The 57671-nt window shown below is 55.6% G+C and carries 53 protein-coding genes and 2 pseudogenes (2 of these 55 cut by a window edge); 19 read left to right on the top strand and 36 right to left on the bottom strand.

Annotation, left to right across the window (positions count from 1 at the left end):
- The 3 genes from ACZ1HF_RS17810 to ACZ1HF_RS17800 form a co-directional block, all read left to right on the top strand.
- Positions 1-1158 carry the 3' portion of an OmpA family protein gene (locus tag ACZ1HF_RS17810; RefSeq protein ID WP_472658771.1) on the top strand. 822 nt of this gene lie to the left of the window's left edge, so only the last 1158 of its 1980 coding nucleotides appear in the window; the start codon falls outside the window, past its left edge; the stop codon is at positions 1156-1158.
- Positions 1145-1474, top strand: coding sequence for a hypothetical protein (locus tag ACZ1HF_RS17805; RefSeq protein WP_472658770.1), 330 nt, complete (start codon positions 1145-1147; stop codon positions 1472-1474). Before ACZ1HF_RS17810 ends, ACZ1HF_RS17805 begins: the two co-directional genes overlap by 14 nt.
- Before the next feature lie 109 nt (positions 1475-1583).
- On the top strand, positions 1584-3083 hold the full coding sequence (locus ACZ1HF_RS17800) for a DUF2125 domain-containing protein (protein WP_472658769.1): 1500 nt from the start codon (positions 1584-1586) through the stop codon (positions 3081-3083).
- Positions 3084-3180: 97 nt separating this feature from the next.
- Here ACZ1HF_RS17800 and ACZ1HF_RS17795 read toward each other — a convergent pair whose 3' ends face one another.
- The 7 genes and pseudogenes from ACZ1HF_RS17795 to ACZ1HF_RS17765 form a co-directional block, all read right to left on the bottom strand.
- The gene (locus tag ACZ1HF_RS17795) at positions 3181-3624 is read right to left on the bottom strand and encodes a molybdenum cofactor biosynthesis protein MoaE (protein WP_472658768.1); all 444 of its coding nucleotides are present in this window, start codon (positions 3622-3624) and stop codon (positions 3181-3183) included.
- 3 nt (positions 3625-3627) lie between these two features.
- Complete coding sequence (moaD, locus tag ACZ1HF_RS17790) at positions 3628-3876, bottom strand: molybdopterin converting factor subunit 1 (RefSeq protein WP_472658767.1); 249 nt, start codon at positions 3874-3876, stop codon at positions 3628-3630.
- Complete coding sequence (gene pgsA / locus ACZ1HF_RS17785) at positions 3873-4544, bottom strand: CDP-diacylglycerol--glycerol-3-phosphate 3-phosphatidyltransferase (protein WP_472658766.1); 672 nt, start codon at positions 4542-4544, stop codon at positions 3873-3875. The genes moaD and pgsA overlap by 4 nt, the downstream gene beginning before the upstream one ends.
- Before the next feature lie 109 nt (positions 4545-4653).
- Positions 4654-6534, bottom strand: coding sequence for an excinuclease ABC subunit UvrC (uvrC, locus tag ACZ1HF_RS17780; protein ID WP_472658765.1), 1881 nt, complete (start codon positions 6532-6534; stop codon positions 4654-4656).
- A gap of 299 nt (positions 6535-6833) precedes the next feature.
- Complete coding sequence (locus ACZ1HF_RS17775; RefSeq protein WP_472658764.1) at positions 6834-7619, bottom strand: SDR family oxidoreductase; 786 nt, start codon at positions 7617-7619, stop codon at positions 6834-6836.
- A gap of 2 nt (positions 7620-7621) precedes the next feature.
- On the bottom strand, positions 7622-8566 hold the full coding sequence (locus ACZ1HF_RS17770) for a calcium/sodium antiporter (protein ID WP_472658763.1): 945 nt from the start codon (positions 8564-8566) through the stop codon (positions 7622-7624).
- Between the two features lie 168 nt (positions 8567-8734).
- Positions 8735-9534 (bottom strand): annotated as a pseudogene (locus tag ACZ1HF_RS17765) (S49 family peptidase).
- 155 nt (positions 9535-9689) lie between these two features.
- Here ACZ1HF_RS17765 and ACZ1HF_RS17760 point away from each other — a divergent pair.
- Positions 9690-11041 (top strand): annotated as a pseudogene (locus tag ACZ1HF_RS17760) (aminotransferase class III-fold pyridoxal phosphate-dependent enzyme).
- A gap of 3 nt (positions 11042-11044) precedes the next feature.
- Here ACZ1HF_RS17760 and phaR read toward each other — a convergent pair.
- The 3 genes from phaR to ACZ1HF_RS17745 all read right to left on the bottom strand — a co-directional run bounded on the left by phaR (position 11045) and on the right by ACZ1HF_RS17745 (position 14892).
- On the bottom strand, positions 11045-11599 hold the full coding sequence (phaR, locus tag ACZ1HF_RS17755; protein ID WP_472658762.1) for a polyhydroxyalkanoate synthesis repressor PhaR: 555 nt from the start codon (positions 11597-11599) through the stop codon (positions 11045-11047).
- Between the two features lie 78 nt (positions 11600-11677).
- Positions 11678-14212 (bottom strand): ABC transporter permease, encoded by a 2535-nt coding sequence (locus ACZ1HF_RS17750; RefSeq protein WP_472658761.1) that lies wholly within the window; start codon positions 14210-14212, stop codon positions 11678-11680.
- Entirely contained in the window at positions 14209-14892 is a 684-nt protein-coding gene (locus ACZ1HF_RS17745) for an ABC transporter ATP-binding protein (protein WP_472658760.1), read from the bottom strand. Before ACZ1HF_RS17745 ends, ACZ1HF_RS17750 begins: the two co-directional genes overlap by 4 nt.
- A 34-nt stretch (positions 14893-14926) precedes the next feature.
- Here ACZ1HF_RS17745 and ACZ1HF_RS17740 point away from each other — a divergent pair, with 34 nt between their 5' ends.
- From ACZ1HF_RS17740 to ACZ1HF_RS17725, 4 genes are all read left to right on the top strand, one after another.
- The gene (locus ACZ1HF_RS17740; protein ID WP_472659080.1) at positions 14927-15586 is read left to right on the top strand and encodes an arylesterase; all 660 of its coding nucleotides are present in this window, start codon (positions 14927-14929) and stop codon (positions 15584-15586) included.
- 62 nt (positions 15587-15648) lie between these two features.
- On the top strand, positions 15649-16308 hold the full coding sequence (locus ACZ1HF_RS17735) for an ABC transporter ATP-binding protein (protein ID WP_472658759.1): 660 nt from the start codon (positions 15649-15651) through the stop codon (positions 16306-16308).
- Positions 16305-18695 (top strand): ABC transporter permease, encoded by a 2391-nt coding sequence (locus ACZ1HF_RS17730; RefSeq protein WP_472658758.1) that lies wholly within the window; start codon positions 16305-16307, stop codon positions 18693-18695. The genes ACZ1HF_RS17735 and ACZ1HF_RS17730 overlap by 4 nt, the downstream gene beginning before the upstream one ends.
- The gene (locus ACZ1HF_RS17725) at positions 18685-19737 is read left to right on the top strand and encodes a lipocalin-like domain-containing protein (RefSeq protein WP_472658757.1); all 1053 of its coding nucleotides are present in this window, start codon (positions 18685-18687) and stop codon (positions 19735-19737) included. The genes ACZ1HF_RS17730 and ACZ1HF_RS17725 overlap by 11 nt, the downstream gene beginning before the upstream one ends.
- Positions 19738-19788: 51 nt before the next feature.
- Here ACZ1HF_RS17725 and ald read toward each other — a convergent pair whose 3' ends face one another.
- Positions 19789-20907, bottom strand: a complete 1119-nt coding sequence (ald, locus tag ACZ1HF_RS17720; RefSeq protein ID WP_472658756.1) for an alanine dehydrogenase — start codon at positions 20905-20907, stop codon at positions 19789-19791.
- Positions 20908-21046: 139 nt separating this feature from the next.
- Between ald and ACZ1HF_RS17715 the strand changes: the two genes are divergently transcribed.
- On the top strand, positions 21047-21508 hold the full coding sequence (locus tag ACZ1HF_RS17715; protein ID WP_472658755.1) for an Lrp/AsnC family transcriptional regulator: 462 nt from the start codon (positions 21047-21049) through the stop codon (positions 21506-21508).
- 8 nt (positions 21509-21516) lie between these two features.
- Here ACZ1HF_RS17715 and aspS read toward each other — a convergent pair whose 3' ends face one another.
- A complete protein-coding gene (gene aspS, locus ACZ1HF_RS17710; RefSeq protein ID WP_472658754.1) occupies positions 21517-23295 on the bottom strand; it encodes an aspartate--tRNA ligase in 1779 nt (592 codons plus the stop codon).
- A gap of 213 nt (positions 23296-23508) precedes the next feature.
- Here aspS and ACZ1HF_RS17705 point away from each other — a divergent pair, with 213 nt between their 5' ends.
- Positions 23509-24774 (top strand): class I SAM-dependent methyltransferase, encoded by a 1266-nt coding sequence (locus ACZ1HF_RS17705; protein WP_472658753.1) that lies wholly within the window; start codon positions 23509-23511, stop codon positions 24772-24774.
- A 20-nt stretch (positions 24775-24794) separates the two neighbouring features.
- On the opposite strand, the gene ACZ1HF_RS17700 is transcribed toward ACZ1HF_RS17705, so the two are convergent.
- The 5 genes from ACZ1HF_RS17700 to ACZ1HF_RS17680 all read right to left on the bottom strand — a co-directional run bounded on the left by ACZ1HF_RS17700 (position 24795) and on the right by ACZ1HF_RS17680 (position 29644).
- Positions 24795-25481 (bottom strand): lysostaphin resistance A-like protein, encoded by a 687-nt coding sequence (locus ACZ1HF_RS17700; protein WP_472658752.1) that lies wholly within the window; start codon positions 25479-25481, stop codon positions 24795-24797.
- Between the two features lie 80 nt (positions 25482-25561).
- Complete coding sequence (locus tag ACZ1HF_RS17695; RefSeq protein WP_472658751.1) at positions 25562-27670, bottom strand: molybdopterin-binding protein; 2109 nt, start codon at positions 27668-27670, stop codon at positions 25562-25564.
- Positions 27667-28161: a molybdopterin-guanine dinucleotide biosynthesis protein B gene (gene mobB, locus ACZ1HF_RS17690; RefSeq protein WP_472658750.1), complete on the bottom strand. Its 495-nt coding sequence runs from the start codon at positions 28159-28161 to the stop codon at positions 27667-27669. The genes ACZ1HF_RS17695 and mobB overlap by 4 nt, the downstream gene beginning before the upstream one ends.
- Complete coding sequence (gene mobA / locus ACZ1HF_RS17685; protein ID WP_472658749.1) at positions 28158-28763, bottom strand: molybdenum cofactor guanylyltransferase MobA; 606 nt, start codon at positions 28761-28763, stop codon at positions 28158-28160. Before mobA ends, mobB begins: the two co-directional genes overlap by 4 nt.
- The gene (locus tag ACZ1HF_RS17680) at positions 28760-29644 is read right to left on the bottom strand and encodes a formate dehydrogenase accessory sulfurtransferase FdhD (RefSeq protein WP_472658748.1); all 885 of its coding nucleotides are present in this window, start codon (positions 29642-29644) and stop codon (positions 28760-28762) included. Before ACZ1HF_RS17680 ends, mobA begins: the two co-directional genes overlap by 4 nt.
- A gap of 59 nt (positions 29645-29703) precedes the next feature.
- Here ACZ1HF_RS17680 and ACZ1HF_RS17675 point away from each other — a divergent pair, with 59 nt between their 5' ends.
- A complete protein-coding gene (locus tag ACZ1HF_RS17675; RefSeq protein WP_472658747.1) occupies positions 29704-30402 on the top strand; it encodes an AzlC family ABC transporter permease in 699 nt (232 codons plus the stop codon).
- Entirely contained in the window at positions 30399-30722 is a 324-nt protein-coding gene (locus ACZ1HF_RS17670; protein ID WP_472658746.1) for an AzlD domain-containing protein, read from the top strand. The genes ACZ1HF_RS17675 and ACZ1HF_RS17670 overlap by 4 nt, the downstream gene beginning before the upstream one ends.
- A 115-nt stretch (positions 30723-30837) precedes the next feature.
- Here the strand turns inward: ACZ1HF_RS17670 and mscL are convergent, their stop codons facing one another.
- Complete coding sequence (mscL, locus tag ACZ1HF_RS17665; protein WP_472658745.1) at positions 30838-31221, bottom strand: large-conductance mechanosensitive channel protein MscL; 384 nt, start codon at positions 31219-31221, stop codon at positions 30838-30840.
- Between the two features lie 178 nt (positions 31222-31399).
- On the opposite strand from mscL, the gene ACZ1HF_RS17660 reads away from it, so the two are divergent.
- Positions 31400-32098, top strand: a complete 699-nt coding sequence (locus ACZ1HF_RS17660; protein WP_472658744.1) for a glutathione S-transferase family protein — start codon at positions 31400-31402, stop codon at positions 32096-32098.
- Here the strand turns inward: ACZ1HF_RS17660 and ACZ1HF_RS17655 are convergent.
- The 13 genes from ACZ1HF_RS17655 to lepA form a co-directional block, all read right to left on the bottom strand.
- Positions 32079-33683, bottom strand: coding sequence for a GMC family oxidoreductase (locus ACZ1HF_RS17655; protein ID WP_472658743.1), 1605 nt, complete (start codon positions 33681-33683; stop codon positions 32079-32081). The two genes, ACZ1HF_RS17660 and ACZ1HF_RS17655, sit on opposite strands and share 20 nt — an antisense overlap.
- 47 nt (positions 33684-33730) lie before the next feature.
- Positions 33731-34180 (bottom strand): YtoQ family protein, encoded by a 450-nt coding sequence (locus tag ACZ1HF_RS17650; protein ID WP_472658742.1) that lies wholly within the window; start codon positions 34178-34180, stop codon positions 33731-33733.
- Positions 34181-34201: 21 nt separating this feature from the next.
- Positions 34202-36610, bottom strand: a complete 2409-nt coding sequence (gene pheT, locus ACZ1HF_RS17645; protein WP_472658741.1) for a phenylalanine--tRNA ligase subunit beta — start codon at positions 36608-36610, stop codon at positions 34202-34204.
- A gap of 573 nt (positions 36611-37183) precedes the next feature.
- Positions 37184-38350, bottom strand: coding sequence for a glycoside hydrolase family 6 protein (locus ACZ1HF_RS17640; RefSeq protein WP_472658740.1), 1167 nt, complete (start codon positions 38348-38350; stop codon positions 37184-37186).
- Between the two features lie 186 nt (positions 38351-38536).
- On the bottom strand, positions 38537-38971 hold the full coding sequence (locus ACZ1HF_RS17635) for a universal stress protein (protein WP_472658739.1): 435 nt from the start codon (positions 38969-38971) through the stop codon (positions 38537-38539).
- Positions 38972-38991: 20 nt separating this feature from the next.
- Positions 38992-41430 (bottom strand): phosphoenolpyruvate--protein phosphotransferase, encoded by a 2439-nt coding sequence (ptsP, locus tag ACZ1HF_RS17630; RefSeq protein ID WP_472658738.1) that lies wholly within the window; start codon positions 41428-41430, stop codon positions 38992-38994.
- Positions 41427-42065 carry a dihydroxyacetone kinase subunit DhaL gene (gene dhaL / locus ACZ1HF_RS17625; RefSeq protein WP_472658737.1) on the bottom strand — a complete coding sequence of 213 codons (639 nt, stop codon included), beginning with the start codon at positions 42063-42065 and terminating at the stop codon, positions 41427-41429. Before dhaL ends, ptsP begins: the two co-directional genes overlap by 4 nt.
- Position 42066: 1 nt before the next feature.
- Positions 42067-43134 carry a dihydroxyacetone kinase subunit DhaK gene (gene dhaK, locus ACZ1HF_RS17620; RefSeq protein WP_472658736.1) on the bottom strand — a complete coding sequence of 356 codons (1068 nt, stop codon included), beginning with the start codon at positions 43132-43134 and terminating at the stop codon, positions 42067-42069.
- Complete coding sequence (locus ACZ1HF_RS17615) at positions 43131-43976, bottom strand: MIP/aquaporin family protein (protein ID WP_472658735.1); 846 nt, start codon at positions 43974-43976, stop codon at positions 43131-43133. Before ACZ1HF_RS17615 ends, dhaK begins: the two co-directional genes overlap by 4 nt.
- Positions 43977-44054: 78 nt before the next feature.
- On the bottom strand, positions 44055-44738 hold the full coding sequence (locus ACZ1HF_RS17610) for a cation:proton antiporter (protein WP_472658734.1): 684 nt from the start codon (positions 44736-44738) through the stop codon (positions 44055-44057).
- Between the two features lie 176 nt (positions 44739-44914).
- Positions 44915-45085 carry a hypothetical protein gene (locus tag ACZ1HF_RS17605; RefSeq protein ID WP_472658733.1) on the bottom strand — a complete coding sequence of 57 codons (171 nt, stop codon included), beginning with the start codon at positions 45083-45085 and terminating at the stop codon, positions 44915-44917.
- Positions 45086-45091: 6 nt separating this feature from the next.
- The gene (locus ACZ1HF_RS17600) at positions 45092-45244 is read right to left on the bottom strand and encodes a hypothetical protein (RefSeq protein WP_472658732.1); all 153 of its coding nucleotides are present in this window, start codon (positions 45242-45244) and stop codon (positions 45092-45094) included.
- Between the two features lie 266 nt (positions 45245-45510).
- Positions 45511-47310 carry a translation elongation factor 4 gene (gene lepA / locus ACZ1HF_RS17595; RefSeq protein WP_472658731.1) on the bottom strand — a complete coding sequence of 600 codons (1800 nt, stop codon included), beginning with the start codon at positions 47308-47310 and terminating at the stop codon, positions 45511-45513.
- Between the two features lie 199 nt (positions 47311-47509).
- Between lepA and ACZ1HF_RS17590 the strand changes: the two genes are divergently transcribed.
- Together ACZ1HF_RS17590 and ACZ1HF_RS17585 are read left to right on the top strand one after the other, a co-directional pair.
- Complete coding sequence (locus tag ACZ1HF_RS17590; protein ID WP_472658730.1) at positions 47510-48253, top strand: leishmanolysin-related zinc metalloendopeptidase; 744 nt, start codon at positions 47510-47512, stop codon at positions 48251-48253.
- An 80-nt stretch (positions 48254-48333) separates the two neighbouring features.
- A complete protein-coding gene (locus ACZ1HF_RS17585) occupies positions 48334-48648 on the top strand; it encodes a hypothetical protein (protein ID WP_472658729.1) in 315 nt (104 codons plus the stop codon).
- Here the strand turns inward: ACZ1HF_RS17585 and ACZ1HF_RS17580 are convergent.
- The 5 genes from ACZ1HF_RS17580 to meaB form a co-directional block, all read right to left on the bottom strand.
- Positions 48621-49058: an NUDIX hydrolase gene (locus tag ACZ1HF_RS17580; RefSeq protein ID WP_472658728.1), complete on the bottom strand. Its 438-nt coding sequence runs from the start codon at positions 49056-49058 to the stop codon at positions 48621-48623. The genes ACZ1HF_RS17585 and ACZ1HF_RS17580 overlap by 28 nt on opposite strands.
- A 103-nt stretch (positions 49059-49161) precedes the next feature.
- Positions 49162-49656: a copper chaperone PCu(A)C gene (locus ACZ1HF_RS17575; protein ID WP_472658727.1), complete on the bottom strand. Its 495-nt coding sequence runs from the start codon at positions 49654-49656 to the stop codon at positions 49162-49164.
- Between the two features lie 43 nt (positions 49657-49699).
- The gene (locus ACZ1HF_RS17570; protein WP_472658726.1) at positions 49700-50053 is read right to left on the bottom strand and encodes a hypothetical protein; all 354 of its coding nucleotides are present in this window, start codon (positions 50051-50053) and stop codon (positions 49700-49702) included.
- 128 nt (positions 50054-50181) lie between these two features.
- Complete coding sequence (rpmB, locus tag ACZ1HF_RS17565; protein ID WP_472658725.1) at positions 50182-50469, bottom strand: 50S ribosomal protein L28; 288 nt, start codon at positions 50467-50469, stop codon at positions 50182-50184.
- A gap of 190 nt (positions 50470-50659) precedes the next feature.
- Positions 50660-51682 (bottom strand): methylmalonyl Co-A mutase-associated GTPase MeaB, encoded by a 1023-nt coding sequence (gene meaB, locus ACZ1HF_RS17560; RefSeq protein WP_472658724.1) that lies wholly within the window; start codon positions 51680-51682, stop codon positions 50660-50662.
- 72 nt (positions 51683-51754) lie between these two features.
- Here meaB and ACZ1HF_RS17555 point away from each other — a divergent pair, with 72 nt between their 5' ends.
- From ACZ1HF_RS17555 to ACZ1HF_RS17540, 4 genes are all read left to right on the top strand, one after another.
- On the top strand, positions 51755-52486 hold the full coding sequence (locus ACZ1HF_RS17555) for a DUF3108 domain-containing protein (RefSeq protein WP_472658723.1): 732 nt from the start codon (positions 51755-51757) through the stop codon (positions 52484-52486).
- Between the two features lie 40 nt (positions 52487-52526).
- Positions 52527-54941: an ATP-dependent helicase HrpB gene (hrpB, locus tag ACZ1HF_RS17550; RefSeq protein ID WP_472658722.1), complete on the top strand. Its 2415-nt coding sequence runs from the start codon at positions 52527-52529 to the stop codon at positions 54939-54941.
- A 119-nt stretch (positions 54942-55060) separates the two neighbouring features.
- Positions 55061-57349 (top strand): xanthine dehydrogenase family protein molybdopterin-binding subunit, encoded by a 2289-nt coding sequence (locus tag ACZ1HF_RS17545; protein WP_472658721.1) that lies wholly within the window; start codon positions 55061-55063, stop codon positions 57347-57349.
- Positions 57346-57671, top strand: the 5' end (the start) of a protein-coding gene (locus tag ACZ1HF_RS17540; protein WP_472658720.1) for a DKNYY domain-containing protein. Its footprint extends 442 nt past the window's final position; 326 of the gene's 768 nt are visible here — the first part of the coding sequence; it begins with the start codon at positions 57346-57348; the stop codon falls past the right edge of the window. The genes ACZ1HF_RS17545 and ACZ1HF_RS17540 overlap by 4 nt, the downstream gene beginning before the upstream one ends.

Here is a 57671-nt window from a genome sequence, read left to right as displayed (position 1 = left end):
CCGCGCTGGGCCGAGGCCGTTGAAACGGCAATTGAAGGCCTGACCGAAATTGGCGGCGGCTCCCTGACGTTCTCGGATGCAGACATCACCCTGATTGCGCCTGATACAACGGCGCAAGCCGTTTTTGACCGTGTTGTGGGCGATCTGGATGCCACCTTGCCGGATGTTTTCTCGCTTCATGCCGTGTTGCCCGAAAAGGTTGTGGTGGATGGAACCGGGGAAAAAGACGATGTAGTTGAATTCGTGGCGACCCGCAGTCCGGAAGGGCTGGTGCAACTGCGCGGGCGCTTGAATGATGACAAGATAGAACAGATCGTTGGCAGCTATGCACGGGCGCAGTTCGGCTCCAAGGCCGTTTATCTGGCCACGCGTGACGATGAGAACTTGCCGGCCAACTGGGCCGTGCGCGTTCTGGCCTCGCTGGAGGCATTGGCGACACTTGAATCCGGCAGCGCCGTGGTTCAACCAGAATATGTTGAAATCCGCGGTGTCAGCGGGTCGAAACGCAGTTCCGGGGAAATCTCGCGCATTCTGGGCGATAAACTGGGTGAGTCTGCCAATTTTGATATTTCGGTCCGCTATGATGAGCTGCTGGACCCAACCCTGAATATCCCAACCCCGCAGGAATGCGTGGACCGGATCAACAAGATCCTAGCAACCAACAAAATCACCTTTGAACCATCTTCTGCAGAAATTACCGAAAGCGCAGGCAAGATCATCGACAAGATTGCCGAGGTCGTAAAAGTCTGTGAGCGGATACAAATGGAAATCGGAGGGCACACCGACAGCCAGGGCCGTGAGATCATGAATGAAGAACTGAGCCAGCAACGCGCAGATTCCGTGCTGGCCGCCCTTCTGGCGCGACGTGTATTGACCCGGAACCTGACATCAAAAGGGTATGGTGAGAGCATCCCAATTGCAGACAACAAGACCGAGGAAGGCCGTGAAGTGAACCGCCGGATCGAGTTCAAGCTGTTGACAGACGCCCGCGCTGCCGCCACTGACGATGACGAGACATCTGCGCCCACCGATGGCAACGCGCCGCCAGAAGAAGCACCCGCCGCAGGTGGCGCAAGCGAAGAAAACACCGACAGCTCTTCTTCGGAAGAAGCGCCTGCACAAGAAGAAGAAACGGACAGCACCAGTGAACAGAACTGAGTTCATCATCGCCACGGCCATTATCCTGTTCGTCGCCTTCATTCTGGGCTGGGCGGCATGTTGGCTCATGCAACGGTTCAGTCGCGTCAGCTCTGCCGATATGGCCGAGTTGGATCAGATGGCGAAATCACTTCATGATGCTGAAGAAACTCGCGATCAAGCGATCACCTACCTGCAACAGCGTGAAGCTGAGTTGACAAACCAACTGTCCCAGACCGAGGCCGAGCTACGCGCTGCCATGGACGGGTTGCGCGATGCACGCCACGAAGCCGAAGAACTGCGCGGCTATATTGAACGTGTGAATTCAGCTGGATAAGCTACTGACCCTTGCAGTTGCTGATCGTACCTCACATATCCATCACAGGTCTGGCATTTGTTGCAAACTGTGCTAGGAACTTACGTCTGATTTATGAATCGAAAGTGTTATGATGAAAAACTTACTCCTGTCCTCCGCCCTTGTTCTGTGTCTTGGGGCTCCGGTATTTGCTCAATCTGAGGACGCGCTTGCGGACGCGATTAAAGCCGGTATTGCTCAGATGAATGAGGAAGGTGCCAATCTGACGTTTGGCGCCGAGGAAGAAGGGGATGGCGGTGCATTGATCCTGCGCGATGTCGTTTTGAAGCCAGAGGGTGAGGAAGTGACGATCACAACAGATGCTGTGACTGTCACGCCTTCCGCAGATAATCCGAATGAAGTGACCTTTACGGTTGCAGACGATATCAAGGTTTCCGCTGAACTCGAAGGTCGGCCAGTCGACTTTTCAATCAAGTCCGAAGGCTTTGCCTTGCTGACGAATATGGTGCTGGATGCCGCAGGCAAACCCGGCATGACGATCACGGCAGACAGTATGAGCGTAGTTGGCGGCGGCGAGGATGATCCCATCCTGAAAAAAATGGATCTGACATTCTCAGATTTTGCCTTCAACTATATCTTCGATGAAGCAACGCGCAATCTTGATGGCAGTTTGACCGCTTCTGAAGCCTTCGGGGATTATTCAATTGATCTGCCAGCGGAATCCGGCGGCAAACAGGACGTAAAAATTACATATGGCGAAAGCACAACCAAATTTTCAGGTGTAAACCTGCCCGAAGATGAAAAGGGCATGGAGAAATTTTTTGATCAGGATGGCAGCTTTAATATCAGCAGCACGATCAGTAGTGCTGAAGGTGAAGTGAACTACGGCAAAGGCCCGGCTCCTATGCCGCAATCCATTATCTTTGCTGTTGGCCCCGCAAATACAAACATATCTTTGCTTGATGGTATAGGAACGCTCGAGACAGCAACAGATACCGTCGAATATAACGTCACATTCGACCCCGAGGTCATGCCGCTGCCGTCGTTTGATGTAAAAATGTCCGGGGCTTCTTACCTGATGCAGACGCCGTTGCGCCCGAGCGAGGCGGAACAGGATGTACAGTTTGACATATCAATGCGCGATCTTGAAGTGGGGGAGCCTGTCTGGGCAATGATCGACCCCGGCCAGACCATCCCACGTGACCCGGCGACATTGGAAATTGACCTTGGCGCCAAGATGCGTCTGGACAAGCAACTGATTGAATCGCTGGATGAAGACGGAACCGATGACATTTTGAACCCCATGGAACTGGGTGAATTTCAGTCTGTAGATGTCACTAAACTGTTCCTAACTATCGGGGGTGCCACGCTTGATGCCAGCGGCGCGCTAAATATCATCAACGAAGGTCCATTCCCAATGCCAGACGGAGCCATCGATATCTCTCTGGCTGGTTTTGAGGGTCTATCGACCGCCTTGTCACAACTGGGGCTTATTGATCCGACACAAGCCGCTATGGCTATGGGCATGATCGGCGCGTTCTCTGAGCCAGGCGAAGAGCCCGACACATTCACCTCAAAGATTGAATTCAAGGATGGTGGTATCTCGGCGAACGGTGTGCCACTGCAGTAACTACTGCAAAGCTTAATGACAAAAGCCCGCCCGGTGATCCGAGGCGGGCTTTTGTTATTTGCTAAGCTAAATGCGTCAGGAAACTCTTTGGCGAAGCTTAATCCCATCTCCTCAAGGCACCCTCGTCCTCATCCTTGGCCGCGACCCAACCCGCCCCATCTGCGGTGACTTCCTTCTTCCAGAACGGCGCGCGGGATTTGAGATAGTCCATCAGGAAATCTGCCGCCGCGAAAGCATCTGCCCTGTGGGCCGAGATTGTGGCAACCATCATGATCATCTCACCGGGCTTGAGCGTGCCATAGCGGTGGATCACCAACACATCGGCTAAAGCCCAACGCTCACTTGCCGTCTTGACGATGCCCTCGATCGCGTTTTGCGTCATCGCCGGGTAATGCTCGATCAGCATTTCCTGCAAGTCTCCGGTCAGGTCCCGCACGATACCGTTGAAGCTGACCACAGCACCAATATCATGTCGCCCCGACGCAAAGGCATTCAGCTCTGCCCCCGGATCAAAAGAAGAGCGTTGCACACGCACAACCATGGATCAGCCCCCAGTCATCGGCGGAAAAAACGCAACCTCGCGCACATCTTTCAAAGGGGCATCAAATTCTGCCAGTTCCTGATCTACCGCCACACGCAAAGCTGAAAGGTCGGAAAAGGCCAAGGCATAGCGATCCTCGCGGCTACTCAGTTCGGACACCAAATCCATCACCGTTGCCGCCTGCGTGTCCAGCGTTTCTTTCGGAAGACCTATCCGCTCCCGCAACCAGGCGAAGTAGAGCACCTCAATCATGATGTTTTGTCCTCCCGCAGATAGGGCAACGCTTTTCGCAGGTAATCAAAACCGGTCATAAATGTCAGCAGAGCCGCGACCCACAAAAGCCCGACACCTGCCCACCATGTTATATAAGCACCCCAATACTTCCATTTTAGGCCCAGCACATCTTCTTCGAGCCCGGACATGATGGACTCGAACATTTGCTGATCCATACCCCAGCTTTGCATACCAAGATAATGCTCAAAAACACCTTGTGCAAAAAGGACCGCGATAGCGATCATCTGCGCAGTGGTTTTCCATTTGGCCAGTTTTGTAACCTTCAAAAGCCCTGCCGTGTCCCCCAGAAATTCCCGCAGGCCCGATACGAACACTTCCCGAAACAGGATCACGGTCGAAGGGAGTAATATCCAAGGGTTCATTCCCGAAAATCCGGTGATAACCAGTAACGCAATAACCACCATCGCCTTGTCAGCAATCGGGTCAAGCATAGCGCCAAAGCGGCTTTCCTGTTTCCAGGCGCGGGCAAGATACCCATCCACCCAATCGGTCAGTGCTGCCGCCACAAACAGAACTAAGGCCAGCCAATCTGCCCAAGGCCTTGTAAAGTAAAGAAACATCACCGCCACACCGGGGGCCGCCAGAAGGCGCAGCAGCGTTAGGATATTTGGGATATTCCAATTCATGCTTCAAGGTGTAGCGTGATGGGACAGGAGGGGGAAGTGGTGATGAGGGGGAATACGTTCACACCCTCAAAATCAAGGCTTTTCAGCGCCTCAAAAAGAGGGTGCCTTACTACCCGCTTTGAAAGTGATCATAGATAATCTGCGCCATCGCTTCGGACACGCCTTCCACAGCCGTGAGATCTGAAAGATTGGCGCGGGCAACCGCTTTGGCACTACCAAAATGCTGCAGCAGGGCTTTTTTACGTTTCGGACCAATGCCGTCAATCTCGTCCAGCGGGCTTTTCATCTGGGACTTGGCGCGCTTGGCGCGATGCGTGCCAATGGCAAAACGATGTGCCTCGTCACGGAGTCGTTGAATAAAATAGAGAACGGGATCGTTATGACGCAATGCGAAAGGACGTTTTCCCGTGCGATGGAATTCTTCTTTCCCGGCATCACGATCAACGCCCTTTGCCACACCGATCATTGCAATATCCTCGACATCCAGATCACGCATAATCTGCCGCACCGCCGAGACCTGCCCCGCACCGCCATCAATCAACAGAAGGTCGGGCCACATTTCTGTCTTACGTTCCGGGTCCTCTTTGAGCAGGCGTTTGAAGCGGCGCGTCAGCACCTCTTTCATCATGCCAAAATCATCGCCGGGCGTCAGATCATCACCCTTGATATTGAACTTGCGGTATTGGCTTTTCAAAAACCCGTCCTGCCCGGCAACAATCATCGCACCCACGGCATTTGTGCCCTGAATGTGGGAGTTATCATAAACTTCAATCCGTTGCGGCGGCGCAGGCAGCTCGAAGGCCTCAGCGATACCTTTCAGTAACTTCGTCTGGGTGGCACTTTCAGACATTTTACGCGCGAGACTTTCACGCGCGTTTCTTAAGGCGCTTGTCACCAATTCCTGCTTCTCGCCCCGTTGGGGTATCAGGATTTCAACCTTGCGACCTGCCTTGTCGGTCAGCGCCTGCGTCATCAAATCGTGGTCCTCAATCCCGTGTGAGAGAAGAATTTGACGCGGTGGTTCCTTGTCGCTGTAAAACTGGCCGAGGAAGGCCTGAATAATCTCGGGCTCAGCGGCATTGGCGGTTTTGGGGTAGAAATCGCGATTGCCCCAATTCTGGTTTGCACGGATGAAGAAGACCTGTACGCAGGCATGTCCGTGTTCAAGATGCAGCGCGATGATATCGGCCTCGGCCACGCTGCGCGGATTGATGCCCTGCGACGTCTGAACTTGTGTGAGCGCACGGATGCGGTCGCGCAGGGCTGCTGCCCGCTCGAATTCCATCTCTTCCGAGGCTGTCTGCATATCCTTAGCAAGTGCTTCCTGCATCTCGGTCGAACGACCTTCCAGAAAACGCTGGGCGTCTTTGACCAACCCGGCATAGTCCGGTTTAGAGATATATCCGACACACGGGGCCGAACAGCGCTTGATCTGATATTGCAGACAGGGTCGCGTGCGCGTCTCGAAATTAGCATCCGTACAGTCGCGCAAAAGAAAGGCGCGTTGCAGCTGGTTGAGCGTGCGGTTGACGGCCCCGGCGCTTGCAAAGGGCCCGTAGTATTTACCTTTCTCGCGCTTGGCGCCACGATGTTTCTTGATCTGAGGAAAGTCATGAGCGCCAGTGACAAGAATGTTGGGGAAGCTCTTATCGTCGCGCAGAAGCACATTGTATTTCGGTTTGAGTTGCTTGATGAGGTTTTGTTCCAGCAGAAGAGCCTCGGTCTCGGTCTTAGTCGTCAAGAACATCATCGATGTAGTTTCAGAAATCATACGCGCGATACGGCTGGAATGGCCGTTTGGGTTTGCATAACTTGAAACACGTTTGACAAGACTGCGCGCCTTGCCAACGTACAGAACTCGCGTCTGGGCATCGAGCATTCGGTACACGCCCGGCGAATTGTCGAGCGTCTTGAGGTAGGATGCAACACAGTCATGCCCACGCAAAGTGGGGTCAGGTGCATCTAACTGAGTCTCATTTTTGTCGTGCATTGGCTCATGGTGTGATTCCTTACCTTGGCTGCACTGTCAAACAGGTGAATTCAAGATAAAAGGTGTCCACCATTCCTGTGGATAAACTTGGGGGGAAGATTACGTGAACAAGGTTTTCTCGTTAGTTTTCGGGTATTTTGCGTATTTGCCTAATTTTTAGGCAATAATTCAAGTCATTGATTTTAAATTGAATTATTCTTTAAAATTAGCAAGCTATTGATAACATTAACACTTTAGTAACAAATTCGTAACGGGGTCAAACGACGTGGACAAGTCCAATAAATGAGACAAATTCAGGGTCATTCTACACCCAGAACATCCGGTGTCTGCCATCCCAAATGTTGCCCCCCATCGATACATAAAAGCTGCCCCGTAAGCGCCGGAGCAGACAGAATATATTCCATTGCTGCCGTGATATCGTCAGGGTTTACACCGCGCTCCAGAACCGTTGCTGCCCGTTGGCGCGTGAAGTGATCTGTCGATTGCCGCCCGCCTTGCAAGGTAGGCCCCGGCCCGATGCCATTCACACGAATGTGCGGCGCAAGCGCTTGGGCTGCGGTCTGGGTAAAAGCCCACAACCCCATCTTGGCGATGGTGTATGTCATAAATTCCGGCGTCAGCTTTCGCACACGTTGATCAATCATATTGATGACAGCGGCCTGCGCGCGCGGTTCTCCCTGTTTATCCAAAAGCGCGTCTGGGGCCTGTGCCGCGAACGCTTGCGTCAGAACAAAAGGCGCATGAAGGTTCGACCCCATATGGCGATCCCAGCTTTCACGGGTCGCTGTTTGCAAAGTATCGTGTTCAAAGATAGATGCGTTGTTGATCAGTACAGAAAGTTGCCCGCCCAACGTTTCAGATGCTTTCAGGACTAAATCATCGACTTGATCCAGTTCCAGAAGGTCAGCTTTCACTGCTTCAGCCTTTTGACTCTTCTCTCGGATCAGCTCACAAACTTCACGCGCGCCATCTGCGGAAGAGGCATAATGCACCGCAACATCAAACCCCAGATCGGCCAGCCGCAACGCCATGGCGCGGCCAAGCCTGCCGCCTGCCCCTGTTACCAATGCCTTTCCTGTGATCATGCCTATCCCCCCAGGATCAATACGGTGATCACGTAGATAATATAAAGAACCGACAGGGCAACGCCCCAGCGTTTGCCCATATTGACATGACGATAAACCACGGGGGCCAACAGCAAGGATGCGGCAAGCATAACCCAGAGATCAAAAACCAAAAATTCCGGCGGAATTGGGATAGCTCCGAAAAAGCTTGAGATACCGATAATGGCCAGCAGGTTGAACATGTTCGACCCAATGACATTACCCAAAGCGACCTCTGCTTCGCGCCGATAAGCGGCCATGACTGTCGTTGCAAGCTCTGGAAGAGATGTCCCAATGGCCACAAGGGTCAGGCCAATAACGGTTTCCGTCACGCCGAATTGCAAGGCCAGAATGGTTGCATTCTCGACAAGAAGGTTAGCGCCAAGAGGTAAACCAATCAGGCCCAAAATCAAAAACATCGCGATGCGCCATCCCGGCATGGAAGGGTCCGCCCCTTCGGGCTCTTCCTCGGCGATTTCACGATGCGACAGCGCATCCCGAAACGCATCGCCCAGCACAAGCGCCAAGGCCCCAAGCAAGATCACCCCATGGACCCACGTGATCGGCGAGAAAAAGCACAGCGCAATGAACAGAACTGTCGACGCCAGCATGATCGTATAAGTCTTTTCCGTATGGCAACTTGCAGTTGTCAGCCCGGCCAAAAGTGCTGGAATGCCTAATACCAGTAATATGTTTGCCGTGTTCGAGCCAACGACATTCCCGATTGCCAACCCCGGCACATCATCCAGAATAGCTTGTACCGAGATTAGAAGCTCTGGCGCGGACGTGCCAAAAGCAACGACAGTCAGACTGACAATCAGGGCAGGAATACCAAGCCTGAGCGACAAGTTTACAGCCCCTTTGACCAAACTGTCACCTGCAAACAGGAGAATGACCAGACCGAGGAACACCAGCGCCAGCTCGTACATTGCTTATCCACGTCCTTTGCAGGTACAGGGGCCTTTGCCGATGATATGACTTCCACATATTTTGCACTTTTTAACGGGCTTATGGCCCAGCTTCGGCATTCTCAGCTTACCGAACATCGCCAGCACCATCATGGCGATCAAAAACAGGCTCACGATTTTGAGTATCATTTACAGCCCATACTGCGCCCAGAGCGCTTTTTCATCTAGTTGATCCAGCGCATCTGACAATACCCGCGCGCCAAATCTTTGGAAAAGCGATCGCTTGGGTCCATAGACAGCGAACTTCACCTTATCCCCGTAGACTTCTTTCATTCTGGGCACCAGATGGCCAACCCCATCGACAAGGCCAGGGTCAATAGCTGCCCCGCCAACCCAGATTTCGCCTGTGAACAGGTCTTTGTCTTCCGACAGCTTCGCACCGCGCCGCGCTTTGACATGCGCGATAAAAGCCTCATGAATATTCAGCTGAAGGGCTTTCAGACGCTTCACATCAGCCGGACGTTCGGGCCGGAACGGGTCCAGCATAGATTTATCCTTGCCAGCAGTGTGCACACGCCGCTCTATGCCTTGCCGCTCCATCAATTCGTGAAAGCCAAACGAGGCAGAGATCACACCGATAGAGCCTACAATCGAACTGGCATCAACCCAAATCTCATCAGCGCTGGCAGCCAGCCAGTAACCGCCCGACGCCGCGACATCTTCAATAAACGCATAAACCGGCAATTCCTTTTCTTCGGCCAAGCGCCGGATACGTGCGCCTATCAGCGAAGATTGAACCGGTGAGCCACCTGGCGAATTCAGAAGCAACGCAACAGCGTCAGGCTTTCCTTTGCGGAATGCTTTTTCCAACACCGGTGCAAGGCTTTGGTCATTGAGGTTTCCACCACGCCCCCAGCAGCAATAATGCCCGACATACGGACAACCGCCACCATCGGATCGGGTTTCAAAAAAGGGATCCAGCGCTTCATCTGAGATGATGTAGAGTTGTGTCGCCCGCCAAACAAGAGCAAAGCCCATCTGGCCTTAAAGTTGTTGCGCCGTTACACGACGTAAATATCGATTTCATCCTTCCGGCATTTCCTTTTGTAAAATAGACTGACTCAGCAGCGGTGGAGGAAAAGCCATGAAGGACTCGAATTTTCTAAATGAAAACAACGCTCGACATATGTGGCACCCGATGGGTCATCCCGGCACACTGCACGATACACCGCCCCACATCATCAAAAGCGCCGAAGGCTCTACCATAACAGATGCCGGTGATCACAAAGTAGTGGACGGCGTTGGCGGGCTCTGGTGCGTGAATGTGGGATACTCCTGCGATCCGATAAAAGAGGCAATTGCCGAACAGCTACAGGTTCTTCCCTATTATTCTGCTTTTGCTGGCACATCGAACGAGCCTGCAATTGAGTTGAGCTACGAGCTTCGCGAAATGTTTGGTCCAGATGGTATGGCCCGCGCATTCTTTACCTCCGGCGGATCAGACGCGGTTGAAACAGCCCTTAGATTTGCACGGCAATATCACAAAATTCGTGGGGATCATGGACGAACCAAATTTCTGTCTCTGAAAAAAGGCTATCATGGCACCCATTTTGGTGGTGCGTCGGTCAATGGCAACAACCGCTTCCGCATTCAATATGAGCCCCTGTTGCCGGGGTGTTTCCACCTACCCTCGCCTTATGCCTATCGAAACCCGTTCAATGAGACAGACCCGGATAAATTGGCCGATCTTTGCGTTGCCGCAGCAGTGGACGAGATCGAGTTTCAAGGGGCCGAGACCATTGCAGCCTTCATTATGGAGCCCATTCAGGGCGCAGGTGGTGTAATCGTTCCCCCCGCTGCGTTCATGGGTAAGATGCGCGAACTCTGTTCCCGTTACGGTGTCTTGATGATTGCGGATGAGGTGATCACCGGGTTTGGACGCTCAGGCGATTGGTCCGGGTCACGCCATTGGGGGTGAAACCCGACATGATGACGATGGCCAAGGGCATTACCTCTGGCTATTTTCCATTTGGGGCCTGCATGGTCTCTGAAACAGTGGCCGAGGTGTTTGAAACCGGTAATCCGGCCACGGCCAGCATCTGGCATGGCTACACCTATTCCGCCCATCCAGTCGGGGCCGCCGCAGCACTTGCCTGTCTGCGCGAAAGCAAGCGTTTGAAAATCAACGAAAATGCTGGGCCGCGCGGGACACAACTGTTCAGCGGATTGCTTGCATTGAAGGATAAGTACCCCATTATTGGCGATGTGCGTGGTGGCCATGGTCTTATGGCTGCACTGGAACTGGTGAGCGATCCAACCAGAAAAACTGCCGCTGCCCCGGATATTGTCAGCAAGGTTTTCAATACGACTTACGAGGCGGGTGCCATGGTGCGGATTGGCGGCAATAATCTGATGATGTCCCCGCCATTGATTGTTACAGAGGCTGAGATCGATCAAATCCTGTCTGCGTTAGAGACAGGCCTGCAAGCCGTATAGCTTTTATTTCTTGTTCATCTGCGACAGGGCTTTTTGCATATCCGCAAGCTGTTTCTTTATCTCATCCAGCTCTGATGCCTTCGCGTCAGACATCTCTTCCGGTTCGGGGTCGTCTTCAGATGGCCCTGACCACCCACCCATCATGGTTTTCATAAAGGCTTCCTGCTGCGCTTTGATCTGATCAAAGCCAGGTACAGCAGACATCGGACTTGTCATCGTCTCAACCATCTTCGATTGCCCTTCACGCAGCATGTCAAAGCTGGCTGCCAGAAAATCCGGAACCATGGATTGCGCGTTGGTTGTATAACTGCGCACCAGATCGGTCAGCACATTGATCGGCAGAACATTTTCACCCCGGCTTTCATGCTCGGCAATGATCTGCAGAAGATATTGTCGTGTCAGGTCATCGCCGCTTTTGAGATCGACGATCTTGACCTCGCGACCATCCCGTATGAACCCGGATATATCTTCGAGCGTCACATAATCGCTGGTCTCGGTATTATAGAGCCTGCGGCTGGCGTAGCGTTTGATCAGCAGAGGTGTAGTATTATCAGTCACGGGCGGCCCCAGATTTTGCACTGCAGAAAACGCTAACGCAGACGTTTTGAAAAGAAAAGGGGTGGCAGAGAATAGCACCTATTCCTGCCCTCTTAAAATTCTGGCGGGACGGATGGATAATGGGCGCCATGCAAAAGCAAGCCCGGTTAAAACTGTGACGACAATACCGCCCAGAATAATCATTAGGGCCGAGCCCCATGCAAAGATAAAATCGGTTTCCATCACGAAGACACACACCGCCCACCCTGCCAAGGCCCCAGCGGCAATAGCCACAAGACCAGCCGTTGCCCCAAGAAATACGGACCGTAGCGCAAAATTTGCGAGGATCGCGCCACGCGATGCACCCAGTGTCTTCAGGATTGCACCTTCATAGACCCGCGCCTGCTCGCTGGCGGCCGCAGTTCCGATCAGAACCACAGCGCCGGTGATCAATGTTGCAAGCGCCCCGTAAGTGATCGCCGCAGCAATGCCTGCCAGAACCTCTGACACTCGGGCAATGGCATCGCGGACCCGGATGGCCGTGATATTGGGATAGGCCGTTGCGATGTCGCGCAGAATTTCAGCTTCGATCGCAGGATCGGCATAAATCGTGGCGATATGCGTATGCGGTGCGGCTTGTAATGCCGACGGGTTCATTGACAGGATAAACCCGATCCCGGCCGTGGAAAAATCCACCTCACGTAGGCTGGTGATTTTGGCTGTGATGTCGCGGCCTAGCACGTTGATCGTGATGGTATCGCCCAGACCAATTCCCATCTCGGCAGCTTCTTCAGCGGCAAAGCTGATCTGCGGGGGGCCAGCGTAATCCGCAGCCCACCATTGGCCTTGCGTGATCTTGGTTTGAGGTGTCGGCTGCGCAGAATAGGTAATGCCGCGATCACCCTGCAACACCCAGTGATCTCCTGCCACCTCGGCGGCAGGTTTGCCATTTATCTGTGTGATGATCCCACGCAGCATAGGCGCGCTTTCCATCTTCTCGACGCCAGGTTTGGCAGCCAGAAGACCCTGTACACCGCCCAATTGATCAGTCTGGATGTCCACAACAAAATAAGCCGGGGCTACGTCCGGCAAATCACTGGCAATCGCGTTTCGCAGGTTCCAGTCGATCTGACCAACCGCGGCAAGGACCGACAGACCCAGCCCAAGCGAGACGATGACCGAGGTTGCATCGCCCCCCGGACCGCCCACTGCCGATAGCGCGCCGCGTAGGATGGGACGCCCTCTGATACTACGGGTTTTGGCAAGCATTTTAGCAAACCAGCGCGTCCCATGGGCAGCACCAACAAGAATGCAGAACGCCCCCAGAATACCCGAAGCCGACCAGAGCGTGAGGCGTACAAGACCCGAAAGATAGGCGGCGATCCCAACTAGAAGTGCCACCAGAATTACACTTGTGAGTATCCAGACAATTCGTGGACGGCCCCGCAGGTCGAGCCCCCGAAACAGGGCAGCCGCGCGAATATTCTCGGTCCGCGCCAAGGGCCAGAGCGTGAACAGAGCCGCCGACAGCCCACCGTAAAGCGCCGCCTCGGCCAAAGGACGAAGCCTGACCTCAAGCGCTACGGGGACGGGCAGACGCGCCTCAATCACGGGAGCCAATGCCAGCGGAATGGCTGTGCCAAGGGTCAACCCCAATACAATGCCTAACCCTGTTAGCGCGCAGATCTGCAACCCGTAGGCCAGAAAAATCACGCGCCCCTGTGCGCCAAGACTGCGCAATGTGGCAATGACTTCAACCTTACGGCTTAGATACGCGCGAACTGCAGACGCGACGCCAACACCGCCAACGGCCAGACCTGTCAAGCCGACCAACACCAGAAAGGCGGATAGCCGATCCACGAACTCCGCGATACCCGGTGCCCCGTTTCTCCTATCCCGCCAGCGAAACCCGGCGCTTTCCAATGCTGTATCAGCTTGCTGGCGCAGCGCATCGAGGTCTGTATCATCGGAGAGGAGCAGACGGTATTCTGTCTCAAAAAGTGTTCCGGGATTAAGCAATCCTGAGTCCGCCAAAGCCGTGCGGGCAACGATGGCACGTGGACCAAGACCGAAACCACCACCACCAGCATCATCGGGCGCGCGGATCAGCCGAGCCATCAGAATAAAGCTCTGCGTGCCAAGCTGTACTGTGTCACCAACCTGCACCCCCAGCCTGTCTACCAAAACCGGGTCAGCAACCAGCCCCGGTAGGTCGTTTTGACCTGTCAGCGCCGTGCTTAACGGTATGTCTGGCTCTAGCCGGACCTGCCCTATCAAGGGATACATGTCGTCTACGGCTTTCACCTGCGTCAGCCCACGTTCGGCTCCGTCAGGTTTGGGAGCGACGAGCATCGACCGGAAGTCAGCAATTTCCGAGACATCTGTAGCGACATGATCGAACCACGCGCGTTCATCCGTGCTGGCGAAGCGGTAGGTCAGTTGCACTGCGACATCGCCTCCAAGAATAACGGCACCTTCACGCTGCAAGCCTGTCTCGATGCCACTGCGCACGACCCCGATGGCCGCAATTGCCCCGACGCCAAGGGTCAGGCAGGCCAGAAACACCCGAAATCCCCGCAGCCCGCCTCGCATTTCACGCCGGGCTATCATGAGCGCCATGCGCAACGCATTCATGAGGCGATCATCCCGTCGTTCAGCCCAATGACACGACCACATCGCTTGGCCAAGCCGGGGTCATGGGTCACAAGCACCAGCGTCGCGCCATAGCGGTCATTAAGATCAAACAGCAAGTCCATGATCCGCGCGCCTGTAGCGCCGTCCAGATTGCCGGTTGGTTCATCCGCCAGTAACAGCGCCGGGCGCACAACAGCTGCGCGGGCCAAGGCCACTCGCTGCTGCTCACCCCCAGACAATTGCGCAGGGTAATGGCCGACCCGATCTGCAAGCCCCACGACCTCCAGCTCTGCCTGCGCGCGATCCAGCGCAGCCTCCTTGCCTGCCAGTTCCAATGGCAAGGCCACGTTTTCCTGAGCCGTCATTGTGGGAATAAGGTGGAAGGATTGAAAAACGATGCCCATATATTGCCCACGGAACCGTGCAAGTGCATCTTCCCCCAGATGGGTTAAATCTTGCCCCCTGACGATAACTTGCCCGCCGGTGGCGCGCTCCAACCCGCCCATCAACATAAGGAGAGACGATTTGCCCGACCCCGATGGCCCGATCAGCCCCACCGTATCGCCAACGGACACGTCCAGATTGATACCTTTCAGGATATCAATCCTGCCTGCGTTGCCATCAAGCGATAACTCCACATCCCGCAAGGACAATAAAGGATCAGTGGTATCATACGGCATAGGTGCAATCCTTGGCTTTGGCTGTCGATCAGCCCTGACCTTGGGACATAGGGGATTTGGCGCTGTCCGCAACCTTGCTTTGCTTACGTGCCTGGCAACACCACTGTCAGCTGAGGAAGTCGTGATCGCAGCCCTGGGCGACAGTCTGACTCACGGCTTTGGGCTGCCTGCCGATCAGGGGTTTGTACCGCAGTTGCAGCAATGGCTTGATGACAAGGGCGCAGAAATCACGCTGATCAATGCAGGTGTCTCGGGCGATACCACTGCAGGCGGGCGGGCGCGGGTCGATTGGACCCTGACCCCCGAGGTGGACGCCATGATCGTGGCATTGGGCGGCAACGACTTGCTGCGTGGGTTGGATCCCGCAGTGAGCCGGGAAAACATCGATGCAATCCTGCAATTGGCCAAGACACGCGATGTACCTGTCCTGATTGCCGGTATGAAAGCCCCCGGTAACTTCGGGCCAGAATATAAAGACAACTTCGATGCGATCTACCCGGATCTTGCAAAAACCTACGACGCATTGCTCTACCCTGATTTTCTTGCCGCGATCGGTTTGCGCGAAGATCCGGCCAAAGCATTGCGGGACAATATTCAGGCCGATGGGCTGCATCCCAATGCTGTTGGGGTAGCCCTTATCGTCGAAGACATCGGTCCCAAAGTGCTTGAACTTGTAAAGCAAGCGACGCGTTGAAACTTCGCACTGTCCTCTGCGTTGTGTGGTGCTAAGTACAGACGATACGCAAGAGGAACGCCATGCTGCTGCAAATCAAGGATCTGTGCAAAAGCTACCGCCAAGGGGTGGTAGAGACGCAGGTTTTGCAAAACATCAACCTGACGATGGCGCGGGCGGAAACGCTGGCGCTGACAGGCGAGTCTGGCAGTGGCAAAAGCACTTTGCTGCATCTTATTGCCGGGCTGGACATCGTGGATCAGGGACAAATTCTGATTGACGGCACCGACATCACGTCCCTTGACGATAACGGGCGTGCAAAAATCAGGCGCGAGTCCGTCGGCGTGGTCTTCCAGCAGTTCAACTTGATCCCAAGCCTGACGGTACGCGCGAATATCGCCTTTCAGGCGCGACTTGCTGGCAAACATGACGCCGACTGGGCGGACAGTTTGGCCGACCAAATTGGTCTGAGCGATCAGTTGGATAAATACCCCGAAGCCCTGTCAGGCGGCCAGCAACAACGGGTGGCCATTGCCCGCACCCTTGCCGCACGCCCGAAACTGGTTCTTGCGGATGAGCCGACCGGAAATCTGGACGAAACAAACGCCGCAACGGTTCTGCAACTGATGCTGGATATTGCCGAGAACGCAGGCACGGCTGTGTTAATGGTCACGCACTCGAAAACCCATGCGGCGCGTCTGGGACGCCAGCTGCATCTAACCTGCGGGACGCTGCAGCCATGATGCGCACGGGTCTGTCTGCCCTGCTGGGCCACTGGTGGCGCAATCCGTGGCAATTACTGACTTTGATCATTGGGCTCGCGACGGCCACTGCGCTCTGGTCCGGGGTTCAGGCAATCAACGCCGAGGCCCGCGCCAGTTATGATCAGGCAGCAGATGCATTAAGCCAGGGCGTGTCCGGCACGATCCGCAGGCGCGATGGCGCGCCGATCGATCAGGCAACATATATCGCGCTGCGCCGCGCAGGCTGGCAAGTCTCCCCGGTTGTTGAGGGGCAGCTTGACGTTGAGAACGGGATCACACTCAGGGGCGTTGATCCACTCACCCTGCCGGGCGGATCGCTTGTAATGGAAGAGACCAACGCCGATGATGCAAATGCGTTCGTTGCATTCCTGCAAGAAGGTGGCCTGATCCTGGCCCATCCCGATGATGTCGCAACCCTGGAGCCGCTGAACATTCCGCTACAGATAAGCGACGCGCAAAGCCCCGGCACAGCGATTGCCGATATTGGCTTGGTGCAACGCGTGCTTAAGAAGCATGCGCAGATTGATCAGCTGCTTGCTGCAACGGAACAGCCTATCGACAAACCCCCATTGGAAACCATCGCCCCGCAGCTTCTACTTACCCCGCAACAAAGTGCAAATGATCTTGCACAACTCACCAACAGCTTTCATCTGAATCTGACAGCCTTTGGGCTTTTATCTTTCGTCGTGGGTATTTTCATCGTCTACGGCGCGATTGGACTTGCCTTTGAGCAGCGCCGACCGGTGTTTCGAACCTTGCGCGCCCTTGGGCTACCGCTACGCCATCTGATCGGCCTTCTGGCGCTGGAACTGATGCTCTTAGCATTGGTTGCCGGTGCGCTTGGGGTCATTCTGGGTTATTTGATCGCCGCGATGCTATTGCCGGATGTCGCGGCAACGCTGCGTGGCCTTTACGGCGCAGATGTCGACGGTCAACTGAGCCTAAGGCCCGTTTGGTGGCTGTCGGGGCTGGCGATGGCCTTTGGCGGAACTGGCGTCGCGGCAGCGGGCGCGTTTTGGCGACTGTCCCGCCTACCCCTGCTGGCCTCTTCACAACCGCGCGCCTGGGTCACAGAAACGGCCCGCACCACAACAAGGCTCGGGGCGCTTGCCGCGCTACTGCTTTGCGGAGCATTAATCATCTTAACCGCAGGCTCCGGTCTAATCGCAGGCTTTGCCCTTCTGGGGTGCCTGCTGGTTGGGACTGCGCTGGCTTTGCCATACTTTTTGAACACAGTCCTGCGCTTGGCAGGTAGTGTTAGCCGTGGCGCACTCACCCAGTGGTTCTGGGCGGACACACGGCAACAATTGCCAGGCTTGTCTATGGCCTTGATGGCTCTTTTGCTGGCAATGGCAACAAATATCGGTGTCTCAACGATGGTTTCGAGCTTCCGGCTGACATTTCTGGACTTTCTGGATCAACGCCTTGCGTCAGAATTGTATCTGCGCGCTGATACCCCTCAACAAGCAAAGGACTGGACGGATTATCTGGAACCTCGGGTGGATATGATCTTGCCTATCATCTCGGTCGATACGCGTCTGAACGGCATTCCCACAGAAATCTACGGCGTCACGGATCATGAGACATATCGCGACAACTGGCAGATGCTCAGCACCCTGCCAAATGTCTGGGACAAGCTGGCTGCGGGGGATGGCATTCTGATCAATGAGCAGCTTTCACGACGTCTCGACCTTGCCGTGGATGATATGCTGGAAAGCGATAAAATCATCGGTATATTCGGCGATTACGGCAACCCCGGCGGTCAGGTTATGCTGGGCGCAGATATGTTCAGTGATCGTTATCCGAATGCCACAGCCCTGCGCTTTGGCCTGCACACAGATCAGCCCGAACAAGTCGCCCGCGATCTGAATGACAAGTTTGATCTGGGGCCAGAGGCCCTGATCGATCAGGCGGGCATCAAAGCTTTCTCGCTTGCGATTTTTGAACGGACGTTTGCTGTAACCGCCACATTGAACGTACTGACCTTGTCTGTCGCCGGGCTTGCCATTCTGATCAGCTTGCTGACGCTTGCCACAATGCGCCTGCCACAGTTGGCACCGGTCTGGGCCTTAGGGTTAACCCGCGCGAGATTGGCAAAACTGGAACTGATCCGCGCCTTGGTGCTGGCGGCGCTCACCGGTCTTGCCGCCATACCCCTTGGTCTGGCTTTGGCCTGGGTACTTCTGGACGTCGTCAATGTCGAGGCGTTTGGCTGGCGCTTGCCAATGTTCCTTTTCCCGCTGGACTATATCAAACTAGGGCTGCTGACTGTGCTGGCTGCGTTTGTCGCGGCCTTATGGCCTGCTATCAGGCTCTCACGCACCTATCCGGGCGATCTGCTAAGGGTCTTTGCCAATGAGCGTTAATCATCTTTTGTTGGCAATGATGCTAAGCTTGATCACGCTTCCAACCTATAGTCAGGGCTTTGCCGGTCTGGGGGCTGATGCCGACGGTTTTGCCGTGCCACAGCCAGAACCGCAGTTCAGATTTCCAAAAGATCACGGACCCCATCCAGAATACCGGATCGAATGGTGGTATCTGACAGCCAATCTCACCGGGCCTGATGGCACACCATATGGGTTGCAATGGACCCTGTTCCGTTCGGCCCTGAAACCAGAGGAACTACCGGGCTGGGTCAGCCCGCAGGTCTGGATGGGGCACGCGGCTGTCACCACGCCAGACAGCCATTTCGTAACAGAACGCCTGGCCCGTGGTGGCATTGGACAGGCTGGGGTCACAGCAGATCCGTTTGAAGCGTGGATTGATGACTGGCAAATGGCGGGTAGTTTTGAAGATATGACCCTGACCGCCAGCGGACCGGACTTTTCTTATGATATGGCCCTGCAAGCCAAAGGCCCTTTGGTCTTTCACGGCACTGATGGGTTTTCCGTCAAGTCAGCCGAAGGTCAGGCCAGCTATTACTATTCGCAACCGTTTTTTACGATCTCAGGCGTGTTGCGTCTGCCAAGCGGTGACATTGACGTCACGGGCACTGCATGGCTTGATCGGGAATGGTCCTCGCAACCTCTCAGCGACACCCAAACCGGCTGGGACTGGTTCTCGCTGACATTCGACGACGGCGCGCGCATGATGGGCTTTCAATTACGCCAAACCGACGACAGCGTTTATACCTCTGCCAATTGGATCGAGCCAGACGGCACAGTGACGCCCTTTAAGGACGGGGTGTTTACAGCGACTGCTATGACACAAAGCACTGTCGCCGGACGCAAGCTGCCCACAAAATGGCGCGTTAAGCTGCCCGACAAAGATGTCGATGTAACCGTGACTGCACTCAACTCAAAGGCCTGGATGGCAACCCGTATCCCTTACTGGGAAGGCCCCGTGCGCGTCGAGGGTAGCCACACCGGGCGCGGTTATCTGGAGATGACAGGCTATTCAGCGAAATAGCCCCCGACCTAACGGTTCTCCGACCCATTCGCCGTACGTTGCGCCCTGATATCAGCTTTTCAGCGCCAATTGCGGTGACAGCACATCGATGCCCAGCGCCTTGCCGACCGCATAATAGGTGAGCTGCCCGGCATGTATGTTCAGCCCGTTCAGCAGGTGCGGGTCATCTTCGCAGGCCTGTCGCCAGCCCTTATCTGCAAGCTCCAGCATGAACGGCATCGTCGCATTGCCCAGCGCAATGGTCGAAGTCCGCGCAACGGCGCCCGGCATATTCGCCACGCAGTAATGCATGACCCCGTCGACCTCATAGACCGGGTCTTTGTGGGTCGTGGCTTTGGATGTCTCGAAGCAGCCGCCCTGATCAATCGCCACATCCACAAGGGCCGCGCCGGGTTTCATCGTGGACAGTTGCGCACGGGTGATAAGCTTCGGCGCTGCGGCACCGGGGATCAGGACCGCCCCGACGATCATATCGGCTTGCGTTGCAAGCTCTGCAATGTTGCCAGCGCTGGCATATTGCGTCTTGAAGACGCTACCAAACACATCGTCCAGATAGCGCATCCGTGGCAAGGACCGATCCAGCACGGTCACATCCGCGCCCATGCCAGCGGCAATCCGGGCCGCATGTGTGCCGACAACACCGCCGCCAATCACAATCACCTTGGCTGGCATAACACCGGGCACACCGCCCATCAGAACGCCCCGCCCACCATTGGCCTTTTGCAGCGTCCACGCACCAACCTGCGGAGCCAGACGTCCTGCAACCTCGGACATTGGTGCCAACAGGGGCAGGCCGCCCGACTTGTCGGTCACAGTTTCATAAGCAATACAGGTCGCGCCGGAAGCCAGCAAATCCTTCGTCTGCTCAGGGTCCGGGGCGAGGTGCAGATAGGTGAACAGCAACTGTCCTTCGCGCAACATCTTACGCTCTACCGCCTGCGGTTCCTTCACCTTGACGATCATCTCGGCGCGGGCAAACACATCCGCAGCAGTCCCGATGATTTCGGCCCCGGCAGCGACATAGTCGGCATCCTCAAACCCGGCACCTGCGCCTGCGTTGGTCTCTATAAGCACCGTATGGCCGTGGGACACGGCTTCACGGGCAGCGTTGGGCGTCAGGCCGACGCGAAATTCCTGAGGTTTGATTTCTTTTGGGCAACCGATGATCATGACAGTCTCCTCCATCATATTGTTTATGTGGATACTGCCAACATAATGCATGAAATTGTTTTGATAATCCTCCCGGTTTTTGCGATAACAGCAGCAGAAATTATCGAAAATTAGCAAATATATCGAAGGATCATGCGTAATGGCTGAGATAGACAGTATAGATGCCCGTATCCTGCGGGTACTTCAGAAGACCGGACGCATGTCCAATGCGGACCTGTCCGAGAAAGTGAACCTGTCCCCCTCTGCCTGCCACCGCAGGGTCCAGCGGCTGGAAAAAGAAGGAATTATCCGCGACTACGTCGCCCTTCTGGACCCGCGCAAGGTGCATCGTCCCACGACGGTCTTTGTGGAAATCACCTTAAGCGCTCAGGCAGATGAGGTGCTGGACGCGTTCGAGCGCGAGGTCGCCAAAGTGCCGGACGTGCTGGAATGCCACCTTATGGCCGGGTCTGCCGACTACCTGCTGAAAGTCGTCGCCGCCGATACCGAAGATTTCGCCCGCATCCATCGCCGCTACCTCGCCCGCCTGCCCGGCGTAGCACAAATGCAATCCAGCTTTGCCCTGCGCACGGTCTTCAAGACAACCGCCCTGCCGGTGTAGCGACTGGCTCAGTCGTCTTGCGGGATCACCCGCAGGCCAAGCTCCATCAACTGATCCGAGGTTGGATCGCTTGGCGCGGACATCATCAAGTCTTCGGCGCGTTGATTCATCGGGAATAGGATCACCTCGCGGATGTTCGCCTCATCGGCCAGTAGCATCACGATCCGGTCGATCCCGGCCGCACAGCCACCATGGGGCGGTGCGCCGTACTGGAAGGCGTTGACCATACCGCCAAAGCGCTTACGCACCTCATCTTCACCATAACCGGCCAGATCAAACGCCTTAAACATGATCTCGGGCTTGTGGTTCCGGATCGCGCCCGAAATCAGCTCATACCCGTTGCACGCAAGGTCATATTGATAGCCAAGAACCTCCAGCGGATCGCCCTGCAGCGTCTCCATCCCGCCTTGTGGCATGGAAAACGGGTTATGCGAGAAATCGATTTTGCCGGTTTCTTCATCGGCCTCATACATCGGGAAATCCACGACCCAGGCGAATGCAAAGCGGTCGGTGTTGGTCAGCCCCAATTCATTGCCGATCTCAACCCGCGCGCGTCCTGCCACGCCTTCAAATGCGGACGGTTTGCCCCCAAGGAAAAACGCCGCATCGCCGATGTCGAGGCCCAGCTGCTGGCGGATCGCTTCGGTGCGTTCCGGGCCGATATTTTTGGCGAGGGGGCCTGCGGCTTCCATACCTTCGCCTTGGTCACGCCAGAAAATATACCCCATCCCCGGCAGGCCCTCTTTCTGGGCAAATGCATTCATCCGGTCGCAGAACTTGCGCGACCCGCCGCCGGGTGCCGGGATGGCGCGAATTTCCGTCCCCTCATGCTCCAGAATTTTCGCAAAAATCGCAAAGCCAGAGCCTGCGAAATGGTCCGAGACCACCTGCATCTTGATCGGGTTGCGCAGGTCGGGCTTATCCGTGCCGTACCAAAGGGCCGCATCCTTGTAAGAAATCTGTTCCCATTCTGTATCGACCTTGCGGCCCCCGCCGAACTCCTCAAACACGCCCTGAACAACCGGCTGGATCGTGTCGAACACGTCCTGCTGCTCGACGAACGACATTTCCATATCCAACTGGTAGAAATCCGTGGGCGAGCGGTCCGCGCGCGGGTCTTCATCGCGGAAACAAGGTGCTATCTGGAAATACTTGTCGAAGCCCGACACCATCAGCAATTGCTTGAACTGCTGCGGCGCTTGCGGCAGCGCATAGAACTTGCCGGGGTGCAGCCGCGACGGCACCAGAAAATCGCGCGCGCCTTCAGGCGACGAGGCGGTGATAATCGGCGTCTGGAATTCGCGGAAACTGGCATCCCACATGCGTTTGCGCATGGAGGCCACAACGTCCGAACGCAGCACCATATTGCGCTGCATGACCTCACGCCGCAGATCAAGGAAGCGGTATTTCAGCCGGGTTTCTTCCGGGTATTCCTGATCGCCAAAGACGATCAACGGCAGCTCTTCCGCAGCACCCAGAACTTCCATATCGCGAATGAAAACCTCGATTTCGCCGGTCGGGATTTTCTCATTGACCAAAGACGCATCCCGCGCCTTCACCTCGCCGTCGATCCGAATGCACCACTCGGACCGGACCTTCTCGATCTCCTTGAACACAGGGCTGTCCGGATCAGCCAATACCTGCGTCATGCCGTAATGATCACGCAGATCGATGAACAAGATGCCGCCGTGGTCACGCACACGATGCACCCAACCCGACAGACGCACCGCGTCCCCCACATGGGTTTTGTTCAGATCAGCGCAGGTATGGCTGCGAAATGCGTGCATTGGATGACCCTTTCAAGAGCGTACTATAAGGCTTCGCGCCGATACATACGCTTCATGGCGTGAAGTCAAGCCACAGGGCGCATCTGTGTTGCAAGACGGGCTCGCGCCGTTGGGGCAAATTAACCACGACGACAAAAGGTAAGGTTTTCATAACCTAGCGCTTTCTGGAAAAGTGCTATTTTGAAGTAGCCAGGGGTCATATGGGATTGGGACATGATGTGGGACAAAATTTTTAAGAAAATGATCGCGCGGCTAATCAAAAGCGGCACGCTTATACTGCATATGCACGATGGCGAGATTTTGACGTTGGGCGACGGCACCCTGCCTGAGGTTACAGTCACGCTGCATGATGCGAGCCTTCCGAAAAAACTGATCCTCAATCCGGAGCTTGCTTTGGGTGAGGCCTATATGGATGAAACCCTGACCATCCGCGACGACGATGTGCGGGGCCTACTGACGCTGGTGATCCGCAATAACGAAAATGGCAACCTGCCGAAATTGCAAAGCGCGATCAGGGCGTTTCATGTTCGCATGCGCAGGTGGACCCAATGGAACACCCGACGGGCGTCACTCAAAAATTCCAAACATCATTACGAGATCTCGACCGAGTTCTACGATCTGTTCCTCGACCCGGATCACCAATACACTTGCGGGTATTTCCGCGATCCCTCCGACAGCTTGGAGCAAGCCCAAGCCAATAAGATGGCGCATATTGCCAATAAATTGCTGATCTCACCAGGGATGCACGTTCTCGACATCGGGTGTGGTTGGGGCGGTTTGGCGATCACATTAGCCCGAGACTACGGCGCTCATGTTGTCGGCGTCTCTTTGTCGGAAGAACAGCTTAAGACCGCACGTCGTCTCGCCGCCGAAGCCGGGGTGGGCGACAAAATCGATTTTCGCCTGATGGATTATCGCAACGTCAACGAGACCTTCGACCGCATCGTATCGGTCGGCATGCTGGAACATGTGGGGCAGCCACAATACAGCACCTATTTCCGGCAGGTCGAACAAAATCTTGCCGAGGATGGCGTGTCACTTATCCACTTCATCGGTCGCACCTCCCAACCAACCGATCTCTCTCCCTGGTTTCGCAAATACATTTTCCCCGGCGGCTATTCTCCGGCTTTGTCCGAGGTGCTGCGCGAGGTGGAAAAAACCCAACTGCAACAGGCCGATATTGAGGTATGGCGTACCCATTACGAACGTACCCTGACAGAATGGCAAACCCGGTTTGAGGCACGCCTGCCAGAAGTCCGCGCCCTGGGATATGACGAACGCTTCATTCGGATGTGGCGCTACTATCTGATCGCATCTGAACTTAGTATGTCTGACATGCCCCTAGTACTTTTCCAGATGCAGCTGGCAAAGCGTCAAGACACTGTGCCGGTTACCCGCGATTATCTCTATGTTAGTGGCGCGGCCAAGCCGAATTCGTCGGTCAAACAGGATGAAAAAATATTGGAAGCTGCAGAATAAGCGATGTGGTGCGATCAGCCCTAAAATGGCCGTACCACATTACCGCTATAGAAATACGCACCCATCCCAACCGTAAACAGCACCACACCGGCAACCGAATGCAGCACCACCGCCTCGGGGAAATTTTGCCTGTGCTCATAACTCCACGCAAATATCAGCCCGCCGATAAAGGTCATCAGGGCGACAATGCCGCTCCAATACATCAGATGCGCCAATGAAAATATCACCGCATTAAGCACCAACGCAGCACGACCACCGGGCAATACCGCACCGTAGCGGCGGAAAAACAGAGGTCGGAAAACCAGTTCCTGCGGCAAGGCCGAGACCAGCGGATAAAACAGCGCTATGATCAGGATAACCGGCCAGCCATCCGCCGTGCGTGGAGCGTTCTCGCCCAGCAGTGCAAACAGACGCTCTGGCGCGCTGAGCGACAAGATCACCCATCCCGCAATGCCCGTCGCAAGGGCTGTCATCGCAACCAGCTGCCAATTGATGCGCCAGACCCCTTCCGTAAGTGAACGCCACGTAAAAGCGTTCGTGATGCCCAAAAGCATGACCCCAAGGCCTGTCATAGCAAAAAGCGCAGGGAACATCATTGATGCAGGCAGAAACACCGCGATGGCCACGGGCACCAGAATGAAGAAGGTCACAAATTCAACCCACCTGCCCCGCCGTACAAGCGGGCTCAGCATTGCTGTATCCGTCATTGATGGCTCCTGTTTCTTTTCGCCTACATAAGCCGCCCGGAACAAAACTCCAGTCACGCTTTGTAATGCTTCGCCGGGTTTTATAGCCCAAAGCTGCCATAGGGAATGTATCGCACCGGATCGCCGGGGGTGATGATTGCGGCACCGTCCGGCAGCTCGACCAACCCATCCGACCAGCTAAGCCCCGATATCCGGCCCGACCCTTCGGAGGCGAAGACCTCAACGCGACCATCGTCAGTCAGTCGCGCCCGCAGGTATTCCCGCCGACCGGGCTTCTTACGCTTCGAAAACGCGGCCGGCATCATATATCCCACTGGCGCAGACCACCCTGCCCCGGCCAGCTTGGCAAAGGCTGGTCGCGCAAAGATCAGCGTGCATACGAAAGCTGCCACTGGGTTGCCGGGCAACCCGAATAACGGAACGCCATTCCACTGGGCCAATGCAAGAGGGCGCCCCGGTTTCAAAGCGATGCGCCAAGCGTGTAGTGTTCCAGCCTCTGACAGCAGTGCCGAGACGTGGTCTTCATCCCCCGCAGACGCACCGCCAGAGGTCAGGATCGCGTCACAGCATGTCGCGGCCTTGTCCAAACAAGCCCGCAATGCGGTACTATCATCCTGAACATGACCCAGATCAACCGGTATGTATCCCCAACGCTCGATCAGGCTCAACAACATCGGCCGGTTCGCATCACAAGTCTGATCCGGGCGGGTGGCAGACGCGGGGTCGACAAGTTCGTCCCCTGTGGACAGAACACCTACGCGCAAACGCTCAAAGACCGACACGTCCGAGACACCAAGCGCTGCAAGCAAGGCAATGTCCTGTGGGCGCATAACATGGCCTTTGGGAAAGGCCAGCGCGTCTGCCATCACATCTTCACCTGCGCGCCGCGCATTGGCGCGGGCTTTAACGGGGCCGCAGAAGGCAACATGGGTTTCGGTCACGGCACAGTCTTCTTCCAGCACCACGGTATCCACGCCATCGGGCAGGATCGCGCCGGTCAGGATACGGATCGCATGACCTTTAGGAACCGTGCCAGTGAAAGCCGCCCCCGCAGCTGCGCGACCTGTGATCAGCGGTAAAAGTTGATCACCCGCCCCTGTTGCGCTATGGGCAAAGCCGTAGCCATCGACAGCCGCATTCGCGGCAGGTGGGTTTGAGCGTCGCGCCATGACGTCCTGCGCCAAAACACGCGACAGCGCCTGCGTGTGATCCAGTGTGGATTGCCCCATAACGGGGTGCAGGGCTGCATCGAGCAGCGACAATGCCTCATCCACGGGGGTCCATTCGACACCTGCTGGCAGGGCAAAACAATCGTTTTTCAGACGCGGCGGCGTTGGCATGCGCAAGGCGTCTTCTGCCCCGACACCAAGGATCCAGCCTTCCTGTCCCCCTTGCACGCCCGCATCCAAGGCGTCCTGAAGCGTGCCATCCGCATCCATCCGGGCCAAAGCCAGCGCCAGAAGGCGGACCTGATGGGCATCCTTGATGCCCCCTTGGACAAGGGCTGTCTTGACCTGATCCGAAAGCAGCGAGGGCCAGACTTCGACCAATGCAATAGTGAGCGTCAGTGGCTCAAACGGCCAGACCGCAACCTGCCCGGCAAACCGCGCGCGCAACCGCGCCAGAACCGGCAAGCCCATGATGACTTGTGAGCCTACGGCCCCGGCACCAGAAAGCTGCCAGCAAGAAAAGCTGCCCTTGGCCTTGGTCTCGACCAATCGCTTTTCGGAGAACGGAGCCCCCGTTCGATCCTTTCCCTTACGTGGTAAGTGGTCAATATCGCGGTTTTTCAGCCCGTTGCCCCAGAACGGGCCAATACCGGAGAACATCGCGTTGATTTGTCCTGCCAGATCGAACCGGTTGTTGGCGTCCGGGCTGTCCTCGACATGTGCCTTGAACCAGTCCCAAAGCGCCAAAGGGTCTGGCTTACCCGTCACGGCTTCGGCAAACCTTTGGGGATAGGCGAACGGAAAATCAAGCCCGAGACAAACGCGATTGCCTTGCGCCAATTCGGCGTCCAGCCGGTCCGACAACCAGTCTTCCGCAACACCACGATTGCGCAGATAGACAGGTGTTTCGGCCACGCCATTTTGGACCGCGCAGGCCCAGATTGCATCCTTTTTGGGCTTTGGTCCGCAATCATTCCCGCCAGACCAGTCGACAATAATATAGGTGTCAAACAGGCTCATCGTCCGATCTCGTTCAGGATGAAATCGGCGATGGCTTCGGTGTCGTCCAGATCGAAGACAGGGATATTCATGCCCGAAAGCGGCTCATCACTGGCCAGCGCCCGGATCGTTGGATCATCACGCGCAATCAGGGGCTGACCTGTTTCGGCCCGATGCGCCTCGATCTTGGGGTGCGCGTCGCGCTTGTAGCCCTCAACCAGCACCAGATCGACGGGCGCAAGCCTGTCCAGCAGGTCTTGCAACGATGGCTCACCCACCTCGCGCAATTCATGCATCAATGCCCAGCGGTTCGCCGATGCCAACAGCACCTCTTGCGCGCCTGCGACGCGGTGGCGGTGACTGTCCTTGCCCGGTTGGTCCACATCAAAGCTGTGATGGGCATGTTTAACGGTCGAGACAGACAGCCCCCGCGCCGTTATCTCTGTGACCAGCCGTTCCATCAGCCCGGTTTTGCCAGAGTTTTTCCAGCCGACGATCCCAAAGACAGTCATGTCAGCAATGCCTCTGCCTGTGATAGATCATCAGGCGTGTTGACATTGAAGAACGGATCAAACGGATCGGCTTCAAAAAGGGCCGTGGCGGTGCCGTGCTTGTCTGTCCATTGCACAACCTTGCGCAGACCGCCCTGCAAAGCGGCGCGCAAATCGTCGCGCAGATGGGTGGGCCAAAGGCCGAATGTCGGATGCCGGGCGGTGCCGCGTTTGGGGTCCGGCGTGGCCGCCAGTGCGATGGGGGCGCTTTCAGCGGCCAGCATCAGGCGGGGAACAAGATCGCAGGGGAAAAACGGCGTGTCGGCTGCGGCGGTGACGATATGGCTGTGGCCACGCGATGCGGCCCAGTCAAGACCGGCCAGAACGCCCGCCAGTGGCCCGGCATAGCCGTCAATGCTGTCTTTCAGGACGGGAAGCCCAAGATCGGAAAAAAGCGCCGGGTCACTATTGGCGTTCAATGCAAGCTCTGCCACCTGTGGGGCAAGGCGGTCATGGACGCGCGACAAAAGCGACTGCCCCCCCAGAAGCAAGAGCCCCTTGTCACCACCGCCCATACGGCTGGACAGGCCACCTGCCAGAATAACGCCTGCCGGTTGGGTCATGGTGCCCCCTTCCGGGCAGGCTGTCGCGGTTCATCCGCGACTTGCGTAAGATCTGCGTCCCAGACCAGCCTGTCTTCGCCGCTCAGGCACATGAACCGCTTCCCGCGCATCCGACCAATCAGGGTCAAGCCGACCTGCTGCGCGATCTCGACGCCCCAAGCGGTAAAGCCCGAGCGGGAGGCAAGCACCGGGATACCCATCAGGGCAGTTTTGATCACCATCTCGCTGGTCAGACGGCCCGTTGTGTAAAGCGTCTTATCAGAGGCAGATACGCTTTCCGACGCCATCCAGCCTGCAATCTTGTCAACAGCGTTGTGGCGGCCCACATCCTCCATATAGACCAGCGGGCGGGGACCCTGACACAGCACTGTGCCATGGATCGCGCCCGCCGCCAGATAGAGGCTGGGCGTGCGATTGATATGGGCTGCCAATGCGTAAAGATCAGAGGTCTTTACAGGTGTTGCGGGCAGGCTTAACCCCTCCAGCCCTTCCATCATATCGCCAAACACAGTGCCGATGGCGCAGCCTGACGTGCGGGTCTTTTTCTTCAGCTTCTCTTCGTGATCCGTTTGGACCGCTGTGCGGACCACCACCACGGACAGGTCTTCGTCATAGTCAATGCCAGTGACCGTATCGGCGGCACCCAACATCCCTTGATTGCGCAAAAACCCCAGTGCCAGATATTCCGGGTAGTCGCCAATTGTCATCGCAGTCACGATCTCGCGACTGTTGAGGTAGATGGTCAGAGGGCGTTCCTCGACCACATCAATGTCATGCCGCGCGCCGTCCTGCCCGATACCGGACACACTACGCGTCAGGCCCGTCCGGCCCATATCCGGCGCAATCAGATAGCTTTGATGCGTCTTATCACGAATTGCCATTTGAACCTTCCGCAACGCCTCTGTAGCTGTTGAGGCACGGGTAACTTTAGGGCTTGGACATGGCTTCTACCACCACGAAATCCGCCTATTGGCGTGGCGTCCGGGCCGGATTGCCATTTATCATTGTTGTGACCCCTTTTGCACTGCTGTTTGGCGTGGCGGCAACCGAGGCCGGGCTGCAGCTGAGCCAGGTCATGGGCTTCTCGGTTCTGGTGATTGCCGGGGCGTCGCAATTCACAGCCCTTCAGTTCATGTCAGAAAACGCACCCACCTTAGTGATCCTGGCCTCGGCATTGGCGGTCAACCTGCGCATGGCGATGTATTCCGCAGCCCTGACACCGCATCTGGGGCCTGAACCTTTGTGGAAACGAGCGTTCATTGCCTATTTTCTGGTGGATCAACCCTATGCATTGGCTGTTCAGGAATTTGAGCAAAAGACCGGGATGAACCTGCCCGAGAAGACCGCCTATTATCTGGGTGCAATGAGCCCGATTTGCCCGCTCTGGTATATCTTCACATGGGTAGGTGCTGTGATCGGCGAGCAGATCCCGCCTGAGCTTGGATTGGATTTCATCATGCCCATCGCCTTTCTGGCGATTGTCGCCCCGGCACTGCGCACATTAGCCCATGTCGCGGCAGCCTTTGTGTCGATTGTGCTGTCACTGGCGCTGGTCAGCGTGCCGCTGAACCTTGGCCTGCTGATTGCCGCATGTATTGCCATGGCCGTCGGGGCAGAAGTTGAACGGCGCATGGCATGAACTATTCGGACACTGAAATATGGTGGATCATTGTGGTTTTGGGGGTCGGAACATTTCTGATCCGCTTCTCGTTTCTTGGGCTGATTGGCGACCGCCCGATGCCTGAATGGGTGCTGCGCCATCTGCGCTATACGGCGGTGGCGATCCTACCGGGCCTGGTTGCACCTTTGGTCCTATGGCCCACTGCAACAGGCGGGGAGCCGGACCCCGCCCGTCTGACAGCAGCGGTAGTGACTATGGTGTTGGGGGTTTGGACCAAGAACGTCGCAGGCTCCATGCTTGGTGGAGCGCTGGTATTATACGGGATGCAGTATTTGTAAGCGCTGGCATCAGGCCAAGACGTTCTTATGGGTTACATTAAACAAAACGCGCGCAAAGTCGATCTGACCCCGCGCGCGGAATGTTGAGTATTTGGTAGCCGGAACTGGCCTAAACTTAGCCCTTTGCGAGGCTGTCGCGGATTTCTTTCAGAAGATCGATCTCTGATGGGCCAGGGTCTTCCGCAGGAGCCTCTTCTTCAGGGGCCGTTGACGCGTCTTTCACCTTGTTCACCATCTTGACCAGCATGAACACCACCCAGGCAATGATCAGGAAGTTGATCAGCGCCATGATGAAGTTACCATAGGTGAATGTAGCTTCGCCCACAGACGCGGAAAGGCCGGAAAAGTCCACGCCCCCCATAAAGATACCGATCAGCGGATTGATCAGATCATCAACCAAAGAGGTGACAATTGCCGTAAAGGCCGCCCCGATAATGATACCAACCGCCATGTCCATGACATTGCCCTTGGCGATGAAGTCCTTGAATTCGTTTAGCATGTAGAGTCCCTTTTCTCTTCCTGTGCGCTTTTGTTTTTTTTGTGCGCAACCGCAGGTGTCATACCATTTTTTCACACAATAATACCCCTTTTTTTATAATTTTATGCCGTTAGGTATGGGAAACTGCGTGAATTTTTCCCCGTAAAGTAAGACTTGCCCTTACATGAAAGGCTTCCCAATGAGCGATCTCAGCAACTTTCCAATCAGCAAAAAATGGCTTGCCAAAGACCCGAGCGTTATTCAGCTTTACTCTTTTCCAACGCCTAATGGCGTGAAAGCCTCAATCGCGTTGGAGGAAATGGGGCTGCCTTATGAGGCCCATAAAGTGACGCTGGCGGATGCTGATGTGAAAAGCCCTGAATTTCTGTCACTCAACCCGAATAATAAGATCCCGGCCATCATTGATCCAAACGGACCTGATGGTGTCCCGATTGGTTTGTTTGAGTCCGGGGCAATCCTGATCTATTTGGCTGAGAAGTCCGGCAAGCTGCTTGGGGAAACCGCGTCCGAAAAGGCCAAGGTAATCCAATGGCTGATGTTTCAGATGGGTGGCCTTGGGCCGATGTTGGGCCAGCTTGGATTTTTCTACAAATTCGCCGGTTCTGGGTGGGAAGATAAGCGCCCGCAACAGCGTTATATCGACGAAGGAAAACGCCTGCTGGCCGTGCTTGAAAAAGAACTGAGCGGCAAGGACTGGATCACCGGCAGCTATTCCATCGCGGATATTGCCATCGCGCCTTGGCTACGCGCGCTGGATTTCTATGGCGCGAAAGAGGTTTTGGGCTGGGAAGATCACAAGGCGCTTGTAGCGTATCTGGATCGATTTGTTGCGCGTGACGCTGTGCAGGTCGGTCTAGTTACACCACCGCGGGACTGATCCCTCGGATCAGATCAGCCGCGCGTTCCGCAATCATAATGGTGGGCGCATTAGTATTGCCGCCCAGCAACCGCGGCATAATCGACGCGTCCACGACGCGTAGCCCTTGCACACCATGCACACTCAATTGGCTGTCCACCACCGCCATGTCATCTGCGCCCATTCGGCAAGTGCCGACGGGGTGATAGATCGTGTCGGCTCGTTGGCGAATATCAGCCTCAAGTGCTGCGTCGGAGCCGTCATTTTCATACAGCCGCTGCCCCCGCCAAGCAGCAAGGGGCGGGCTTTGTAATATCTGTTCGAGTATACGCGCACCTTTCATCAGCTTTGTCAGGTCGCTTCGCGCACTCAGATAGGCCGGATCAATGCGGGGTGGGTCCACCGCATTATCAGAGGTGAGCCCAACCGTCCCCCGGCTTTCAGGGCGCAAAACACAGACATGGCAGGAAAATCCGTGAGCCGTGTGAATTTTCCGCATGTGATCGTCAATTATGCCGATTACGAAATGCAGTTGCAAATCAGGTCGTACCTCGTCCACGGTGCTTTTGATGAAGGCGCCGCTTTCGGCGAACGGGCTTGCAAATGTGCCAGAGCCATCCCTGCGCCATCTGAGCCCTGCTTTTACAAGGTCAAGCACTCCGCCCGGCGTCAGTCCGACAACATCGCGGCGCAGCGATGTATAACTGATCGTATAATCCAGGTGGTCTTGCAAATTCTGCCCAACACCAGGTAGGACATGAACTGGCTCGATACCATGGGTGCGCAGTTCGTCTTCGGGACCAATGCCCGACAGCATCAACAACTGCGGCGACCCGAACGCTCCAGCGGCAAGTATCACTTCCTTGCGGGCCTCTATGCGACCGCCACGCCAGTGAACAGCGCAGGCTCGGTTCTGCTGCACCTCAATCCGAGACACTTGCGCTTTTGTAAGAACAGTCAGATTGGGTCTGGTTATCGCGGGGTGGAGATAGGCCGCAGCTGCAGAACAACGCTCACCCTTGCGAGGGCCAGATTGAAACTGAGTGACCTGATAGAGCCCTGCCCCTTCCTGATCAGCACCATTAAAATCATAGTTTTGGGGAACTTGCAGATATGTGCAGGCCTTGACAAACGCGTGAGAAATCGCGCGCGGCGCAGATTGTTCGCCCACTTGTAACGGGCCATCGCCGCCATGTAGCGCATCGGTCCCTCTGCTATTACCTTCAGAGCGCTTGAAATATGGCAGCACACTGGCCCAATCCCAACCGTCGGCCTCTAGGTTGGCCCATTCGTCATAGTCCTGCGGGTGCCCCCTGACATAGAGCATCGCGTTGATTGCACTGGAACCGCCCAAAGCCTTGCCGCGTGGCTGAAAGCCGCGTCGGTTGTTTAGCCCTGCCTGCGGCACGGTCTGAAACGCCCAATTGTTGATTTTTGGCCGCCCCGAGATCATCGCCGCCACAAGGGCGGGCGCACGAATGAAAATGTCCCGCCCCTGCCCGCCTGCTTCCAACAAGCAGACCGAGACGGCTGGATTCTCGCTAAGCCGGGCCGCCAATGTCGCGCCACCAGACCCACCACCAATAATAACATAGTCAAAAATCATGAAGCCAAGTTAGCCGGATATGCAGCGCACGCGACCTGAACCTTGCGTTACCCTGGCAATTTTCCCATCAAAACGTAGCGCAGGATGTCGACGACCTGCGCCGGGTGTTCGGCGACGGCCAAAGCTGCAGCGTCCACCTCTTTCAGGGCATGTTGATGATCAGGGCCGTGCAGGATGATCAGGGACTTGCCCAAAGCTGCCGCATAGCCCGCATCGAAGGCCGCGTTCCATTGTTTGTACTTTTCACCAAACCGAACCACGACCACGTCCGCATCGGTTATGCCTTTGCGTGTTCGGATCGCATTGACCATCGCGCCTTTGTGGTCGTGCCAATATTTCTGATCCTCGGCGCCCAGAATTTTCACGCCGCAATCGTCTGACGCGGCGTGATCTGTCACAGGGCTATTGAATTGCACATCCAGCCCCTTGGCCCCGTCAATGATCTGATCGCGCCAATCCGTGTGGATTTCACCCGAGAGATAAACAGTCAATGTCATCGCGCAATCCTTTCAAAAGTGCTATCCGCGCAGGGTGCCGCCTGTGGCTTTGCTGACTTTCTCGACGATCTTGGCACTGATCGCCTCGATCTCTTCGTCGGTCAGCGTTTTATCGCTTGGTTGCAGGCGCACAGTAATCGCGAGGGATTTTTTACCCGCGCCCATCTGATCCTCGGCCTTCGGGCCAATGAATTCGTCGAAAACACGCACATTCTGGATCAGGGTCCTGTCAGCCCCAGTTGCGGCATTAATCAAGGTCAGGGCCTCAATATCATTGTCCACAACAAACGCGAAATCTCGTTCCACCGCTTGCAGATCACGCAGGTGAAGTGCCGGGCGGGTGGCCGATCTGGTTTTCGGGAAAGGAACTTCGGCAGGCCAGAGCGTGAAGGCCATGGCAGGGCCTTTGACGTCCATCTCGGACAGCACTTTGGGGTGAACCTCGCCAAAGACACCCAGTACTTTCTTGGGGCCAAGGCAGATCATGCCATGGCGGCCGGGGTGCCACCAATCGCTTGCGCCCCGCAGGATCTGGGCTTTGGCGGGGGCACCGATGGCATTCAGAACGGCTTCGGCATCGGCTTTGACATCATAGATGTCAAGCGCGCGGCGGGTGCCATGCACGTCCTTGGGGCCGGTATGGCCAACCAGAAGACCTGTGACCAGCAGCTGCTGTTCTTCGGGCTCCCCGCCATGGAAGGCAGGGCCGACCTCGAACAGGGCCATGTCGCCGAAACCGCGGGCCTGATTGCGGGCAGCGGCTTGCAGAAGACCGGGCAAAAGCGCCGGGCGCATATGGCTCATCTCAGAGGAAATCGGGTTTTCAAGGCGCGTCGTGTCTTCGCCACCAGAAAACAGCGTGGCCGTTTTCTGATCAATGAAAGAATAGGTCACGCATTCATTATAGCCCAGTGCTGCGCAGGTGCGGCGCGCGATCTGTTCGCGCCGTTGCATGGGTGTCAGGATTGGCTTCGGCACGCCGGTTGCGGCGCGCGGCATTGGCTTGCCTTGCAGTTTGGTCAGTGACGCGATGCGGGCGACCTCTTCCACCAGATCAGCCTCTCCCATGACATCAGGACGCCAGCTTGGGACATGGACCATATCGCCGTCCAGCCGGAAGCCCAAAGCTGTCAGCGTGGCGCGTTGGGTTTCGGCAGGGATTTCCATACCAACAAGCGACTGTACCCGGTCTGTATCCAACTTATAGGCGCGGGCATGATCGGGGATCTGACCTGCGACCACAACTTCAGAGGCCTCACCACCGCACAAATCAAGGATCATGCGGGTGGCATGTTCAATACCAGTTGGCGTCCATTCGGGGTCAATGCCGCGCTCAAACCTGTAGCGCGCGTCCGAGTTAATCTTGAGCTTGCGGCCCGTATGGGCCGTGCGGATCGGGTCAAAGAAGGCAGCCTCAAGGAATACATTTACCGTCCCTTCGCTACACCCAGAGGCCGCACCCCCCATGATCCCGCCAAGGCTTTCGATGTTGTTGTCATCCGAGATCACAGTCATGCCTTCGGACAGGGTATAGTCCTTGTCATCAAGCGCGCTCAGCGTTTCGCCACCCTCTGAGAGATGCACGCGCAAATTGCCGGTGATCTTGTCCGCATCAAACACGTGCAAGGGGCGGTTGCGATCATAGGTGAAGAAGTTCGTCACATCGACAAGGATCGAGATTGGACGCAACCCGATGGCCTTAAGCTGCTGCTGCAACCAGGCCGGGCTTGGACCGTTCTTTACCCCTTTGATCAGTCTGCCATAGAAAACCGGGCAAGCGTCCTTTGCGCCATCGTCGATGCTTACGCTGATCGGGCAAGCAAAGGCCCCCGGCACCGGATCAATATCGCGCGGTTTCATCTTGCCCAGACCGCGCGCAGCCAGATCGCGGGCAATACCACGCACACCCAACGCATCAGGGCGGTTGGGTGTGATTGCAATCTCGATCACCGGATCGACCTTTGCAGGGTCATTTTCGGAAAGCCAATCGGTGAAGCTTTGACCGATCTCGCCGGATGGCAGTTCGATAATGCCGTCATGTTCATCTGACAGTTCCATCTCGCGCTCGGAACACATCATGCCGTAACTTTCGATGCCCCGGATTTTGCCAACTCCAATAGTGGTATCAATGCCAGGCACGTAGGTGCCGGGTTTTGCAATAACCACTATGATGCCTTCGCGCGCATTCGGCGCGCCGCAGATGATCTGGGTTTCGCCCTCATCCGTTTGCACCTGACACACCTTCAACTTGTCCGCATCAGGATGTTTTTCGGCCTTAAGAACCTTGCCGATTGTAAACGCCTGCAACCTGCTGGTCGGATTTTCGACGCCTTCAACCTCCAGCCCGAGATCGGTCAGAGCGTAAAGAATATCATCCAGAGATGCGTCCGTTTCCAGATGATCTTTTAGCCAGGAGAGGGTGAATTTCATGTCAGGCGGGCCTTGGTTCAAACTAGGTTTCAGAGCCTGTAATTACTCTATTGAACGGCCAAACAAAAGTGTTGAACATGACAAAAATCCCTTACAGACAACGGGCTACAGACGGTTGCCTTATTTATGACATATTTTTGATGTTATTCTGACACATAGTAACTAGGTTTCTCATTAACGGGGGTTGTTTGAGATGGGCTTTTTTGCCGAAATCCTACAGTCGATATTCAAACCTGCAGTAGCGATTCTTTCGATATGCGCTGCAATTGCGATTATGTCGCTTGATAATTCGACCAGCACTATCCGTCAGGGCAGTTCTTTGGGACTATCCGAATTTGGATGTAACGGTGCGCTCAAGCCAATGTGCGATTTGATCCGCTAGGCTAGGCATAAATTAAAAAAAACGGACGATTTTTTGATCGCCCTATTTTGATTTTCGATATTGTTGAATGTTGCGCATGTGCGCATGGCTGGCGCGACACTACGTTTTCCAGAATCTGCACAAATTGGCTAAAGTCCTTCGCGCGCCGCAGCAAGCGCGAATTTTTATCAAACAAAAATCAGTTCGTGGGTTCATTCGCCCGTGGCAGCCACCAGACTCTCGATCTGCTCTGCAAACCACTTGCCCGCCGCAGGATCCACCATACCCCACTCCGGATCCACTCCGTTCTGATCAGTGAGGCCACGAGAACACTCTCCGTCTGATTCACCGGGAATTTTGATCCAAAGATAAGCGTCCGCATAGGGTGAATCCGTATCCGTCGTCGCAGGTTGCCCAAGGGCACGGCCTGGTGGATTGCACCAGACCTGCGCATCTGGATACGATGCATCGCCTGTCCAGACGTCATTGCCGTTGCGGCTAGTGTCGATCACGAAATGGGGTACGGCGTCTTCACCTTTCTCAGCAATGATAGGGTCAACATTATCTTCATAAAAAGCGTCATCATTCGTGCAGTCGCTCACGTCGTTGCCCTCAAGACCCCAGAACACGCATTTCGCGACACGTTCGCCATGCTCGATCTGACGGTCCGTTGCGACATAGTTGGACACGTTCAAGAAAAAACCGTCAGCTTCCTGAACCTTCGCACGCAGAAGACGGGAGGCAATTTCTCGTGGAGCAAGCCAATCGGCATGGCCACCGTCGAGATAGACTTTGGTGCCAAGATTGGCTTTCAGGGCGGCAACCGCGTATTCCGTCATCGCATAACGCTCGGCCTCTGCGGTTTCGGGATTGCCTTCCTCTGGCTGGCACCAGTCGTTTTCGCCGTCAATAGTGGTGGCATGGGGAATAATCGCGAGCCCGTCCGGTTCTAAAATGACGATAGCGTCACCAGCACCAATCCCGTCAACCAAGCCATCGATCCAAGCTTGATAATCCTCAACTGAGGTTGCACCACCTGCCGAATACTGGGCACAGTCGCGGAACGGAATATTATAGGCCGCAAAGACTGGGATTTTTCCATGCGCGCCGGCTGCGGACATAACTTGCTTTGCCTGTGTTTTGGCTTCATCAGGTATGCCTTGTGTGATCCAAACTGCCATAGGCTGCTGAATCGCCTCGCGAACTCTGTCTGCGTCTGCGGTACGATCATCCGCCTCAAGCGCCTTGATATGCGCAATTGCACCTTCGATAGCGCCCGGACCGGGCTGGTAGAACTCTGTATCTAAATCATATTCGAAAGCGCTAACTACCGTCGCAAACAGCGACAAGCCAATTGAAATTCCGAGCCTGCGGATCATCGGATCCTCCCTCAATTTCAGTAATATCAAATGGATACGCTTTATGTTTTGGCAATCATAGCAAGATGTAGTCGCCGCGAATAATGCGGCAGGGTGCCGCTTATGGAAAAGATCGCGAAGGCACCGTGTTGAAAGCGAATGTTGGCTTCGAAAAGCCGACTAACACCCCACCGCACTGCAACCGCATCATTTCACTGTCAGATAGGCGCAGGGTGAGTCGTGAGCAATCTTTTGCGATGTACTTCCCATCAGCAAGCTTGCAATACCGCCCATGCCGCGCCTTCCGGTAACGATCAGGTCGGACTCTGTGTTATTGGCCGTCGCAATGACCTCTTGCGAGGGTGTGCCATTGCTAACGATCTGATTGGCGGGTTCGACGCCCATATCGCGGGCTATCGTCGCAGCCTCAGCCATCACCACCCGTCCTGCTTCAATCACTTGTTCATCTGTCGGCTGGATCTCAACCGCGCCTGATCCCACAGCAATACCCGTGCTGCCAAGTTCGGGGGTATGCACTAGATGCAGGCTGCTTTCATAGTGCTGTGCCAGATCGCAAGCGATGCGCAACGCGCGCCAGGCATGATCCGAGCCGTCTACAGCAACTGTGATATTCTTAAACATGGGATGTCCTTTCTTTTGGTTTATCCAATAAACTCCGTAATTCGCGCGCGAACAGCCGCAGCAGAGGTCATGTCGAGGACCTCATCAGCCAAGCCGCGACATGCACCGCGATCAAGACCGGTCAGGGTCAGTTTGAATTCGGGGATATCCGCAGGTGCCATGCTGAACTCATCCAGCCCCATGCCGACAAGCACAGGTGCTGCCAGCGGGCTGCCTGCCATAGCTCCGCACATACCAATCCAGATACCGGCACGGTGAGCCGCGTCGATAGACTTACGTACCATACGCAGCACAGCGGGATTAAACGGGTCAAACAGGTTTTGGACTTTCGGATTGGCGCGATCAGCGGCCATTACATATTGCGTCAGATCATTTGTCCCGATGCTGAAGAAATCGACTTGCGAAGCCAGTATATCTGCCATTTCCGCCGCGGCGGGCACCTCGATCATGACCCCGATCTCGACTGCATCACCAAAAACCAGCCCCTGCGTCTTTAATCGGGTTTTGACCTGTTCCACGCTGGCGCAAGCAGCATGCACTTCGTCCAGAGTGCTGACCAGCGGGAACATAATACGTACCGGGCCATATGCGCTGGCGCGAAGGATCGCCGCAAGCTGCACTTCAAACAATGCAGGCACATCAAGGCTATGGCGAATACCCCGCCAGCCCAGATTGGGGTTCGTTTCGGGCAAGCGATCCAGATAGAGCACCGGCTTATCGCCGCCGATATCTGTGGTGCGGATGGTCAATGGCTTACCGTCAAGCGTCTCAACTATCCTCTTATAAATCTCGAATTGTTCGGTTTCAGTCGGTGCCTTGTCCCTACGCATGAACAAGAATTCGGTTCTCAGCAGGCCAACTTCCTCTGCGCCGCTGTTTTCGACCAACCCCAGCTCATCCATCGACGCCATATTGACCGCGACCCGGACTTTGTGCCCGTCTGTTGTAATTGCTGGATCAAACCTGATTGCCTCTGCCTGCGCCCGACGCTTCTGCCAAGCCTCGCGCTTGACCTGCATCGCAGCAACTTCTTGGGGGTCAGGGGCAATTTTCAGCAAACCGGCCGCACCATCCAACAAAACTTCTCGCCCATCTGGCACTGCCTGCAATGCCTCGCCAAAAGCAAAAACAACCGGAATAGACAGCGTCGAGCCAAGAATGCCTGCATGTGATGTCTTGCCGCCCGATGCCGCGCAAACCCCGAGCACGCGTGTGTCGGAAAGAGCCAGAACCTCAGAGGGACGAAGCTCATCATAGGCAAGAATGACCGGGCTATCGAAAACGCGGGGTTCGTTCTGTCCCAGAAGCAGGCGTAACACACGCTGGCCGACGTCCAGAATATCGGCCGCACGGGCCGCCAGAACAGGGTCTTTCAGATCAGCATAGGTTTCATACAGCTCATCAATTACTTGCCGCCAGATCGCAGCAGCGCAAACCTGTTTGTTCGCAATCCCGTCATGCACGCGGGTTGTGATATCAGGATCATGTAAATAGGCGATATGTGCGTCGAAGATTTTCTGATCATTGGCACTTATGCTGTCTTCTTTGCCGGACAACAGCGCCTTTATCTCTGCCTCAGAGCTGGCAAGAGCCTCATCAAAACGCGCGATTTCGGACTCGACATCGTCGATCTGCGTTAGCGTAACTTTGGGCAATTCCCGACAGACATGCTGTAGCGGTGCCGTAGCAAAACCCTGTGTGATTGACACACCTGTCAGTTGCCCTTCAACCAGCTGCGGGGAAGCAACTTCGGTCACTTTCAACCCAGCGGACGCTATATCTGCCTCACCAAAATTGGCAGTCAGAAGGCGGTCCATCTCGGCAAACACAGCTTCTGCCTCTGCAGGAGACGCGACCAGCCGCACTCGATCATTGCCCGAGACCTCGGATAGCATGACACCGTTGATGCTTTTGGCATTTGCGGCAGGTTTTCCTTTACTCAGGTTGATTAGCCGGATTTCTCCGGAAAATTTGTTCATAGCCTCGACAAACATTGCGGCAGGACGGGCGTGCAGGCCAAGGCGGTTTTTGATAACGAACTCTCGCGATACACTGTCGCGGAAATTGTGTTGCAAAAGGATGTTGCCACTGGCTTCGCGCATGACTGCGTCCATCGAACCGCCAGCCGCACTTTGAACAGCAGCCGCCAGAACCCCTTCTACCAAAGGCGCATCACAATGCCTTACGCGGGCGCGCTCCGTATCATCCAGCAGATCTATAGCCATATCCGCGCTAAGCTTGGCAGAGCCGATATCAGTAAAAATCAAGACGCCATCGTCAGACATGACCGAGCGCGCGGCCTCTTGAACTCGAACGGCGTCGGTGCCCAGAGGATTATCAGGATCATCGATGCCCCCGGCCGATGCAATCGGAACCGGGGCTTGCGTCATCGCGTCTGCCATTTCTTTCAAGCCATCAGACAGCTTGCGGCTGTGGGACACGATGACAATTCCGATCATGTCTCGACCACCACATCCGCGAAAGCTTGCAAGATCAGATAGCTTGAAGTCGCACCGGGATCCTGATGGCCAATGCTGCGTTCCCCAAGATAGCTGGCCCGCCCGCGCTGCGCCTGCATTGGAATAGTGGCCTTGGCCCCCTCTTCCGCCGCTTTGGCTGCGGCCTGCAAACCGGTCAGAATGGTGCCGTCTTCAATGATGTAATCGCGGAAAATCGTTACTGCAGGCACAAGCGCATCAAGCATTGTCTTCATCCCAACATCTGAATTGCCGCGCTTCTTGACCCCTTCAACGCCTGCTTTCAGGCAGGCGGCAAGCTCTTCGCCATCTGCCCTATCATGGTGTTGCAAAACCTTGCTCGCCTCCAGAAAAAACGTGCCGTAAAGCGGTCCCGCTGCACCGCCAACCTTGGAGATCAGCGTCATCGCAACCGCTTTCAGGATCACCCCAAGGTCATCACTTTCGGGCAAGGCCGTCAGGACTGCGGCAAACCCACGTTCCATATTATTGCCGTGATCGGCGTCACCGATAGGGCTGTCCAGTTCAGTCAGCCAAACCCGATTTTCCGACAGGGCGGCAGCGGATTTCTCGATCCATGCGCGCAGCACCGAGGCCGTCAAGGCCTTATACGTCATCTCAGACACCCCAGCGCAGAGCGGGCGTGTTGACCGGCGCATCATAGAGCCGCAGGATTTCGTCATCCACCTTCACCAGCGTCAGGGAACAACCCGCCATTTCCAGAGAGGTGATGTAATTGCCGACCAGATTGCGGATTATCTTGACGCCGTGCCGCCCTGCAATCTCGGCCAGTTTGGCATAGACAGTGTAAAGCTCGGACACGGGCGTGCCGCCCATCCCATTGACGATCGCGATGGCCTCGTCGCCTGAGCTGAAGGTGATATCGGTCACTTCGCTATCTACCCAATCGCCCTTGGCGCTGTCCCACTCCGAAAGCTTGCGTGTGTAGGCTTCGTCCTCAAAGATGTGGTCTGCCAGGATCTCTGTCACCTCATCCGCGGTTTTGATCTTGATGCGTTCTACCCCCGGCTCGCCGTGAATGCCGATGCCGATTTCTATCTCATCAGCACCCAACTCGAAGCTGGGTTTGCCATTTTGTGGCGTCGTGCAGGAGGTCAGGGCGACCCCCATGCTTTTGCCATAAAGGTTCACCTTGCGGCACAACGCTGCCATCTGATCCAGATCATAACCCTCTCGCGCGGCGGCACCACAGACCTTTTCGGCGATGATCGTTGTGCCCAGCCCCCGCCGCCCGGCGGTATAGAGCGAGTCCTTGAGCGCAACATCATCATCGATGATAATATTGCGCATAGAGATGCCATCATCGCGCAGCATATCGGCGGCCATCTGGAAATTCAGCACATCGCCGGTATAGTTCTTGACGATCTGCAACACGCCTTTCTCACCCGCCACTTCTTTGGCAGCTGCATACATCTGGTCCGGCGTGGGGGAGGTAAAGACCTGCCCCGGACAGGCGGCATCCAACATGCCCATGCCAACGAACCCGCCATGCAACGGCTCATGCCCCGAACCACCGCCCGAGATTACCGCGACACGATCTTTCGCACCGCCCACGACACTGACAAAAGCGGGATCGTGATGCACTTCGATATCCAGATGTGCCAACCCCAGCCCGTGTAGCTGTTCAGCCGTGACATCATCTGCCTTGTTGATCAGTTTTTTCATTTCTCCACCTCCCATTCAGGTTGCTCGGTGTCATAGGTTTCAAAAACGCCCCGGTAGAAGCCACGATAAAAGGCCCCCGCCACCAGCCCACCGGCAATGGAGGCCACGCTGGGAATCCACCAGCCGCCCCGCGGTCCGGGTATCGCCATTTCGCCCCAGCCGAAGAAATAGGACATGATGCGCGGTCCCAGATCACGCGCCGGGTTCATCGCTGTCATGGAAATCGGTGCCTCATAGGCCACCAGCGCCGCGACCAGCAGACCGATGAAGAACGGTGCCAAATTGGCCGAGGGCGCAGAGGTGTTGTGCTGATCGGTCAGAAATAACACGCCAAAGACCAAAATGGCTGTAACAAAGGCTTCGGACATAAACCATTTGCTCAACGAGACCTGCGCAAAAGCCGCTTCATCCGTACCGATAAAAGCAGGGTTTGGCGCGTAAGTGCCAAATCCCATCGCGCTAAGCTGACTGCCTGGCAAGCCACGGGTGATCTCCGCGCCAATCTCGAATTGGGCAAGGATGCCAGAATAAAAGCCGTAAATCGCTGCCGCTGCCAGCATCGCGCCAATGAATTGAGCAATGATATAAGGCGCGACCTTGGTCCAGGAAAAGCCCGTGAAGATCGCCAGCGTCAGCGTCACGGCCGGGTTGATATGCCCGCCTGAGATCTTGCCTGAGACATACACCCCAAAGGTCACACCCAGCGCAAACATCAAAGCTACGGGCCACAGGCTGAGACCCCCAGTCCAGACCGACACTGCGACCGCTCCCACGCCAAAAAGAACAAGGATAAAGGTGCCTATCCCCTCGGCAATCATTTCGTGAATGACGGATTTTTGCATGAGATGTCTCCTCTCCAGACACATGTATCTGATGGGAACGGACTATAAGGGCGGCTTAAGACGTCACGTTGACTAAGATCAATCGCGCTCAGAGACGGCTTCAACACGCCGGATGGCAGTAAGCGTCGCAATCGGGCCCAGCAATTCAAAAATCACCGTACTGCCAATGGTCAGCGCCAGGATTTGCGGCGCCCAGTCAGGAAAGCGTTGGGATGCTATCATCGCCATGCCAATCGCAATTCCCGCCTGCGGCAGCAATGCCACGCCAAACCATTTGCGCTCAGTTGAGGGTCTGCCAGACAAATTGGCACCAACCCACCCCCCAAAGACACGGGCAATCGCGCGCAAGGCGACAAAGCAAATACCGATCCCACCCAAAGACAAAGCGGCCTCAAGCTCCAACGCGCCGCCTGCAAGAAGGAAAAACAGCACGACAAATGGCCATTGGATATGCTCGATCTCATGAAACGCTTTCTGATGATGCGACGCGGTGTTGACGATCACCGCCCCCACCGTCATGCCTGCGATGAGAAAAAAGACGTCCAGCCACAAGGCCAGCCCGGCGGTCAGAAATACAAGGCTAAGCGCTTCGATTTCTAAAGGTTCGCCATCTTTAAGCCGTCCGGTCAGTGCAGCCGCCGGGACACCGATCAACAGCCCCAGACCAAGCGCGCCACCGATTTCCCAAGCGGCGTGGAACAGATCAGTAGTCTCGCTATGCCCGTTCATCTGCGCCACGACCACAAGGATAAGGTTGAACACAATTAGCCCCCAAACATCGTCAATTGCTACGATCCCACGCAAGGTCCGGGTGAACCCGGTGTCGCGCCCGGATTGGGTGATGACATCATTAGTGGCCGCCGGGGCCGTCGTCGTCGCAACGCGCCGCCCAGTAGAAACGCAATCATTGTCAGAGCGATGACTGATAGAAACTCATGCTACCCCTTCAAGTTTGCCGGAATAAGGTCAAACCCCGCGCGCCCTGCCACAAGTCCGAACACAAGCAGAAGCGTCACACGCGGAAAGCCGGTCTTGCGCGCACAAATATCCGCAACAAGGCCAGCCAGAAACAGCGCACCAAGCGCAATCAGAGAGGCGGGATCTATCAAACCAGTTTAGACAGGCGGCAAGCAATCCGATGCATCAAGCTCTTTCACCGGATCATCAGGGCCGCATTCCTCACCCGAAACCGGGTATTTGCCTTCCTCTGTACATCCGGCAATAAGCAGAAGAGCAAGGAAAGCAGCGGCAGGGCGAAGAAGTGTCATATCAGGTTCCGTCAAATTGGATTATCACCATTTAACGATAAATTATCCTGCGACACCTTGGTTGATCTTCGTCAAGCGCCCATCCTTTAATTGGGCGGACTCTATACATTTATGAACGAGTTCTCGGAGCTCACATAAGCTGCATTCAAAATGAATAGCTACAGCTAAAACTGATCGAGCGAAGTCTACTGTCTCGAACGTATTTTCATAGGTATTACACCTGTTTCTAATAGCTGTAGCAGATATACAAATAAGGCTTCTAGAAATCACCCGTCCATCTTCAATGCCGAAATAAATGCTTCCTGAGGGATATCAACTTTCCCGAACTGGCGCATCTTTTTCTTACCGGCTTTTTGCTTGTCCAAGAGCTTACGTTTACGCGTTGCATCCCCGCCGTAGCATTTGGCAGTCACGTCTTTGCGCAGAGCTGCGAGGGTCTCGCGGGCGATGATACGGCCTCCGATAGCGGCCTGAATCGGTATTTTGAACATGTGGCGCGGGATCAGATCTTTGAGCTTTTCGCACATTGCGCGGCCACGGGTTTCGGCCCGGTCTTGATGAACCATGATAGACAGGGCATCCACGGGTTCATCATTTACCAAAATCTGCATTTTGACCAATCGGTCCTGCCGGTAGCCAGTCATCTGATAATCGAAGCTGGCATAGCCTTTGGTAACGGATTTCAGTCGATCATAGAAATCAAACACGACCTCATTGAGCGGTAAATCATAAACCACCATGGCCCGACTGCCCGCATAGGTCAGATCCTCCTGAATACCGCGGCGATCCTGACAGAGCTTCAGGACATCCCCAAGATAATCGTCCGGCACAAGGATCGTGGCCTTGATGCGCGGTTCTTCGAGATGGTCCACATGGGTCAGGTCGGGCATATCAGCGGGGTTGTGCAGCTCGGTCATGGTGCCGTCGCGCATGTAGATGTGGTAAATCACGCTTGGCGCAGTGGTAATCAGCTCGATGTCATATTCCCGCTCGATTCGGTCGCGGATCACTTCGAGATGTAAAAGCCCCAGAAAACCACAACGGAAGCCGAAGCCCAGCGCGGCGGAGGTCTCCATCTCATAGCTGAATGACGCGTCGTTTAATGCAAGCTTTTCGATCGCATCGCGCAGGTCTTCGAATTGGGCGGAATCGACCGGGAACAAGCCGCAAAACACCACGGGTTGCGATGGTTTGAAGCCTGGCAGCGGCGTGCCCGTGCCTTTCTTTTCATGGGTAATTGTGTCCCCGACACGGGTATCGCGCACCTGTTTGATCGACGCCGTCAGAAAGCCAATCTCACCGGGGCCAAGCTCGCCGATATCCTCACGCTCGGGCTTGAAGACACCGATGCGATCCACATGATGGATCGTGTTGTTGGACATGAACTTGATTTTCTCGCCCTTTTTCAACACACCATCGATAATCCGGACAAGAACGATGACGCCAAGATAGGCGTCATACCACGAATCCACCAGCATAGCTTTCAAAGGCGCATCCCGGTTCCCTTTGGGCGCGGGAAGTTGGGTGACGATGGCCTCAAGTGTTTCGTGGATACCCTGCCCCGTCTTGGCAGAGACCTGAATTGCACCGGTCGCATCGATACCAATGACATCTTCAATCTGCTCGGCCACACGGTCACAATCACTGGCGGGCAAGTCGATCTTGTTGAGCACAGGGACGATCTCATGATCTGCGTCGATCGCCTGATAGACATTTGCCAGCGTCTGCGCTTCGACCCCTTGAGTGCTGTCGACAACCAAGAGCGAGCCCTCGACCGCGCGCATGGATCGGCTAACCTCATAGGCGAAGTCCACGTGACCCGGCGTGTCGATCAGGTTCAACACGTAATCCTGCCCATCATCGGCGCGATAGTCGATCCGGACAGTATTGGCCTTGATGGTAATTCCACGCTCGCGCTCAATATCCATGCTGTCGAGCATTTGCTCTTTCATGTCGCGGTCTTTGACCGTGCCGGTTTCCTGGATAAGCCGGTCAGCAAGGGTGGATTTCCCGTGGTCAATATGGGCCACGATAGAAAAATTGCGAATATGTAAGAGGTCAGTCATAGGGATGATATGCGGCGGAATGTGGGGGCGGTCAAGCTGTCTCGATTGGTGGGTTCAAGTTGTGCACACACAACCTGTTACGCTTTCGGCATCGTTTCCTGACGATCTGGCAAAAACTGGCCATTCAATCCATCGCCGACTTGGTTGCGACAGGCGAAGGCTTATCTGTTATAGAAACTCATAAAACAGGAGCAGTCTCATGATTACCGTTGAATATCTCAGCTCTGTCTCGGACCGACAGCATGCAGCGTTTCAGCGGGCGGCGCAGCGGTGGGATGAGGTGATTGAGACCGAATTCCAGCCCGTCTATGTCGAAGGGCAGCAAATCGATGGCGTTTTAATTGAGGCCTCTGTCATACAAATCGACGGGGATTCAGGTGTTTTGGGTCAGGCCGGGCCAACGGTTCTGAGCCCTGTCAATGCCTTGCCCCTCAAAGGCGTGATGAAATTTGACAGCGCTGATGTCGCACGCCTAGAGCGGGAAAACAGTTTCGAGGATGTCGTGCTGCATGAAATGGCCCATGTGTTGGGCTTCGGCACCTTATGGCAGAAACTTTATCTGGTCAGAAATAGTGGTACGAACAACCCGCAATTTACTGGCGCAAACGCTACGCGGGAATACGCAGAACTGGTCGGCGGGACGGGCACAGGGGCCGTACCGATTGCCAATACCGGCGGGCCGGGAACGCGCGAAGGTCATTGGCGTGAGCTGATCTTTGGGGATGAACTGCTGACGGGCTTTCTATCCGGGGTAAACCGCCCGCTTAGCCGCCTGTCTGTGGCCGCGTTTGAGGATATGGGATATCAGGTGAATTACGCCGCCGCGGATGAATATTCCTTGCCATCATTCCGTGAATTGGCCGAGATGGGCATCACCGAGGCCGTGCGGATTTGTGACCTGTGCCGTATGGGTCGACCGGAGCCGGTCACGCTTGGGAAATAACGGCTATTGTGAATTGTTTTTCCTGCATGCCTGAGGCAAACTCTGCCAAGGTGGAGGTGAGTAGGAAGAGGGAAAACCCAATGATACGACCCGTTATCGTGGCTGTAGTGCTGGCTATGGCAGCCACAGCGGCGCAGGCCAGAATTATTGAGAATGCTTGTAATAGGTCGGACAGGTCTGCAGCGAATCCTGCCCTGTGCAATTGCATTCAACAGGTCGCTGATCTGACGTTGAGCCGTCAGGACCAAAAACTGGCCGCGACGTTTTTCCGTGACCCGCATCAGGCACAAGTAATCCGTCAATCGGATAACAGCAGCCATGAAAGTTTCTGGAAGCGTTACAAAGCCTTTGGCGCAAACGCGAAGAGCTATTGCAGTGGCAGGCCAGTGAGTTGATCCGCTATCACCTTACGAATGAACGCCAGAGCATGTCGGTAATCCTTGTGAAATGACACATCATCGTCGTGAATAGGGTGCCAAAAGAATCGAAAGAAAAGGCCCCCACCATCTTTGGTCCAATGGGACCAGCCATCTGGAAGAGGTTGCGCCGTGCAGAGTACATAGTGCCAAGGTACGGACGGCGCGCCATTCAAATGCATTCCAAGAAGTGCGCTCACCTTAGCAGAAACACCACTTTCCTCCCAAAGTTCTCGAACAGCGGCTTGTGCGACGGTTTCCTCGGGCTCAAGCGTACCTTTAACCAGTTGAAGACCTGCCAGCGGATGCTGAAACGCCAAGATTTCCGGCTTAGCGTGTATGCCGCGCAAAATTACAGGGGAGACCTTTTGGATATCTGAAGAACACATGCAGTAGTTCCATAATCCATATTCCTGCAGAAAAAAGGTTCAGACTAATCCGGTCGCCCCCGCCCTGCTCCAATATAGGCATGGCGGGGGCAAATAATTTATATCAGCTGTCGCCACCAGAATGTGCGCCATGGTCCCCGTGGGCGCCGGCTTGCGGCTTGCGGGTTAGATCAACTGGCACCTCAACCTCGATATCGCCGGCTTTCTCGAAGGTCAGGGTCAGGGCTATTGTTTCCCCATCATTCAACGGTTCTGTCAGCCCCATCAACATCACGTGCTTGCCGCCGCGTTCCAGGGTCAGCATCTCGCCCGCAGGGACCTCAAACCCTTCTTCCACATGAATCATCTTCATAACGCCATCGCCAACATCCTGATGGGTGTGAAGCTCTACCCGCTTCGCAGCGTCAGAGGATGCACTGATCAGACGATCTGTTTGCTCGCTATGATTCATTACTTGCATAAAAGCCGCCCCGGTTTTGGCGACGGGGCTGGAAGAGCGCGCATAAGAATCCTGCACCATGATCTTGGCGTCCCCGGCAAATGCAGGCAGCGCAAACAGGGCGAAAGCTGCAGCAGAAGCATAAGTTTTGAAAGACATTTTTTGTTCCTTGTCTTGTCTGAAATTGTTGACCTTAAGGGTATTAAAGTTCAACAGGTGGGCCACGGGCAGCAGGGCGCGGGCTTTCAAACGAAGACAAGTTTAAGACGGTAGTCAGGCGTTTTACATAGCTGAACGCGGCTTGATGAACCGGCACGACCACAGGCTTCGGCCCAAGCGCAAGCAGGTGCAGCATGCAGTCCGGGCAAATGGGCGCTGGCTCTAACGGCTCCCCATCCGGGCCTAATTCGACCGTAGACAGAACACCGCCTGCACAGATGACAATAAGCGTACCGGTTCGGTCCATATGCCGTGCAGATACCATAGCACCGGACGTCAGCACCATGGCAGCGGTCAAAAGCATTAGGATATAGCTGCGCAACATAAACATCGTCACGATGGGTAGACCGTTTTTTCAGCGATGCCAAGTTGTCAGAAAGCCGCGTGTGGGTGGACTACAGAATTAAGAAAAACGGCCCCATCCATAATGAATAAGGCCGCACATCCTTAACTGGCCCAAGAAGATCAAGCTTCGGCTTGAGCTTTCGCGATATCTTTCTTTACCTTCAGCGCATTGGAAGACAGTTCAGCATCCTTGGCTTTCGTCATGAAACCGTCGAGACCACCACGGTGGTCCACTGTACGCAGTGCTGCCGCAGATATGCGGAACTTGAAAGAACGGCCCAGCGTTTCGGACGTCAGGGTCACATCGTTCAGGTTAGGCAGAAAGCGACGCTTGGTCTTGTTATTAGCGTGGCTGACGTTGTTTCCAACCATCGGGCCTTTGCCGGTAAGTTCACAGACGCGAGACATCGGTCATTCCTTTTCGGGTCTTTAAATGAGTGAAGGCACCGCCGGTGCGATGCCCTGAATTCTGTCTGGCTGATCTACCGGGGGATTCTAGATGCGTCAAGTGCGGAATGGGGATTTGTGACTTGAAACATAAGGCCAAAGAAGATGCATGTACCTTGCATCTCACGCTGGCTATATAGTCAAAAGGTTTCTAATCCGCAGAGGTCGGGAAAAGCCGGTTAAGTATCTCCGCCGCTGCCAAGTCAGGATGCATTGCACCACTTGCTACGTCTTGGGCAGCTTGTTCCATCCGTGCGCGTATAGCCGGATCGTCAGTCAAGCGCGCCAACAAGCCAGAGCGGACTTCTTCCTCAAGCCAATGAACGGCCTGCGCAGCGCGTCGTTTGTTCCAGTGGCTATGTTCCCTGCGCCAGTCCGACAGAGCTTTTATATCACGCCAAGCGGTTTCAAGCCCCTGATTTTCCAACGCCGAGACTGTCAGTGCTTTCGGAAAACCCTCCGGGTCTTGCGCGCGTTTACGCAGAAGGTGAAGAGCGGCCGCATAGTCAGCCTGCGTGCGGGTGGCGGCGGCTTTCAGATCGCCATCGGCTTTGTTCACCAATATGAGGTCCGCAATTTCCATGATACCGCGTTTAACGCCTTGCAACTCATCACCACCAGCCGGGGCAAGAAGCAGGACGAACAGATCCGACATCTCGGCCACCATGGTTTCCGATTGTCCAACCCCAACTGTCTCGATTAGCACCACATCGTAACCTGCAGCCTCGCACAAAGTAACAGCCTCCCGCGTGCGACGCGCGACGCCCCCAAGCTGGGTTTGGCTAGGCGAGGGACGGATAAAGGCGTTGGGATCACGGGACAGACGCTCCATCCTGGTTTTGTCGCCAAGGATCGATCCACCAGACCGGGTCGAACTGGGGTCCACAGCCAGCACTGCCACACGCAGCCCCTGCCCTGTCAGCATCAAACCAAAACTCTCGATAAAGGTTGATTTACCTACACCCGGCGTGCCGGACAAACCGATGCGCAAGGCTTGTCTGCCGGTTCCGCGCAGAGTCTGGATCAGGGCCAACGCCTCTTTGCGATGATCAGCGCGGGCACTTTCGATCAAAGTAATCGCCCGCGCCAGCGCGCGTCGATTGCCTGCCTGTATCTGTGCGCCCAGTTCTTCAATATGTTTCAAAAGATGGCGGTCTTTCGCTTGTTTTAACATGACAGGGGCTGTTATCTTCCCCGTTCCGCATCAATATGACGCCGAGCGAAGAGAATTTGCAACGAGGCAATCATGAAACGAGCACTAAGTATTCTGGCAGTCTGTGGCACATTGCTGCCTGCATTGGCCCCTGTCAGCGCCTATGCAGATGGCGTTACGAATGCTGTATTCGATGTCCGCATTAGGGGTGTCCGCGCAGGAAACCTGACCATTTACGGGGCCGAAAAAGGCAACGCCTACACTGCCAGCGGTGTGCTGCAAAGCGGTGGCCTTGTGGGTCTGGTCGCAAAGGTAAAATACACAGCCAAGTCCCAGGGCCGTGTAAGCTCCAATGGATTTCGTCCCAGCAAGTACCAAGAAAGCGCCGATACCGGGAAACGCAAATCCGACGCAACGATGGTCTACAAAGCCGGTGTGCCGCAGGTGAAATCCTACAACCCGCCCCGTGATCTGGGTCCGGATGCGCTGGACCCGTCGACCCAAGGCGGCACTGTCGATCCGCTGACAGCTATCTATGCTGCCTTCCGCGATGTAGATGCCGATCAGGTCTGCAAGCTGAGCGTCCAGATGTTTGATGGCAAACGACGATCTCAGGTGCAGCTCCGATCGCCCCGGGCCGAGGGGGATATGATCTTGTGCAATGGTGAATATCGGCGTCTGAAGGGCTTTTCGGCAGAAGATATGGCCGAGAAATCGCGCTTTCCGTTTAATCTCTATTATTCCAAGACAGCCGATGGGCGTTACCGCGTAGAAAAAGTCGTAACACAAACGCTTTACGGCAATGCCACGATGACCCGGCAATAAGGGCTGACGCCAGCCAATCGCCGCGCTAGAGATAGCGCCGATGGAAAGCCTACCTATAGAAAACGCGCTTGCGCCGCTGATTGCTGCCTTGGCGGACCGGAGTGTTTGCGTGCTACAGGCCCCACCCGGCGCCGGGAAGACGACACGCGTGCCATTGGCCTTGCTGGAGGCAGAAGCATTTGCAGGCCGGTTACTGATGCTGGAACCCCGCCGTCTTGCAGCACGGGCAGCAGCAGAGCGAATGGCTTCCCTGTTAGGCGAGGACGTGGGTAATACAATCGGCTACCGGATGCGAGGCGCAGCTCGGGTCTCAGAGGCCACCCGAATTGAGGTTGTGACCGAAGGAATACTGACGCGGATGATCCAGTCCAACCCGGAATTATCAGGGGTTGGTGCGGTAGTGTTCGATGAATTCCACGAGCGATCCCTGAATGCCGATCTGGGTCTTGCATTAATTTGGGAGGCCCGCGCAGCCCTGCGCGATGATCTGCTTGTACTAGTCATGTCGGCAACATTGGACGCGCAACCCGTGGCCGCATTGTTGGACGACGCGCCGATTGTCACCTCGGACGGGCGAGCCTTTCCTGTTGAGACCCGTTGGTTGCCACGCCCGGTACGCAAGGAAGCACGGTTTGAAACTTCTGTCACTGCATTGGTCGAGCAGGCCATGGCCGAAACCGAAGGTAGCGTGCTGGTGTTCCTGCCCGGCGAAGGGGAAATCAGGCGGGTTGCAAGTGCACTGAAGGTGCCTGATGAGATTTCTGTGCGCCCGCTTTTCGGGGCCTTGCCCTTTGCCGAGCAACGCGCAGCGATTGCGCCATCAAAAGCGCGTAAGGTGGTGCTTGCAACCTCGATTGCGGAAACCTCGCTGACCATAGAAGATATTCATGTCGTCGTCGATGCGGGCCTGTCGCGCCGCGCGCGTTTTGATGCCGGATCAGGCATGTCGCGGCTTGTCACAGAAAAGGTGTCGCGCGCCGAAGCTGCCCAACGCCGGGGCCGTGCCGGGCGGATTGCTAAAGGCGTCTGTTACCGTATGTGGACAAAGGCCGAAGAAGGTGCCCTGCCCGCCTTTCCACCGGCAGAAATTGAGGCAGCGGACCTGACCGGTCTTGCCTTAGAACTGGCCGCTTGGGGCGCGCAGCCTGCGGAACTTGCATTTCTGACTACACCACCGAAGGGAGCGTATATTGAGGCCCAGAAGCTTTTACACGTACTGGGTGCCTTGGATGCGGGCAACCGGATCACCGAACATGGTCAGGCCATCGCGCGAATGCCATTACATCCAAGACTAGCGCATATGTTGGTAAATTCAGACCCCAAAGGGGCCTTGTTGGCAGGTTTATTGGCCGAACGCGACCCCTTGGGGCACAAAGCTGGCAGCGATCTGGGGTTTAGGATGCGCGCGCTTGAAGATCGGCAGGGCAATCCCGCCATCACATCCTGTATAAGAGCAGAAGCAAAACGGCTGACCCGCTTTGCCAAAGGGCCGCAAAGATCGCTTGGGCAGATGGCGGCACTTGCTTATCCTGACCGCATTGGGTTGCGCAGACCCGGCGATGCTGCGCGCTTCGTGCTGTCTGGTGGCAAGGGCGCAGTGCTGGACAACAGTGATACGCTTGCCGGGCAACGCCTGATCGTCGCAACCGATCTGGATGGCAACGCGCGGGACGCTAAAGTGCGACTGGCCGCCTCGATCAGCGAGGCTGAGTTGCGAGAGCTTTTCTTTGAACAAATCATATGGGTCGAGACCTGCCACTGGTCCCGACGGGACCGCAAGGTTCTGGCACGACGGCAAGAGACGTTTGGTGCCTTGGTGCTGACCGACCAAACATGGAAGGACGCACCGCCCGACGCGCTTGCCCATGCTCTGCTGGAAGGCGTGCGGGATTTGGGTCTGACTTGTCTGAACTGGCCAAAATCAGCCCGTCTGCTGCGCGCCCGTGTTCAGGCCGTGGCAGGGCAAGACGGAATGCCCGATTGGTCCGATGAGGCGTTGCTTGCAACATTGGAAGACTGGTTGTTGCCTTTCGTGCAAGGGTTGCGCAGCGCAGAAGATTTGAAACAGGTCTCGCTGGTCGATGCGTTGCATGCCAGCTTGGGATGGGATGGGCTACAAGAGTTGGACCGGCTTGCGCCAGCCGGTTTCCGAACGCCACTAGGCCGAGAGGTCGCACTGGATTATTCAGGAGAGACTCCCGAGCTTTCGGTCAGGCTGCAAGAAATGTTTGGCGTAACAAAGCACCCTATATTATTGGGCAAAACACCTTTGAAAATCACCTTACTGTCACCCGCACAACGCCCTGTGCAGGTGACAACAGACCTGCCGGGATTCTGGAGCGGTTCCTACGCCGATGTTCGAAAGGAAATGCGTGCGCGCTACCCTCGCCACCCTTGGCCCGAAGACCCTACGGTTGCTGATCCAACCTTGCGGACGAAACCAAGAGGCAGCTGACCCGTGGCATTACTGGAGACCGGGTATAGGTATTTTTCCCATTTGGAAGTTGCAATCGTTCTGGACAGTCGGAGCCATCCCGCTAGTGTCCCCATTGCAGGTATTCAGGAGGCACGCCCATGTCTAAATTCGGAACATCGCAACCCATTCGTCGCTTTGAAGACAACCGCTTTCTAACTGGCGCGGGGCGATATATGGACGACATTGTCCCAGAAGGTGCGCTTTATGCTTATGTGTTCCGCTCACCCGTTGCCCATGCGGAGATTACAGCGTTGGATGTCAGCGATGCTATGACAAGCAATGGTGTGCATCTGGTCATCACGGCCGAGACATTGGCTCAGGCAGATGTGCCCAATCAGATGGGCGCTGCGATTATCAAGAACCGCGATGGCTCGATGGGTGCTGCCCCTGTGCGACCTGTTCTTGCCACCGGGCGCGTGCGTTTTGTCGGCGAGGCGGTTGCCGTCATCATTGCCGAAACATTGGAGCAGGCCAAGGATGCGGCGGAATTGATCGTATTCGATTATGACGATTTGCCAAGTTCGATGACCATTGCAGAAGGCGGAGCAGAGATTCATCCTGAAGCCCCCGGCAATCTGGCCTATGACTGGGATATTGGCGATGCAGAGGCAACTGAAGCCACGTTCAAAGCTGCCGCTTTCACCACCAAACTGGAAATTGCCGATAACCGTATCATTGCCAATTCCATGGAACCGCGCGGCTGTTTTGCCGAGATGGAGGGCGACCGTCTGCATGCGGCTTTCTCGGGGCAAGGGGTCTGGGGCTTCAAAGGCTCTGTCTCCAAAGCGCTTGGCATGAAGGCCGAGGATGTTCGTGTCACCAACCCTGATGTGGGCGGCGGGTTCGGCATGAAAGCTTTTGATTACCCGGAATATTTCTGCGTAGCCTTCGCCGTCAAGATGCTGAACAAACCTGTACGCTGGCAAGCCGAGCGCACCGAGGGGATGCTGTCCGATAATGGTGGGCGTGATCTGATATCATTGGCCGAGTTGGCCTTTGATAAAGACCACAAGATTATTGGCTACCGCGTTCTGTCAGATTGTAATCTGGGCGCCTATAATTCGGGCTTCGCACAATACATTCAATCCGATCTGGCTGCGAAAGTGCTGATGGGCACTTATGACGTGCAAACCGCCTATTTCCGTAATCGCGGGTTCTATACAAACACCACACAGGTCGATGCTTATCGCGGGGCCGGGCGGCCCGAAGCGATTTATGTACTGGAACGTGCGATCGATCATGCCGCAAGAGTTCTGGGTGTCGATGCGATGGAGTTGCGGCGGAAAAACTTCATTGCTGCTGATAAGTTTCCCTACACGACTGTGACGGGTGAACTGTACGATGTAGGGGATTTTCACAAAGTGCTGAGCCGCGCAGAGGCGGAAGCGGATACAGCGGGCTTTGCCATCCGCAAACAAGCGTCGAAGGCGCAGGGCAAACTGCGGGGCCTCGGTGTGTGCTATTACATCGAGAGCATCCTGGGCGACCCCGAAGAAACCGCTAAGGTTGAATTCGTACCTGGCGGCGCAAAGCTTTATGTTGGCACACAAAGCAACGGTCAGGGCCACGAGACGGTCTATCGCCAACTTCTGAATGAATATACCGGCATCGCGCTGGATCAGATCGAGATTGTGCAAGGCGATAGCGACCAGATCGCCAAAGGTGGCGGCACCGGGGGGTCGCGCTCAGTAACCACTCAAGGCTCTGCCATTCGCAAAACCGGTGAAAGCCTCATTGACAGGTTCAAACCTTTTGTGGCTGACCAGCTTGGCGTGCCAGAGGTCGCATTTGAGGATGGGGCTTTCAGAGCTGAAGGGTCAAACGTCGTGATGACCTTGATCGAAGCGGCCGATACTGCACGGGAGGCAGGTCAAGATAATCTGCTGATAATCTCTGAAACAACCACCCTGCCCGGTCGCAGCTACCCGAATGGCTGCCATATCTGCGAGCTGGAAATCGACCCGGCTACCGGTGTGGTACAGGTTGTCAAATACACCGTCGTTGATGATTTCGGCGTATTGATGAACCCGATGCTGGCCGAGGGGCAGGTGCATGGGGGCGTTGTGCAAGGCATCGGTCAGGCGATCAGCGAGCATGTCGTCTATGATGAAGATGGCCAGCTTCTGACGGCGACTTTCATGGATTACGGGATGCCGCGCGCAGATGATATACCAATGATTGCGTTCTATTCCGAACCTGTGCCGTCCACCGCTAATGTTCTTGGCATGAAGGGCTGCGGAGAGGCAGGCACCGTAGGCGCGCTGGCCGCTGTTGCGAATGCGGCTTTAGACGCGGTTTGGGAAACCGGCGTGCACCACGTGGACATGCCGTTCACGCCCATGCGGGTTTGGTCTTGGTTGAATGAACAACACGCAGCGGCAGAATGAATTGGACAAAGCTGATAGATTTGCCAGGGCAGAAGCTCCCTACAAAATATGACCCCGATGCCTCGTATTGGGAGATTATAAACGGGAAAATTGTCCACCAGGGGCGCCCTAGCCGTAGCGCGGATGTAGACAGCTTTGAACTGCTTGAAGGCTCGGACTTTATAGCCCGAGATAAGAACTATATTTACAATGCATGGTCCACACTCAAATCAATTGACCGAGATAGCTTTAAGCCAGTCCACGATGGTTACTTCATCGATAGAAACTTTGCCTATTACGAATACGAGACTTCGTTAAAACCGCTGAAAGGCAATACTATCGA

The organism is Litoreibacter sp. GN1-5, from assembly GCF_055693805.1.
The sequence above is the reverse complement of the archived record's forward strand: the minus strand, read 5'-3'. Positions and strand labels throughout refer to the sequence as shown.

Bases quoted from the DNA above. Each gene is read 5' to 3' on its own strand.
- ACZ1HF_RS17800 (WP_472658769.1), top strand. From the start codon at position 1,584: ATGATGAAAAACTTACTCCTGTCCTCCGCCCTTGTTCTGTGTCTTGGG.
- ACZ1HF_RS17795 (WP_472658768.1), bottom strand. From the start codon at position 3,624: ATGGTTGTGCGTGTGCAACGCTCTTCTTTTGATCCGGGGGCAGAGCTG.
- moaD (WP_472658767.1), bottom strand. From the start codon at position 3,876: ATGATTGAGGTGCTCTACTTCGCCTGGTTGCGGGAGCGGATAGGTCTT.
- pgsA (WP_472658766.1), bottom strand. From the start codon at position 4,544: ATGAATTGGAATATCCCAAATATCCTAACGCTGCTGCGCCTTCTGGCG.
- uvrC (WP_472658765.1), bottom strand. From the start codon at position 6,534: ATGCACGACAAAAATGAGACTCAGTTAGATGCACCTGACCCCACTTTG.
- ACZ1HF_RS17775 (WP_472658764.1), bottom strand. From the start codon at position 7,619: ATGATCACAGGAAAGGCATTGGTAACAGGGGCAGGCGGCAGGCTTGGC.
- ACZ1HF_RS17770 (WP_472658763.1), bottom strand. From the start codon at position 8,566: ATGTACGAGCTGGCGCTGGTGTTCCTCGGTCTGGTCATTCTCCTGTTT.
- ACZ1HF_RS17750 (WP_472658761.1), bottom strand. From the start codon at position 14,212: ATGAATGCGTTGCGCATGGCGCTCATGATAGCCCGGCGTGAAATGCGA.
- ACZ1HF_RS17745 (WP_472658760.1), bottom strand. From the start codon at position 14,892: ATGCCGTATGATACCACTGATCCTTTATTGTCCTTGCGGGATGTGGAG.
- ACZ1HF_RS17735 (WP_472658759.1), top strand. From the start codon at position 15,649: ATGCTGCTGCAAATCAAGGATCTGTGCAAAAGCTACCGCCAAGGGGTG.
- ACZ1HF_RS17730 (WP_472658758.1), top strand. From the start codon at position 16,305: ATGATGCGCACGGGTCTGTCTGCCCTGCTGGGCCACTGGTGGCGCAAT.
- ACZ1HF_RS17725 (WP_472658757.1), top strand. From the start codon at position 18,685: ATGAGCGTTAATCATCTTTTGTTGGCAATGATGCTAAGCTTGATCACG.
- ald (WP_472658756.1), bottom strand. From the start codon at position 20,907: ATGATCATCGGTTGCCCAAAAGAAATCAAACCTCAGGAATTTCGCGTC.
- ACZ1HF_RS17715 (WP_472658755.1), top strand. From the start codon at position 21,047: ATGGCTGAGATAGACAGTATAGATGCCCGTATCCTGCGGGTACTTCAG.
- aspS (WP_472658754.1), bottom strand. From the start codon at position 23,295: ATGCACGCATTTCGCAGCCATACCTGCGCTGATCTGAACAAAACCCAT.
- ACZ1HF_RS17705 (WP_472658753.1), top strand. From the start codon at position 23,509: ATGATGTGGGACAAAATTTTTAAGAAAATGATCGCGCGGCTAATCAAA.
- ACZ1HF_RS17700 (WP_472658752.1), bottom strand. From the start codon at position 25,481: ATGACGGATACAGCAATGCTGAGCCCGCTTGTACGGCGGGGCAGGTGG.
- ACZ1HF_RS17695 (WP_472658751.1), bottom strand. From the start codon at position 27,670: ATGAGCCTGTTTGACACCTATATTATTGTCGACTGGTCTGGCGGGAAT.
- mobB (WP_472658750.1), bottom strand. From the start codon at position 28,161: ATGACTGTCTTTGGGATCGTCGGCTGGAAAAACTCTGGCAAAACCGGG.
- mobA (WP_472658749.1), bottom strand. From the start codon at position 28,763: ATGACCCAACCGGCAGGCGTTATTCTGGCAGGTGGCCTGTCCAGCCGT.
- ACZ1HF_RS17680 (WP_472658748.1), bottom strand. From the start codon at position 29,644: ATGGCAATTCGTGATAAGACGCATCAAAGCTATCTGATTGCGCCGGAT.
- ACZ1HF_RS17675 (WP_472658747.1), top strand. From the start codon at position 29,704: ATGGCTTCTACCACCACGAAATCCGCCTATTGGCGTGGCGTCCGGGCC.
- ACZ1HF_RS17670 (WP_472658746.1), top strand. From the start codon at position 30,399: ATGAACTATTCGGACACTGAAATATGGTGGATCATTGTGGTTTTGGGG.
- mscL (WP_472658745.1), bottom strand. From the start codon at position 31,221: ATGCTAAACGAATTCAAGGACTTCATCGCCAAGGGCAATGTCATGGAC.
- ACZ1HF_RS17660 (WP_472658744.1), top strand. From the start codon at position 31,400: ATGAGCGATCTCAGCAACTTTCCAATCAGCAAAAAATGGCTTGCCAAA.
- ACZ1HF_RS17655 (WP_472658743.1), bottom strand. From the start codon at position 33,683: ATGATTTTTGACTATGTTATTATTGGTGGTGGGTCTGGTGGCGCGACA.
- ACZ1HF_RS17650 (WP_472658742.1), bottom strand. From the start codon at position 34,180: ATGACATTGACTGTTTATCTCTCGGGTGAAATCCACACGGATTGGCGC.
- pheT (WP_472658741.1), bottom strand. From the start codon at position 36,610: ATGAAATTCACCCTCTCCTGGCTAAAAGATCATCTGGAAACGGACGCA.
- ACZ1HF_RS17640 (WP_472658740.1), bottom strand. From the start codon at position 38,350: ATGATCCGCAGGCTCGGAATTTCAATTGGCTTGTCGCTGTTTGCGACG.
- ACZ1HF_RS17635 (WP_472658739.1), bottom strand. From the start codon at position 38,971: ATGTTTAAGAATATCACAGTTGCTGTAGACGGCTCGGATCATGCCTGG.
- ptsP (WP_472658738.1), bottom strand. From the start codon at position 41,430: ATGATCGGAATTGTCATCGTGTCCCACAGCCGCAAGCTGTCTGATGGC.
- dhaL (WP_472658737.1), bottom strand. From the start codon at position 42,065: ATGACGTATAAGGCCTTGACGGCCTCGGTGCTGCGCGCATGGATCGAG.
- dhaK (WP_472658736.1), bottom strand. From the start codon at position 43,134: ATGAAAAAACTGATCAACAAGGCAGATGATGTCACGGCTGAACAGCTA.
- ACZ1HF_RS17615 (WP_472658735.1), bottom strand. From the start codon at position 43,976: ATGCAAAAATCCGTCATTCACGAAATGATTGCCGAGGGGATAGGCACC.
- ACZ1HF_RS17600 (WP_472658732.1), bottom strand. From the start codon at position 45,244: ATGACACTTCTTCGCCCTGCCGCTGCTTTCCTTGCTCTTCTGCTTATT.
- lepA (WP_472658731.1), bottom strand. From the start codon at position 47,310: ATGACTGACCTCTTACATATTCGCAATTTTTCTATCGTGGCCCATATT.
- ACZ1HF_RS17590 (WP_472658730.1), top strand. From the start codon at position 47,510: ATGATTACCGTTGAATATCTCAGCTCTGTCTCGGACCGACAGCATGCA.
- ACZ1HF_RS17585 (WP_472658729.1), top strand. From the start codon at position 48,334: ATGATACGACCCGTTATCGTGGCTGTAGTGCTGGCTATGGCAGCCACA.
- ACZ1HF_RS17580 (WP_472658728.1), bottom strand. From the start codon at position 49,058: ATGTGTTCTTCAGATATCCAAAAGGTCTCCCCTGTAATTTTGCGCGGC.
- ACZ1HF_RS17575 (WP_472658727.1), bottom strand. From the start codon at position 49,656: ATGTCTTTCAAAACTTATGCTTCTGCTGCAGCTTTCGCCCTGTTTGCG.
- rpmB (WP_472658725.1), bottom strand. From the start codon at position 50,469: ATGTCTCGCGTCTGTGAACTTACCGGCAAAGGCCCGATGGTTGGAAAC.
- meaB (WP_472658724.1), bottom strand. From the start codon at position 51,682: ATGTTAAAACAAGCGAAAGACCGCCATCTTTTGAAACATATTGAAGAA.
- ACZ1HF_RS17555 (WP_472658723.1), top strand. From the start codon at position 51,755: ATGAAACGAGCACTAAGTATTCTGGCAGTCTGTGGCACATTGCTGCCT.
- hrpB (WP_472658722.1), top strand. From the start codon at position 52,527: ATGGAAAGCCTACCTATAGAAAACGCGCTTGCGCCGCTGATTGCTGCC.
- ACZ1HF_RS17545 (WP_472658721.1), top strand. From the start codon at position 55,061: ATGTCTAAATTCGGAACATCGCAACCCATTCGTCGCTTTGAAGACAAC.